This is a genomic window from Bacillus sp. JH7, from assembly GCF_001563515.1.
Taxonomy (GTDB): Bacteria; Bacillota; Bacilli; order Bacillales; family Bacillaceae_G; genus Bacillus_A; species Bacillus_A cereus.
Genome location: NZ_LPUS01000030.1, coordinates 1 through 57,671, shown reverse-complemented (window position 1 = coordinate 57,671; position 57,671 = coordinate 1). Strand labels below are relative to the sequence as shown.

The following is a 57,671-nucleotide window of genomic DNA, read 5'->3' as shown; positions in this document are numbered from 1 at the left end:
ACGACTTATGTTAAACCACCAACAATTGCAAATAAAGTATTTAAATTAGTATGTGGATTAGGAAATCGTCTAGATAGCCTAAAAGAGTTACATATCACAGTACTAAATAATAATATTAATCGAATTGAAATTGAATTTTACAATGAAAATGAAACATACATTGCAGTAGAGAAGGAAGAAATCGCGAATGCTATTATGGGAGCATATACGAAAGCAAATATCTATTATGCAGCAGATCTTTATTATGTTGCGGAAGGAAATCAAATCAAATTAAAAAGCATTAAACCAAAATTAGCGGGGGATGTATGATGAAACAAGAAAAAGGGATGATTGGAGTCCTATGTACGCTTGTTTTAATGATTTTACTACTTATGCCCTTACAAGCGGCTCAAGCTTCTGTAAAACCAAGTTTTAATGAAGTAAAGGGGAGCGAACTTTCGTCATCCTTTCAAAAGGGATTAAACAATCGAGCAAAAACAACAGAGAAAGATGATTCATTCGGCTCATCAATCGTACAAAAGATTGAAGGTATGTATGCACCGGCTTTTAAAGTAGGAGTAAATATCTTTTCTATTTCATTCGTATTAGGCGTTATTGTTATGGTTATGGCATTAATTACAAAGAATGGTCAATGGATGAAGTGGGCGACTGGGAGTATGATTTTCTCATTTATTAGCATGATGTCCATGAGACTAAGTGTGTACTTCTTGTTTAGTTCCGATGTATTTTCGTTTATGAACATCTTCACGGATTTTTTAGACCTGTTTAAAGCAACAGCACTTATTTTCACGCCATTTATGTTAATTGCAGGTATTCGTTTAAGAAAGATTCATGAAAGTACGAAACAGCCTGAGTATTATCGTTGGTCTAACCGTGTCATAACAGGATCTTGTTTGCTGTGTATGTTAGCCGTACTCGCTCCATGGCTATTTGCTAATATGTGAAGAACCGTATATAAAGATAAAAGGTACTTAATTTAGATTCAGTACCTTTTATCTAACCATTAGATTATTTCTTTCATATTCCGTAAATGTTTTCTTAGTTATAGGAGATAATATGCCACTTAGATACACCGCTCTATTTGAACTACCCTCACTTTCACTTCGTGAGGGATTCCTAAGTAAAGAGTTCTATCGAACTCTAATTGATTAGGCTAACCCCGCAGTCCTTGCGGTTAGAAGCCTTATCGCTTCATTCTTTATATTGATACTTGCGTTAATATCTCTATCATGGTGTCTATGACAGGAAGGACAGTCCCATTCACGTAGGTTTAGATTTTTAACGTCTTTATTTTGATATCCACAACAAGAACATAATTGGCTGGAAGCAAATGTTTTCGATACGACAATGACTTGTTTGCCATACCATTTTGCCTTATATTCCAACATGGTTCGAAACTGTGACCAGGATACTTCACTAATTGCTTTTGCTAACTTATGATTCTTTAACATATTCGATACTTGTAAATCTTCTATACCGATAACATCGTGGTTTTTGATGATTTCAGTTGAGATTTTGTCTAAGTAATCTTTTCTAGCATTTGATATGTATTCATGAATTCTAGCTACCTTTACTCGTTGTTTATTCCAGCGAGAAGATCCTTTTATTCTTCTAGAAAGAACACGCTGTGCTTTCGCCAACTTATTTTCTAATAATCGGAAAAACTTCGGATTCTCATAAGGTGTTCCATCTGACAAAATGGCGAAATCTTTTAGTCCTAAATCTATTCCAATGTCAGAATGTGTTTTTGGAAGTTCTTGTACTTTTGTTTCAACTAATAGTGACACAAAATATCTACCAGAAGGGTTCCGTCTAACTGTAGCATTTACAATACGTCCCTTTACTTCACGACTTTTGGCAAATCGAATAAGACCTAGTTTCGGCAACTTTATCCTGTTTCCTACAACAGCAATGTTTTCATTTGTTTGTTTCGTTGTATAAGATTGTACGTTGTTTTTCTTAGATTTAAAGCGGGGGGCGCTGTTTTGTTTTTTGAAAAAGCGTGTATAAGCATCCGCAAGGTTGCGAACAGACGACTGAATCGCAATACTATCCACTTCTTTTAACCAAACAAGCTCTTTCTTCATGGCAGGTAGTTTGGCAGAGCATGTACCCATAGGTCAAGCCTTTTCCTGTCTCTTTGTATGCGTGATCCCATAAGGATAGGAAATGATTGAATACAAAGCGAGAACAACCTATCGTTTTGTTAATTAGAATTGCTTGTGCTTGATTTGGATAGATACGAAACTTATAGGCTTTATTAATCATCATTTGATTCACCTCCATTCCGGTATATGACTATTATAAAGCGAATGTAAGTTCGGTTGATAGTGAAGTAACACTTTATGTATGTCCAACAATTAAGATGACTTCCTGCCATCACTTGTTCGAAGCCAATTCATCTCCCACCTACTCACTGGGCTGTGACTCTTCACGCTTCTTGGGGAAGAAGTTTTCTTGGCTAAAATGATAAAAAATATTGTTCATCTTTGGTTTGAATAGTAAGGGTTCCGTGTACCTCGTTAAAGGGGATAATTCGTTTGATTTTTAGTTGTTTTTTGTCACAAATAATAGCTTGTATTGTATAGAGATTATGTATTGTCAATCTTTCGATATACAGAAAACTACGCTCTAACAGATAGAAAGTGAGTGCCATTTGTAGAATGAACACAACTTGTAGTAGAGCTGGTATGGCTGCAAAACTAACAAGGAAAATGGAAACTAAAATAATATTTAACTCGGAAAAACATTTCTCGTATTGTTTCATAGAAAGAATAGGAACCTCGTTATAAGGAACAGAATTGTAAATATCCCTTCATAACTAAGCAAAATATGCCACTCTGAATTAGAAAGTTCCATGGCTAAATATATGATGCTGGTTGAAATAAGAATTGGTACGAGATGTACCAGGGTAAATACTATTGTATGTTCTAACATTCTTTTCTTATAGATGTAATTAGTCATTGAATCCAAGTTTCCTAACTCCTTCTGCAATTTTCATGATGACACCGCCAATAAGAAGATGGTATTCGCCTATGCCCTTTTCGTTCACATACCAGCACATATAGTGTCTGATGCCTTCTTTTGCTCCGTGATCATGTAAAGGGAAAGGAGAAGCATATTTTTCTGGGCAGTTATTATTAAAAGGAACTTGTTCTGCAAGAGTAAAGCGTTTTTTTGAGTCATTTACAATCCAACAACCATAATCTATTGTTCCATACCACATTGCATCTTTATGAATCGGATCAATAGAAGGTTGTGCTGGATAATTTTCAGCTAACATTTGCGCTTTATCTTCACGAAGTCGTTGATGTATATGTGAATTCAATGGATCTTCCGTTCCAATTTCATAGGTTTCTTCAAAGTTCCCACATTCATAAGGGATATGGGGATTATTTGAATCAGCTGCTAATTGTAGACTGCAAGAATCTGATTTTGAAAGATAATATACGCAGTCTTTGCAGGTGAAAAAGTTTGAAAAAGCTGAATCTGTTTTTTGTTCTGGTTCTGTTACGGTATTATCTACTACAAGTTTTAACATATCTATCACAATCCTTTATAGGCTATTTCAAAATTTAATATAGACGTATCATATCATGCTTATTTTTAAATGTAAATATTTTCCATTTAAAAATACCCTAATTTATTTTGAAAGGAATGTTTGTTTTGAAAAGAAATCGGGAATATATTGCTTTGCGGAATTCTATTTTAATAGGTTGGTTGCTTACAATCATCGTTATAAGTCTATCTATCTATTTTTCATCTATCGTTTATTTATTAATTGGATGTTTCATTTTATCGCTTAAATACGGATTAACGGGCACTGTAAAGAATGTGGAAAAGCGTTTGCCTACCTGGGCAAATTTTGGAGTTATTGAAAAGCCAGTAAATCGAAGAGTGACAAGACCGTTTCCGTTTAGGGGCGGGCTCCTTCTTTCATTAGCCTTAGGATTTGTAGAGATGGTGATAAAAGGCTTATGTGTCTCATATTTTATTTTAGGATTAGAAACGTATATCTATCGTCTAATGCGCAGAAACGTAAGAGTGTGAAAAGGAGGATTTTATAATGAAAGTATTGATATTCGAGTTAATTCTCATTGCAATTCTAATTCCATTAAATTTTGTTGTGAAAAAACATGTACCAAAATGGAAAGGGAAAGTCGGAGAAAAATTAGTGAAGCGTACACTGAGCAAATTGGATTCAAAAAAGTATTGCGTGTTACAAGATGTTACGGTTCATACTGAGTATGGTGATACAACGCAAATTGACCATATTGTTATTGCGGAAACCGGTGTATTTGTTATAGAGACGAAAAACTACGAAGGATGGATCTATGGAAACGAAAAATCTGCAAGGTGGACACAGGGGATTTTTAGAAAGAAATCTTCTTTTCAAAATCCATTTCGACAAAATTATAAACATATAAAAGCTATTGAATGGGTAATAGAACAACAGCTGCCGTCCATCTCTATTGCAGCGTTCCATCCAAAATGCAGTCTAAAAAGAGTAAATGTTCAATCTAAAGATAAACATGTCCTGTATTATAACGAACTACAAAAATGTATTGAATCATATACTGAAGCGCAACTAACAAATGATGAGGTCCAGCACATCTACCAAACAATATTGCGAGCGAACATTATGGATAAGGATATTGAAAAGAAACATGTGAAGTATTTACATAATAAGTTCGCTAAACAATAAGAAATGGGGAAAGAGAGACATGTTATATGTAATAGGGTTCATAGTAATCTCCATAGTATCTATTCGTCTTAACATGAAGTATTATAAGCTAAAAGGAAACCAAAAAGATTTTGTGAAACGGGTAAATAAATAGTTATGAACATTTAACTGAATAAAAAAAGGCCCCTGTGTATGGAGCCTTTTTTTATTCAACTATAGTTGTTGGACTTAATGCCTGTTCTATGTGATTTAATAAAGCATCTAATAATAATTCACTATTAATTTGCTCATTCCCATATTTCAAATTCTCAACACAAATAGGTTCTTTGGCAATCGTAATTATCTTAGCATTTCTAATTAGGTTATAAATGGTATCACAATTGTCGGGCTGAATTGACTTTAATGTATGGAAATAGTCTAAATCAATATCAAGAATATAATCTTGAGTAAATTGATTGTTTTCTATTAATCCTGGTATCATCTCATTTATAGTATTTAATTTATCTTCAAGGTAAATCGACTCTATTGCTTGGTCGTAGTGTGGTTTTGTGCAATCATCATTATGGGGGGCAGGATGTTCAGCTTGGTCACCAATCCAACATTTACTATCAAGAATGTATATGCTATTTTCAGACTCTGGGTAACCTTCAGGAGCTTGAACTTCGAAAATCTCTCCACGCATACGAGCTAAAATTGCTGGAATAGAATTATATTCTTCAATTCTTTTGGACTCTTTAAATGACATTGGATCATCCCTGTGTGCATCATAGCTTATTACTAAAGCCTTTTCTATTATGCTAGATTTAATAGCTGCATCAATATGTTCGTCATGTTTTAAGTTCCCGATTGCAGAATGTACAGTATTCAAATCATTGTAATTGATTTCATCTATACAATCTTTTCTAAATGTCACCCTATGTGCATCCACTACATCACTATCTCCTTCGATTTGGAGACCAGAATGATTAATAAAAGCTGAATTACAATCTGTATGATGATCAAGAGTTACTAGGATAGGTGCTGCATTTCTTTCTCGATAAATAGCCCATGGTTCAAGTACATGATGGTGATCCTCAACTATGTAAATATCCTTACGGTTAATCGTTTGATGCTCGAACATTTAAACGCCTCCGTTGCTTGTTTTTTTGTTTGAAAATGAACAAACAATAATATTGCTTATGTCCAAGGAAGTAACTTGTAGTATGTGTTAAAGCAAGATGTATTTAATTATATAGATTTTTTGTAATTATTGCTAATTTTGTAGATTCGACAGATACATCTTTTGAGTGGATTTACTATAATTTAAATTCTGTTATGTTATAATAAGGACAATCCAATACTAAAAAATCATATTGCAAAAGGACACACCTACGCATAACCATAGCGTAGGTGTGTCCTTTTTTTGTTTAAGGAGGAAAAAGTTATGGGGAAAACATTATTTATTGCAGAAAAACCAAAAGTGGCCAATGAAATTATGAAATCACCGCGATTCCGTCACTCACAAAAGTATACTGGTAGCAAACCTTATTATGGTTATTATGAAAATGATCATTATATTGTTAGTTGGTGCCGTGGGCATCTTCTGGAATTGAAAAATCCTGAAGAGATGGATCCAGAGTATAAAATGTTTAAGTTAGAACATTTACCTTTAATTTATCAGCCAGCTTATAAAGTGAAACAAGAGAATGCTGAACAATTACAAATCCTTGTTAAATTGTTACAACGTCCTGATGTTGAACATGCGGTGAACGTATGTGACGCGGACCGCGAGGGCGAGTTAATCTATAGGGAAGTATATGAATTTGCAGGTGTGAATAAAAAGCAATCTCGTGTATATAAATCTTCTTTTGAAGCGGCAGAATTAGAGGCAGCTCTCAATCGATTAGAAAGCGCGTCTAAATACGATGGACTGGCGTATTCTGCTAAAGCAAGGCAGTATCTGGATTATCTACTAGGAATGAATATAACCAGGGGATGTACCACAAAATTAGCACAAAATAAATTCTTATTGTCATCTGGACGTGTACAAATGTGTTTGTTAAATGAGATACGCCAACGGGAGTTAGCGATTGAAAACTATAGGGAGCAATCTTATTATCATCTGCAGCTAATAACAGATTTAGGACTTACACCGGTTATGAAAACAGAAGACCAAGTGTTAAATCCATCGCCATTAAGAAGTTTGGGAGAAAATTTGAAAGGGCAACATCTTGTAGTAGAAGAATTTAAAGAGGGAACCAGGAAGAAGAATCCTAAACTGCTATATAACTTAACAGATCTGTATAAAGATGCCCATGCGCAATTACAAATTAATGCTGAAACTGCAAAAAAACATATTCAGAACTTGTATGAAGAAGGGTTTATTACGTATCCTCGTTCATCTTCTAGGCATTTGCCAACAGAGCAAGTGGATCGTGTAAAAGGTGTTATGCAGGCACTAGCTAAGAGCCAGTATTCTTTACTGGTACAATCTGTAGATATTGAAGCAATTGATGTGAAACATAAAACATTCAACGATGAGCTTGTATCAAGTCATTTTGCTATTATACCGACGACTAAACAATATCAAGAGGAAGGTCGTCCAGAAATTGAAAAACAACTATATAGCCTCGTGGTAAAACGTTTTGTGGGTAATTTCATGCGTCCTGCAGTATACCTGGTAAGAGAAGTATCGCTTATTGACGCGATGGGAAATATCTATCAAACAAAAGAAAGTGTACTTCGAGAAAAAGGGTTTCTAGAAGTGTTTCAAGAGGAAGTAGAGGAAGAAAGTGTGGAAGTATTTAAAATTCCTATCATGCAGAAAGGACAGGAACTTCAAATCTGCGATTTTGAGTTACAGGAATCCAAAACAAAGAAACCAGCCCTACACACAGAAAGCTCAATTCTGACTTTCATGGAAACAGCAGGACGTAAAATAGACGATGAACATTTAAAAGAATTAATGAAGGGGAAAAGAATTGGAACTGTTGCAACCGAAGCAACCTTTATTCCAGCTTTACATGAGAAGAACTATATAGCCATTGAAAAAGGGAAAATTACTACGACTCCAATTGGCCGTGCCTTTATTGAACAATTTCCTGTTCAGCAAATTAAAGATCCACTATACACAGCTGAAATGGAAGGAATGATACACCGTATTGAAAAAAATGAAATGAGTTATGTGGACTTCATTGCCCAAACAAATACATTTGTACAAAAAATAACACAAGAGATTATAAGAATACCTGACACGGTTTCGCACAACCTAATAGAGACCTGGAAGCAACAAATAGAAGTCTGCCAATGTCCTTGTGGAAATGGAATAATTTTAGATAGAGGGAAATTTTTCGGGTGTAGCAATCATCCAAACTGTAACATTGGATTACCCAAAAGAATAAAAGAAAAAACAATTCCTGCAGCACAAATTAAAAAACTGTTTGAAGAAAATAAAACGGACATTATAAAAGGTTTTAAATCTAATGGCAAAGAGTTTTCTGCTTATCTAGCATTTGTTAACGGTGAAGTCAGCTTTAATTTACCTTCAGTTGAAGAATTATCGTTAGGTCAGTGTCCAAAGTGTCAAAAAGGACAAATCCTAAACCGTAAAACGTTTTTTGGGTGCTCAGAATATCAAAACGGATGCGATTTTATGTTGCCGGCTAAAATTAAAGGCAAGAAATTATCCGATAGCCAGATTAAAAAGCTAGTTAATAACAATGTAACAGACTTCATTAGTGGTTTTAGTGGGGGAAAAGGAGAATTCACAGCTGCGATTCGATTAAACCCGGATCTTAGTATTTGTTTTGAATTTCCAACTACAGATGATCGTACAGTAGGTAAATGCCTATTATGCCAGAGTAGAGTCATAATAGGGAAAACAAACTATCTATGCGAACAATACAAGAAGGGCTGTGATTTCATTGTTTCAGGAATGATACTTGAAAAAAGAATTACAGCTAGTCAAATGAAAAAATTATTAGAAAAGAATATGACGGATACAATAAAAGGATTTATATCGAAAAAAACAGGGAAATCATTCGATGCGAAATTAACATATGACTCTTCACAGGAGAGAGTCTCGTTTATATATGAGAAGAAGAAATAATATCGCAAAATCTTAAATTTCATATATAAAATTAATTAGAACTATGATATGATAAAAGTAACAAAATACTTCTAAAACTATCTTGCAAAAGGACACACCTACGCATACATATGCCATAGGTGTGTCCTTTTTTATTTGTTTTTGAAATTTCAAGACTCAAAAGGGGGATATATATTGTGTACCACTAGTATAGCATCTACTAATGTTTCTTTTGAAAAATTGAAAAGTCAGGAAGAGAATGAAGAAAATATAGTTTCAATATGTCCAAATTGTAAGAAACGCTCATTTAGAGCGCTTTATAATGATTATCCAAAATGGATACAGTTTTGCCTATGTTGTAATAATCGAGAAGTAAATACAATAGAGAGTCCGTTTGTTTATTAGATGCAGCTATTTACCTATTTTGATTAGGAGGAAGAAATTTCGATATGAAAAAATGGATTAAGGCTATTTGTATAACATCATTCGTATTTCAAATTGCAGCATGTAGCGATTCGACGCAAACAAAAAATGATTCAAGACCTGCCCAAGCAGTACAAAACGGGATACAACAGCAAGCGGAAGGGAAAGGTATTGTTGATATTCCAGAAGCTTATAAGGGGAAAATAAAAGGCTTAGAGACTGTTAAAGGAAAGGTATTACATATTAAGGACGGAGATACGATAGACGTGAACGTAAAGGGACAGAAACAGACCGTAAGGTTACTCTTATTGGATACCCCTGAGTCTGTATCTCAAAAAATCCCACCACAAAAGATGGGAAAAGAAGCCTCTTCCTTTTTAAAGAAACAGCTAGAAGGGAAAAGTGTCACTTTGGTTTATGATCGGGGACAAAAAGAAGACAAATACGGTAGGAAATTGGCTTATGTATTTTGTAACGGAATACATATTAATGAATTAATGGTCAAGTCTGGTTATGGGATTATAGCCTATATTTCTAGACCTAATACTACATTTCTACCTGAAATGCTAGAAGCAGAAAAAGAAGCAAAAGAATTAAAGGCTGGTGTGTGGAGCATTAAAGGATTTGTAGATGAAAAGAATCGGCATTATAAACGTAATGATGCAGCTTAATATCAATACTTATTCCAAAAGGAGGTTTCTTGAATGAATGGAAACAAAAGAAACATGCTCTTATCTTTTTTTATTTCTACTTTCTTTATTTTTTTGAGTCTATTTCCATTTAGCAGTAATGAATATGTATATGTTATATCAAAAATTGGAGCTGCAGCTGGTGTAATAAATATTGTCATGATGAGTGTGTTCTTGTATTTTCAAAGCAAAAAAATGAGACATCTTTTAAACTAATACGGCAAAAGTGCTTGTTTTCCTTACTCGTATACAAAAGAAAAGGGTAAGGAAAACGGAAAGGGGCATGTTTTTAGATGAGTCAAATACCAGGGTTTTTGAAGTTCGTTTTAGCAAAGGAAAGACGATATGTATATTTGGCTGTAGCAGAAAAGAAAAACAAACGAGTGAAAACACATATTGTATATAGATTCGGTCCGCTAGAAAAAGCATTAGAAACCATGTATGGAATGCGTGACGATTTTGAGAATTGCTTTCCAACAGAGTTAAAAGATAAGGGATATGACTGGGAAGATCTAAATGATTGGATACTGTCCATTGAAACCGGTTATTCAAAATACGGAAATAAGTTAGTGACATTTTAAATAGATAATTGAGATAATATCACATCCTTATTATAAAACCTTCAATGCAACTAAAAACGTGTGAGGAGAATATAAAATGGAATGGATTCGTAAGTACCACATTGCAATTGCTTGGACGATAGCTACTAGTGCAATGTTAATTAGTTTGTTTTTTAGTGAATGGATGAAACTGCCGCCATGTGATTTGTGCTGGTACCAAAGAATGGCCATGTATCCATTAGTATTAATATTGGGGATAGGAATGTATAGAAAAGATCCGCACGTCAGCACGTATGCATTTCCATTTGCGTGTATCGGTTTAATGTTATCCGTCTATCAAATTACAATTCAAGCGTTTCCTATTAGTGAGATGAAGACTTGTTCAGTAGGAGTTTCTTGTACAGAGGATTACTTAAATTTATTCGGATTCATCTCAATACCTATGCTATCTTTTATTGGATTTTTAGCCATCATAATACTTCTATATATTAAATCTGATACAGAGAAAAGAACAAACAATATAGTGGTTATGAACAATGTACTCAAGTAAAAAAACATACTTAAAAATAGATAATTAAAACAAAAAGAAATTATAAAAGGAGAAATTAAAATGACAACTATTCAAGCAAGTAATGAAATGTACAAAATCCCAGAGGCGGATGTAGAATTATTAAAGATTATGGCTCATCCAGTTAGATTACAAATTGTGAAGGAGCTAGAACACCGCAAAATTTGTAATGTAACACAATTAACAGAGCTATTAGATGTCCCTCAATCAACTGTATCTCAGCATTTATCTAAGATGCGTGGCAAGATTCTCCGCTCCGAAAGAAGAGGATTAGAGATGTACTATCATATTGCAAATTCCAAAGCATGTCAGATTGTTAGTGTACTAGGTTTATAAATACCTCAAATTAAATAGCGGATTATGAAATTAAAAATAAAATAAGGGCAGCCTAGCATAGCTGCCCTTATTTTATTTGTGATTTTGCATATATTTGTGCGCATTTAGTATAGCAAACATTAATCTTTGCTATCAACCTTCAATATTTTTTGTTTCTCAATATGTTTAGTATGCTTTTATTTTATAATAAACTTAATTCTTTTTATTTATCTATATTTCCTGGGGTGAATCCTTTTATTAAGGATTCCTTTTTTGGTTTTTACCACTTTTTAAATTAACAAAATTCAATTTTAAGCAGATTTATATTTATAAAGAAACCGTTGAAATAGCTTGTTTATAAAGGAATTGTTGCTTTCCGTTACTGGAGACTAGCACTGAAAATTTATCAACAGCAATAATGATTCCAGGTACTCTTACTCCGTTTATTAAAAATATTGTTACTACTCTTTGTTCCTCTATTAATTTTTTATAAAAACCTTCTTGTGTATGCATTAATAGTTACTTCCTCTCTTGAAATTTTAAGATCCCTTTTATGGATGCAAAAGGAACAGGTTATTTATAATTTATTTTTCTTATATTAAGATTTTAAAATTATTATACTTTGTAATTTTTATAATAGGGATCCCCATATAAAAATAAAAGTCCTCACAATGAAGTGAAGACCCTTGTTTTTTTATCATCCGCCAGTATGGCCGTGAGCATATTGTACAATTTTTTCCTCGCTAAGCGCTTTCTGTGTATCAGTTTGATGGCTAGAATTTAACATAAATGTGAATGCAGCTGTAATCCCAATTAAGCTGAAAATTATTTTTCTCATTTTAAAGCCTCCTTCTCAAAGTTTTTTTCTTCGGCTTGATGGCTAAGGTAAAAATAGTCACTTGCTTTTGAACGGTTATTTTCTTGATGGAATAAAACTGCTAATTTTTTAGCGTATTCTTGTACATACTCATGTAGCTCTTCTCTCTCAAAATAAGAGATTCCTGTTTTAATTGTCTTTTCTAATTCGTCAGCAGTTACTTTTTGATTTAATTTTTCTAAAATTAAAAAGTGATGTTCGTACTCTTCATTTTTAAGGTCTCTACAAATTTCTAATCCTTTATCTATAAGGTTAGAAGTTTCCTCTGAATCTCCTATTTTCATATGCTCTCTAGCCTTAATAAAGATTGCTTTATAATCTTTAGGGAGTTCTTGTATTACTTCAGATAAGTAGCGTATTGCTAGTTCAGATAAATTTTGACCAGCATACATTAATCCTAAGTTGTGACGAACAAACGTAATAAATTTTTCTTCACCTGATTTTTTAAATGTATTAATAGCTGTAATAAAGTGTTCTTCAGCTTCTTCAAATTGTTTTAAGTGCGTACAAGCCAAACCAATTAAATTATCACATAACGCAATAGTAGTCTCATATCCTGCATGCTTTTTAAAAATCTCTTTTGCCTTAGTAGCTTCTTTGATAGCCGCCAATGGCTTGTAGATATGATAATGGAAAGTGGATAGTTTGAAGTAAAATTCTGCATGTTCAACTTCATCCGGAATATGGTTTAATAGTTCCTCAGCTTTGTTGTAATGTTCTTTTGCACTTGTAAAGTTACCTGTAATATTTGAATGAATAGCTTTAAAGAAATGGTAGTAGTACGATAAAAACTGATCTGCAGGCACCTCTAATGATTCAACCTTATCAAAACTGTCTTTTCCAATGCTTAAACTATCAACCATATATTGATGACGAAAATCTAAAAGAGAATAGTATAAAAGCAGGTTTTGGTCCTCTTCAATATTGTGTATTTTTTGATCAATTTCAAGTTTTAATTTATGCGCCTTCCCAATATGTCTGGCACGAATCTCTATATACCAGTCATTTAACATTTTTGTTATTTGCTCATTACCCTTTATCGAAACAATCATTATATATTCCCCCATCCTATAGAAGTATGCTAATGTTATATATTACCATTGTAGCAAAATCCCCTTTGCATTTAACTATTTTATATTTATTTTTCAATAAAATTCAGAAAAGTCAATTAATTTGCTTGTGAGGTTCTATCACATTATTATCAGTTTAAGAGAAAAGAGGAAATAAATGCTGCTCTTTTTTACTTTATAAATAAATGTATAATAGTAGAAAAAGTAATTTAAATGAAGAATAGGGAGAAAGAATCCATATGAACAATGATTTTCCGGATTACACAAAAATTTTTGAAGCAACTCAAAGAAGATTAAAAAGCATAAAAAAAATATGTTCACGGAATAAAGAAATAAGTGAAGTAGATACATTAATGTTTTATCTTGTTGGAAATATCAATATAAGAATAAACACTATTTTCCATCTATTAAAAAATAATATTACTGATGGAGTTTTACCTTTGCAGAGGACATTGTTTGAATTGCAAATAGCATTTGATGCTCTTACTAGTGCTAAAGATGAAGATAAAAAGATATATGTTAAGTTATTTAATAAGAAGAACAACTTTGAAACTACTAATAAGTTGAATAGATTCTTCCAAAATAGCAATTCAGAAATAAAAAATATTGCTACTTCTGAAGAAATTGAGTTACTGTCCCAATTTAAAAATACTGCGATAGAAGAAATTAAATCAGAACAATCAAAAGAAAAGATTTCAGTATTTAAACAGTGGTATGAGATAGCGAGCGGAAAAAGTTTGACAGATTTATGTGTTGAATTACAAGAGATAGCTTATTACCAATGTTATGATGAACCTTCAAATTGGGTTCATCCGCAAAGAATAATTGAAAATATGGATATTGAAACATTTAGCCAAGAGATGCCTTATCCCTTTTATCGTTTAATGATAAGTAATATGTATTGGAGTATCGATAAACTTTCAAACAACATAGCTTATTTAGCAGAGTATTATAATATTGTAGAAAGCAATCCGTTATATGAATATGGAGAGAAACTTGTTGAACTAGGTAAGCAATTAAAGCTTTTAGTAGAAGAAGACTAAAAAAACTTCTTGCGGTTTAAAATTACGGTCTTAGATTTCCGTTATTGTGATAGTTGTGGATACGGTGGCTGTGGGCGAATTCGGACACATTATGTATCTAGGAATAGTTCCATTCAGATAACTGGAAATGAATGTGTAGATGTATACATAATAGGAGAGGTACATCAGGGGGATAATCATAAACTGTTTGCTGTAAAAGAAGATGAAAGAGACGTTTTTGCAATTTCGAGATTGTAGTAATGAAAAGGGGATTATTCATGTCAAACAAAAAAGAACAACATATTTATGAACCATTCCAAAATATGAAATTTGATAATAAGCATTGTTTTTTATGTGGGGTAGAATTAAACGATATTAACAGTAGTCTGGAACATGTTTTTCCTAAATGGCTACAAAAAAAATATGACCTATGGAATCAACCACTTACTTTGCAAAATAACACTACAATGCAATATAGACAGTTAACAATTCCATGTTGTAAAACGTGTAATGGCGTTCATCTTTCAGTAGTAGAGGATAAAATTAAGAATGCTGTGAACTTAGGATATGATGAATTTGTTAAGTTAGATGAAAAAACTATTTTTCAATGGATTGGTAAAATTTATTATGGAATTTTGTTTAAAGAACTAAATGTAATGGATTTTACAATTAAACCAATTGAAAATAAAATAATGACGAAAAGTCGTTTAGAAAATTATAAAATGCTTCATGAGTGTCTACAGTCCATACATTTACCAATTCAGTTTCATGGATTCCAACCATGGTCTATCTTTGTTGTAAAATTACATCCAAGTATTACAGGTCATGACTTTAATTTCATTGATTCTATATTTTTATCAGTTTCTATTCAATTGGGAAATATAGGTGTAATTGCAAACTTAGGAGATAACGGTTCAATTAAAAATCGAATGAAAGAAAAAATTAATCAATATGTCGGAATCCCCCTATCTGAGGCGCAATTTATAGAGTTAGTTTCTGAAATGACTTATCATTCCTTTTTGTTAGAAAAAACACCTACACGTTTCCTTATAGGCTCAAAGGAACCAGATGAAGGATATGATATAGTTGGAGTATCTAATTCAGGACGGTTCAAACAATTTGAAGAAAAGGAATTTTCGTATGTATTTAAAACATATTTAGAGCGTACGTTTGGAAGATCTCCAAATAACATATATGATCCAGAAACTAATCGTCGTTTTACCTTGTTACAAAATATAGATGGTAATATAAATGTGCTAAATGCAGATGGCAATGTAAATAATGAATATTATCTAAAAAAATATGGATCTCTTCCAAATTATATGAAATTCAATTAAGCAAAAACTCAATTTTTTTATAGAAAGGACTAATGGTGTAAAAGTGCCACTAGCCTTTTTACATATATCTCGGAGGTCTCCTTGTAGACTACAGAAAAAAGTATTGAACTGTAAAAACTGGTTATTGGAGTTTGATGAATTTTATCTCGAATTCTTAGTAGATTCTATGGGTGTTGGGTTTGTCTTATTCAAAATCAATTATGTTTCATAAACAATCGTGCGCTTTAAGGTAAGAATAGGTATAAAATAATCAATCTTTTTTATAAATACTAAATCCACTCATTTTGACCAATCTTTTTTCTAAACGAGTGGATTTCTTCAACAATCAAAATAACATTTATTAATTTTTATATACAAATAATTACGGATTAATTTGAAGTATAGTAATAACATTTTTTTGAAAGGGTGTATATTAAATGCAGTATTCTTACATTGAGTATTTTGACGCCTGGGAGAAAATATTTCCTAGTGGTAACTTAATAGAATTTCAACAGAAAACTTATATAGAGCTAGATTCCATGACTATAGATAATGATAAGGAAGCTAAGTATATAAAAGGAAGAAAAGCTTTATACCCTGCAAAATGCCCAATATGCCATGACAATTTGTCGTTTAATAAAGGATCTAAAATAGTTAATAAAAATCCGTATTTTTTTCATCTAGATAAAGAACAATGTTTTTCATTTGAATCATTGGCGCATGCTAGAACTAAGAAATATTTATATGAATTATTTAGTAAGGCTGGTTACATCGTAAAAGAAGAAAAAAGACATAAAGACATTTCACGTGCCGACGTAGCGGTACTGCAAACAATTGATGGAAAAGAAGAGCTAAAGTTGGCAATCGAAGTACAAGCGTCTAATATTCGAACTAGTAATATTGCGAAGAGAACAAATATATATTTTGACGAAAATGTACCAACCGCATGGGTGTTAATACTAGATAGTTTCTTTCCACCTAAGGAAAAAGAAGTAAATGGTGAAAAAATATACACGGATAGTTATAGTGGCACAAGAATTAGTAGTTTTAATCCAGAAACAAATTCATATGAGTATACATATATTGCTCCATTAAAAGAGGAGTACTTCTTTGTAACAGGGGAAAATAATAAAGCATTTAACTATTTGATGGATGTATACCATGTTATTGTAACTGTTGATCATAATGGACATGTATTTTTAATTCGAAGAACTCCTGAAAGTTCTAAGTTAAGGGTAGATGCATTATTAGAGAACCGAGAACATTCAACACAAGATGATATATTTCTGGTTAACCGAATAGCAGAGTCTGACATTGTACCAGTATTATTAGAAACAGAATTATTGCGTGCACCAAATAGTGAAAATGATACGAGGCTGAAAAAGAGTACTCAATTAAATGAAGAATTTAAAGGCCAAATCCATAGAAGTGATTCTGATCCCACGAAGTTAGTAGATACTGCTATTGAGTTTGATAAAGCCCGGCAGATAGAGGAAGCATTAAATAGTATAGAATTAGCGAGAAAAACAAGAGAAGAAATAAAAATAGCCTATACTAACAAACTACTAGAGATAGAACAAAAAAAAGCTGAGGAGCGCAGATGGCAAGAAGAAACATTGGCTGAACAAATGGCAAAGGATTATATGTGTGATTTATATGATCAATATAAAAAGGAATTTAGTATGTTAGTAGAACGATTGGAGACAGAAAAGGTTCTATTTGAATTATCTTCAATTGGTAATTGGTATTCTTGGTTGAATTATTTAAAAGAAGAGCGCTATAAGTGGTATATAGTTATAAAAACTTTATTTAAAGGATTTCCAACAACTTTCTTAAGAGACAAGAATGATTTTGAAATATATTTTATTGAGGAACAAAATAGGTATAAAAAATGGATTGAGAGTAGAAGTTTAAATGAGTTTGTAGAGGAATTGCAGCAACATTATGAACAGGAAACAAATAATACTAAGGAAAAAATATTTTATCAAAAGCTTTTGGCTAAGTATGGACAAAAGTTAGATAAAGTGCAAAAAAAAGAAAAAATACAAAGGGAGCAAGAAGAGCTACGTATCCATCAAGAAAAAATAAAGAAAGAGGAAGAAGAACAAAAACGCATTCAATTACAGAAAGAGCAATTATATAGAAAACAAGAGCTTTTAAACAAAGATTATGATGAGATACCACTTTTAACAAAAAATGAAATCGATAATTTTAGAAATAGGTTTTGGGAGGAATACAAATGTATTCCTAAAAAAGAACGCACTGCTTATGAAAGAAAGTATTTTCCTTCAGGACTACCACGGTGGTTTATGAAAGATAAGATTCCCCATGTAGAAAAAGAAATAGAAGCTGAATTAAAAAAGCAAAATAGCAAGAACAAGGAGCATAAAGAAAACTTAAAAGGTAACGACGATGGCTATATTCAGCTGAAGTTATTATAAAAGAAATTTTTATAATGGGAAGATAACTTATATCTCTCTAAACACTATTTCTTTATATTTTAATTTAGTAATTATATTTTTTAGGAGGATACTTATGAGATTAAATAAAAGTGAAAGATCATTGCCTGTATTATTAGCCTATGAAAGAGATGAAAGTGGAAATCTTGCAGTTTGGTGCCCATATTGTGCGACATGGCATCTTCATGGACAAGGAGACGGGCATCGTAGTGCTCATTGTCAAAATAGGAGGAGTCCATTTATAGAAACCGGGTACATCATTAAAAAGGGATCTAAAAAAGATTATGCTTTCGGTAGAACATATTATGACAGTTATGACAACTTAGATTTGAAATATCGTTACTAGAGGGTTTTGCCTTAATTTATGAATCAATTTATAAGTAATGCCAATAAGTTAGTCTTATATAATTAGATAAGATATTAGAAGGAAGTGGAAGTTTAATGGGATATAGTACTCTATCTCTTGATTTTAAAAATAAAGTAGTTGTTGATAAAACGAAGTGGGAACAAATATGGGACGATTGTATGGAACCAGATAGTTTTGCTGAGTATGTGTATATAGTCATTGAAAATGCGGCTCGTCGTTACAAATTTAAACATGACTTTGAACCAGAGATATACATGTTTAATTTAAATAGCCCTTATAAGATAAATCTGAGATTGGGTAATAAAAAATACATATTGATAATGAATCCCTTTGATGAAAGTCAACTTGTTAATGCAGAATAAGGTTATTATAAGTAACATCTATTAATCAAACTCTATTTCAAATCAATATTAATAGCTTTATTGTTTGGAGGAATTATAGTGCAATCTAAATAAGAGCTTGTCTATCATTTTACGAACGTTTTAGCTTTTGAATACATCTGTCTTGAGAAGAAGGTGCTTGGTTTTCCAGAACAAAAAGAAGTGATGTTTAATTACGTTCTCTCTATGCCACAAGGAACCCTAGAGTTTAAAGAATGTTGGATATCCCGTGAATATGTAGAGGGAGAGGAACTGAGAACAGTCCAAGTTACTTTTGAGGATAGTAAAATAAATAAAGCGGTTCGTTTATGGGGATCTAAAAGGAACATAGATGGTAAAGTGCTTGCAATGACTATGGATTTTTTAAATTTAGAGACAAAAGAGCTTGAGTATGAAATGGATATATTAAAAGTGGCGCAGAAAAATTAGTAAATATATTTTGTTTACTGAGAAATCTAGTATTTAGTAGAATGACATAACGTTATGTTACTCTACTTTTTAAACATTTTTTGTAAATCTGAAATAAAGTTATGAAGTTTCTAATATATGCAAAAAATTAATTTGTGATAAAACAAAATTAAAAATACAAGAAAACCATCGTATTTTTCCTTACGATGGTTTTCTAAACGGATGAAAGCCCTATTTCATTAGTGATGAAGAAATTATTATAACATTCGTTATGTATTACGTAAAATATGTAAGTTTTATTAATAAAGATAGGTGATTTTTTACTATTGTAATGGCTTTTTTTCTAGACGTTTAATGACCGTGTACTTTTCCTCATTATTGATATGCAAGGTGGGTACGAGTCTACCTCAATTATTAGATGTAAATGCTAAATTGAAAAATAGTAAAAAAGATACAGTTATTGTTTTTAATCTACTTTTATCTAATGGTATGATTATTAAAGAAGAAATTGATTAGGTCTACATTTATTCAGTGTGAGGTAGGATATATGGGTTAATTATTTAATTATAAGGGAAGAGGAATGAAGTTTCATATTAGGCCTTAATGGACACCTGTTTTAAATAAATTTAATCGTGCTATTATATAAAAAATACAAACGGTTATGGGAAGTAAAGATTCCTGCTGTAAACTTGAATTAAAATAATTAATAAATGAAATGAGGCAAACTATGTACATATCTAGGTTGACACTAAAGAATTTTCGAACTTTTAAAAATGAGACTACTGTCCAATTTCATGAAGGAACTAATGTGATTGTTGGGCATAATAATGCCGGAAAAACAACTATTATAAAGGCACTAGAATTGCTTTTTGATGCTAATAAAAGCAAACGACTTTCTATTGATGACTTTAATAAAAATACAACTTGTGACCAATTAAAAGAATCTGCTCCTAAAATAACCATTTCTGCGACTTTAGTAGAATCAGAAAAAGAAGAAATCTATTCAGATGATTTAGTTACAGTATCAACGTGGTTAACCAAATTAGAAAAACCATATGAAGCTAAATTAACTTATGAATTCTTCTTACCAGAAAAAGAATTAGAAGATTATTATAAAGATATAAGGAAGATAGAAGGAACAAATATTAATGATTATTGGAATGAAATAAAAAATAATTATTTACGGAAATATGTTCATAAAATCTATGTGGGCAATATTGAAAATAAGACTTTAATAGATACAGATAGTATAAATAAGTTTGCATTTCAATTCTTAACAGCTATTAGAGATGTTGAGCGTGATTTATTTACTGGAAGTAATACGCTCTTGAAAGAAGTAATCGACTTTTTTATAGATTATGAAATAAAAACAGATATTTCCATTACGGATGAAGAGAAAAAAATTAAAATTAGGGAAAAGAAAGAATTATTTTCTAAAGGTGCCCAATCTCTCATTCAGTCTCTTCAAGATAGAATGAGAGAAGGAAAAAAACATATGCTTCAATATGTAGAAAACACCGGAGCAGCCTTTGATAAGATGCAACCTTCTTTTGAAGGAGGAATTCTAGATACAGAACTGTATTCTGCACTGAAACTTATTGTTGAAAATGAAACAGGAATTAAACTACCAGCAGTTAATAATGGGCTAGGATATAATAATTTGATTTATATTTCATTGTTATTAGCCAAAATGCAAAAAGATGCTTCAGGAGAATATTTAGGAACGAATGCAAAAGTATATTCAATTTTAGCTATAGAAGAACCCGAGGCACATTTACATCCAAATATGCAATATAAATTTTTGAAATTTTTAAAACAAAATCGAGAAACAGAAGTAAGGCAAATCTTTATAACTTCGCATTCTCCCAGTATTACAGCGGCTGTTGATTTAGATGATATTATCGTTTTGTATAAAAATGAAGAAGAGACAAAGGTTGCATATCCAGGGAAGGTATTTAATGAGAGTCTAGATGATATAAAATCGAAAAAATATGTTAAGAGATTTATTGATGTCACAAAGGCAGATATCTTTTTTGCAAGAAATTTAATATTTGTTGAAGGATTAGCAGAGCAGCTAGTTATTCCAGAATTTGCAACAGCTTTAGGATATGATTTAACGGATACTCATACATCTGTAATAAACATTGGAGGGCGTTATTTTGAACATTTTTTAAAATTGTTCGATACTTCTAAAAATCCTAACGCAATTGAAAAGAGAATAGCATGTATAACTGATTTAGATCCTGTTAGAAAAGAGAAAGGTCGTAAGGGTGCCAAATGGGTTACTTGCTCAGTATTGGCATTAAATAACGATATAGAAAAATATGATTATAATTCATGTTCAAATCTTTTTGTTAACAAATCTAAAAGTAACTCTAGTAACCACATAAAAACTTTTACCCAAAAGGAAAATGAAAGCTGTACATTTGAATACGATCTTATACTTCATAATATAACTTGCGAGAAATTGATTACAGATTCAACTTCTAATCAAGAAGAAATAAGAGATTTAATGCTTGCATATAAAGAAGATAAATCAATTAACGATATGTTAGAGTATATAAAAAACAAAGAATATAAAGCAAAAAAGGAGATTGAGCTGCAAAATACTCCAATTTTAGATGATGATAAGAAAAAACATATTATTGCTGATAGATATTTAATGTCAATATCCAAAGGTGAATTAGCACAAGAGCTTGCACATGAAATTTCAATAATGGAACCATCAGATAACATGATTGTTTGTCCAAATTATATAAAAGAGGCGATAAAATGGATTTGTCAACCGCAATAAAACTTAAAAGTAGTAATGATAAAATTCAGATAGACAATCATTTTAAACTATGTGCAGGTCCAGGTGCCGGAAAGACGTCGTTTTTAATAAATCATATAAATAATATACTTTCTCATTCTACAAGGTTATCAAAATCAAGAAGAGTAGCATGTATTACTTATACAAATACAGGGGTAGAAACTATTCTTAGTCGCTTAAATAATATGACTAATGAGATTGAAGTTAGCACTATTCATAGCTTTCTGTATAACCATATTGTAAAACCTTATTTATGGTTACTAGATGATATTATATTTCCTTTAGATAAGTTAGATGGTCATGATGATATTAAACCCGGATACACTTTATTAAAGACATATAAAGAAAAGAGTAATCAAAATTGGATTACAGATAATCAAAAACTTTCAAAAGCATTAAATAAATTAACTTGGTATATTAATGAACAAGATGTAATAGAATTAAAGTTTTTAAAATCTTATCATGGAAAATTATCGGAAAAAACAAGTGTAAAAAGAGATTCTTATATGTTATATAAAAAGCTTTGTTGGGAACAAGGATTATTGAGTCATGATGATGTTTTATATTTTAGTTATCTTCTTATAAAACGAAATAAAAAGATTAGAGAAATTATAAGAGCAAAATTTCCTTACTTTTTAATTGACGAATTCCAAGATACAAGTCCTTTACAAGTAGCTATAATCAAATTGTTAGCTAAAAAAGAAATGGTAGTTGGGGTTATTGGAGATCCTTGTCAATCCATTTTCTCTTTCCAGGGGGCTAATGTAAGTACTTTCAGTCAATTTTATTTAGAGAACATGAGTTTATATGTATTAGAGAATAATCATAGAAGTACTGAGCAAATCATATCTGTATTGAATTATGTGAGAAAAGATGAACATTTTGTTCAGCATAGTCCGGATAACAAATTAGGAAACAATCCAACTATATTAGTTGGGGATGCTCTTACATGTTATTATCAATTTAAACAGAACTGTAATGATGAAGAATGGTGTGTTTTAGCTTATCGGAATGAAACAACTAATGGTATTGAATTCGGTATAGAAGATTTACTATTAGATGATATTAATGATTTATTATATAAAGATGGAAAACGAGGGAAAATGATTTATTTTCTAATACATGGAATTGAATATGGGAGACAGTTAAAATTAAAAGAGGCACTCAAATTTATAAAAAAAGCGTATAAAGATGAGAAGGGGTTTATGGAAAAAGATGCGATTAAGGTTTTAAAGAATCTGCTCAATGAATATGAAGTTTTTAATTCTATGAGCATTAAGGAATTTTATAACACATATATTTTTAATCAATATGGAGTGAAAAAACAAATTAAGTCTGGTAATATTAGTGATTTTTATCAAAATCTGAAGTATATAAACATGGCTGCTCTAGTAAATGTTGCTGATGATGCAAGTCTTTTCAAAACCATTCATAAATCAAAAGGGGATGAATTTGATAATATATTATTAATCATTCCTGAATCTAAATATCCGACGTTTCTTACTTTTTTATTATCACCAGATATGAATAAAGAGGAGCATAGAGTATACTATGTAGCTTTAAGTAGGGCCAAAAAGAATTTATATGTGAATCTTCCCAAGCTTACTGAAGAGGAAATGAAATTAATAAAGAATTTTGATAAAAAAGTACTTAGTAAGGAATTAGTATTTAATTAACAATACACATTTATAAATATTTATTTTCACTTTATTCAAATTGTCTTCTTTCTAATCGATCAACGGCTTCACGTTTCTTCTCATTATTAATATTCGTATATATACTAGTAACTTCTACGGATGTATGACCAAGTTGATCCCGGAGTAATACAAGATCTTTGTTTTCCTTATAATGATTGGTAGCATATGTGTGTCGTAGTTTATGAGGGCTACGCTTCTCATCAAATGCACTTGAATATTTGTCACATAACTTCTGAATAGCTCTAACAGTTAGCTGCGTATATTTTCCTTTATAGTTTGTTACGAAAAGTAAGTTTTCATCCTGAGGACAGTTATATTTACTAGGACGAACTTTAATATATTCCTGAACATCATCTAAGCAGGACCGGGTGGCTAATATGGAAGATCTTTTATTACCTTTACGAGTCACTTTTACCGTTCCCTGACGGAAGTTTATACTAGAGATAGTAAGACTAGCTACTTCAGATACTCGAAGGCCAGTACCCAAAATGAGGCTTATGATGGCTATATCTCTTTCTTTATCCCGTTGAAAAAAACTATACTTTCGTGGTGATATATCTTTCAACATTTCTCCGTAATCATTTGCTAAAAATTGAAGAAAGGCAACATCATCTTTTTCATTAAATATCATGTTTGCAACATCATCTGCTCTTGCAGCTGCATCTACTTTCTCCTTATGCAGTTCAATTTTCTCCATTACATTACGTGAGATGTAATTTTCCCCATGTTCATTCTCTGTATTTTGAGCTAAGTACTTAAATAGGGATTTTAAAGCAGAGAAAGTTCTGTTAATAGCTCTTGTCTCAATACCTTCTCCCTGGAGATATCTTTGAAAAGTTCTAGCTTCATTTAATGGTAGATTTTCTAGTGTTGTAATTGGTACATCACATATATTAGTGACCACCTTACCGTTTTCAACGGCTAATCGATTACTTATAAGCCATTTTAGAAACTTTTCAAATTCAGTAATGTAAGCATACAATGTAGCGGGGGAGAGGGCTGTTTTCATTTCTGCATACTCTATGATATACCAGGGCATTTTACTTTTATGTTTATCTATTAGTATTTTAAACTTTTCTTTTTCTTGGTTACTCATGTTGTACACCTCAAATCAAATAATGTAAATTAATTTTTAAACTAATACTTAAACCGATATTTAAACTAACTATTCGAATTTTTGAGCTAGAATACTATTTTAATAAATAGCTGGATTACATTTATGGATACCATACTAGTTTTTGAAAAAGATGAGAGGTATCAATATATGATTGATACCTCTACTATACTCAATTCTATGAAATCCATCAAACTGTTCGTTAAATACACTTTTAACGAACAGTTTGATGATAATAAATTACTTTACATTATAAACGTCTTTGTTCTGCAATAGATAATTCTACATGTATTTACTTAATATTCTAATTTTTTATCAACTAATTTTTACAGGATTTTACTGATGTTTTGAATAATCACCTTGAACTTTTTATTTAAATGACTGAATTCGGGATGTTGTAAAATAAGATTGAAGAAAACGTTAGTTACTTTATCAAAAAAGACTCTTCTACAAACATAAAAAATTTTCTTCAACAGAGAAAATCCAAGCAGTGAAACGATATTTAGATGGTACAGAAAGCGGAAAAACAATTGCTAAATCTATAGAAGTTACTCCTAGCTTACTTCGTGAGTGGATTAGACGATATGAATCTTCAGGTGAAAATGCTTTTGAAAAACACTATACATCCTACTCTACCCAGTATAAACTAGACGTACTTAATTATATGAATGAACAGGGGACATCTATCAGAGAAACAGCGGCACTTTTCAATATTCCGTCTTATGAAACACTTCGGAAATGGAAAATAGTTTATGAAACAGGAGGATTGGATTCCCTACATTCAAAGAAAAAGGGGCGTCCAACCATGAAAGATAAAAAAATAAAACCAGTAGTAGAGGGCTCAATAGAAGCACTACAAGCGGAAAATGAACGTTTACGTATGAAAAATGCATATTTAAAAAAGTTAAATGCCTTAGTCTAAAACAAGAAACAATAACCAAACAAGACAAAGCCCAAGTAATCTATGAGTTAAGGCATGAATTTCCTGTCAAAGAGTTACTTCAACTCGCAAATATTCCACGTAGTACGTACTATTACTGAATCAAACGGTTCAATCGTCCTGATTCAAATTCGGAGTTAAAAGAACGGATTCAAGCTATTTATGATGAACATGGTGGGTGTTATGGGTATCGTCGTATGAAAGAATTAGGGTTAAAATGTCTGGTTCGTATAAAAAATATCGCTCTTACAAAGGAACAGTTGGGAAAATTGCGCCGAATATTTTAAATCGCAACTTCCAATCTGAAAAACCAAATGAGAAGTGGGTTACAGATATTACGGAGTTTAAATTATTTGGGGAGAAGTTATACCTATCACCAATGTTAGATTTATTTAATGGTGAAATTATTACGTATACAATTGGTTCAAGACCAACCTATTCCCTTGTTTCAACGATGTTGGACCAAGCCCTTGAACGTGTAACAGATCAAGATAAACTCTTTATTCATTCTAATCAAGGGTGGCACTATCAAATGAAACAATACTGTCATTCTCTTAAGTAATGTGGCATAACACAAAGTATGTCTCACTTCGGAAACTGTTATGACAATGCCGTTATTGAAAATTTTTTTGGTATCATGAAATCAGAATTTCTGTATTGAAAAGAATTTGAAGATATAACACATTTCAAACAAGAATTAAGGAAAAATTAAAGGGTATGAGCCCGGTACAATACCGGGCTCATACCCTTTAATTTTTCCTAATGGAACGACCTGTCTAACTTTCGGGGGTCACTTCATTTGTATTAGATTTAGATACAATAATTTATAATTCTAACGATTCAACAAGAATTAAAGTGAATAGAAAACAAAGTTTATAGACTATACAGTAAAATAGAAATAAAAACATAGACAAAATAAAATAGTCTATAAAAGAGGGGGAATTTCTTCCCTTCTCATAATGTACAAGCTATTCAAAATGAATTAAATTAAGGGTTTAGCCACCATGATTTCCGTGTACGTACTGAATAATATCAATAGATTTCTGTGTTTCTGTAGGGGATTGGGCACCAAACATTAAAGTAAAAATAGTAATTACACCAACTAAACTGAGAATTGTTTTTTACTTTAAAGTCTCCTTCTCAAAAGCTTTTTTTCCTGCTTGAGAACATGAATAGAAATAATGACTTGCAGTAACATGGTTATTTTCCTTATAAAATGCAGTAGCAAGATACTCTTCGTATTCCTTAATGTATTCAAAGAGTTTTTGTTCTTTAAAATATGATACACTTTCTAACACTGTCCTTTCCAGTGCTTCGGTAGGAACATCTCTATTCATTGCGTCTAAGATTTTAAAATGGTGTAGATACTCTATATTATCAACCTCTTCACAAACGGAATATCCTTTTTCTATGAGATCTTTTGCAACAGAGTGATTTCCTTCCTTTATATGTTCTCTTGCCTCAACAAATAGTGCTTTATAATTGTTAGGGATTTTTTGATTTACCTCCGAAAGATATCTAATAGCTAATGGTGAAAGGTTTTGAATAGCATACATTAATCCTAAATTTTGACGCACCATTAAATTGGATTGCTCTTCGTCTATTTTTTGGAACATATCCATTGCCTGTATGAAATATTCTTCAGCTAGCTCCCATTCTCTCAAATTAGTACAAGCTAAGCCCATAAGATTATCGCAAAATGCTACGTTAATCTCATACCCAGCATGTTGACCAAAGATTTCTCTTGCCTCTGATATTTTTTTATAAGATAAGAGCCATTGATATATGTCATAATGGAAAGCTCCAACTTTATAATAAAAATGCGCTTTTTCCAATTCATCAGGAATGCAGTTCAAAAGAGTTTCAGCTTTTTTATAACTCTTTTTTGCGGTTTGATATTTGCCAATAGTAGAGGCATGAATCCCTTTGAAAAAGTGGTAATAATAAGCTAAGAAATTATCTGTAGGCATATCAAAACTCTCATATACATCAAAACTGCTTTGTGAAACATTTAAATTATTAATTAAAAATTGATATTTAAAATCTAGTAGTGAGTAGTAGAGTAATAAATTCTGATCTTCTTCAATGTTATGAATCTTATAATTAATTATTTCTTTTAATTGATGAGCATTTCCTATACGTCTTGAGCGAATTTCAATATACCACTTATTTAAAAGCTTTGTAATTTCATTATTCCCCCGCATTGAAACAGTCATTATCTAATTCCTCCATTCTGTCGAATAAAATATCCTATCTCTTTATTAAGAGCTAGGTAAAAGTCCTAAGGATTGTATATTGTAACCCGTAAGCAAATGCGCTTATATTTTACAAAAAGAAATGGATAGAGTCGGTATGATAAAATTGAAATTAAAAATTTTAACATATCTTTAATTTAGAGTGGCAAGGGGAGTTTCTATCTTACTTATAAAATAGTAACTCAAAAGAATTGAAACATTAGAATGTATTTTTCTAATAGAGTTCATGGGATAGTAGAGCGGAATAGAGATTGCCTGAAATTATTGAATGTATTTAAATATTATTTTAAATTGCTTTACTATGAAATGTCTTGTTTGTTTGTCCTAAAGACAAATTAGATATAAAAGGAATTTTTGTATAATTCTATATGAAACATGCTGATTTACAATGGATTTTAATAATAATTAGAAATAACAAGAAATGAATATTTTTGAAAGATAGCAAGATGTTTCATAATGAGAGGGGGTTGTATTTTGTACGTATGATATTCATTAAATATAGTAGAGAATAATAGAAAGAATGAAACATTTGAAGAGATTCAAAAAATGTGGGAGGATACTATGATTCTAAAAAGTTGTGTGATTGGTATGGAAATGAAAAATTTCTTCAAATGGAAGCACTATCAGCCTGATATTACCTTATTACTGATCTTCAAGAAAAAAATATATCAAGCAATAATAAGTTGATTAGGAAGATTACTTTTTTATCTGTAACAATGTATGGAGTCGGCTTTATTAATATACCAATAAGAAGTGTGAAATATTAATAGAGAAAGATTTTATATCATTGTGAATGAAATCTATGTATTTGGGAAGTATAGAAAATATATTATTAATAGCAAAGTAGGAATCGATTCGTTTTTTATTCCTTCATTACAACATTCTAACCGAATTTATACCATTTATTCACACCCTTACCGTTATCTAATTCTATATTCTCGTCATGTAGCATAATCCCTTTATCCCGATCAGTTTTTTCTCCTTTATTCATATAGTATCAATTGCCAGAATCCCTCAACCACCCTGTCCACATTTCTCCTGTATCAGGTTTAAAATATGTATTAGTTTTTTATCTACATAAATATTACATTGATTCTAAAATCAAAACTTTATCAATTCATATTTTGAAATGATAATTTATTTTCTAAACCATCAGAACAAACAATAATATAATGATTTTAAATCCTAATTATTAGTAATAAGATTTTACATGCCCTACAAATATAATTCAAACTCGAATTAAAGTTTTTATGTTAGATAAAAGTATTTTTTCGTATATATACTGTAGTTTGGAAACTAGCTGAGAAATTCAAGTATTAATTTGTTTGTCGATTAAACAAATTGATAATTTTTTTTAGAAATATATACAATAAAATTGATTTAGAAAGGATGATTGCATTATGGTGCAAATACCACAAACAAATTCTTTATCAGCAAATATTGGGCCTGTTTTTAAACAAGAAGAAGATGGAACTTTTAAAATTTTAAAATACAAAATTTTCAGCATAGAGACTCTAAAAGCAGTTGGTTCATTAGGGGGGGATACATTAAAGCAAGCGTATAAAGATTCTCAGACAGATGGTGGGAATTTTAACAACACTTTTAGAACTTTAGCAATGGGTGCAGCGGCGCTGATCCCGTATGGAGGGATGGCTATTTCTCCATTAATTGGGCTACTATGGCCAGAGGACAATACCCATGCAAACAATCAGTTAAAAGCATTGATGGATAAAATTGCTGCGCAGACACATGAACAAATCACTGAATATAATTACCAGAAACTTAGCGCAGAAGTGAATGATTTAAAGGAGAAAATGAGAGAATTTGAAAAATTAGTGAATCATAATGAGGTTTACTATATTAATGATCGTCTTACTCCAAGAATGAACATACAAAACAAGGCTGTACGGCTTAATGATCAATTTAGAACGATCATAGCAAAATGTCAGACACCAGGCCACAGAGATAGAGAGCTGCCGATATATATGACTTTAGCGATTTCCCATATACATTTCATGAATTTTATTTCAAAAAATGGAAAAAGTTTACTGAATTTTGATGATACAGTTTTAGAAAAGGAATTTTTGGACAAAGGGAAGCAAGAAAAGTATACCAAGGAGTACATCGATTATATATACAGCTTTGCTAAACCGGCTTTAGAGCATGCAAATCAAGTCGTAAATGAGGCGTTACCAAACATGGCGTTCCAACGCGACTCTGCGCCTGCTAATGTTCCTATTATATCTGCTCTCCATGATCAACTTACAGAATCTATTAACAATGTTATCAAGGGAACTAGCAGCAACCTTGAAGACGTTTTAAATAGAACAATAAATAATATTGCATTTAAACAAGCTATAAATCTCAAATCTGAATGGACTCTGGATCAAAATGGACGAACTTTTTACTATAATCTAGATGGTTCGATTCAAACTGGGTGGAAAGAAATTTCAACTTCATTTGCAACGAGACATGAAATAAGCTTGAATAGGTTTATGGAGAATGTATCGCTAAAAACATTGCTTCCATATACATGGTATTACTTCAGCACTGAAAAAAACAATAAATTTGATAAAGGAGAAATGTATAGAGACACTAAAGAAACTATTAATGGTAAAGAATATCAATTTGATATATATGGTAGGTGTCTAAATCCAGATGGAGGGCCAATAACTGGTTGGTCACAGCAAGGTGATGGATGGTATTACTTCAGTTCAGCAGACGGCACTAAAAATTGGAATGGTACCACATTTAAAAGAGGAGAAATGATGACTGGGTGGGTACGTGATAACATATCTAAAGAATATTATTTCTTCACTCCCGAAAAAGCTATAAGTTATGACAAAGTAAAGCTTGAAAAGGGACAAATGGTTACTGGATGGATAGAATTCCCTCATGGTAGTAAGAAATGGTACTTTTTGGATATGGATGGAAGTATCACTGGTAAAAAAGGTCAGCTAGTTCACAATAAAGACTTCACTGTAGATGGGAAAAAATATCAATCAGATGGAGATGGTTTTGTAACCAATAAATAATAAAGATTCTGTTGCAAAATTTGAAAAAATATAAAGTTATTCACACAATATGGTTAACGTTTAAGGGATTCTGAATAATCGATATAATTCCTTATACGTCGAAAAAGAGAAGTCTGGAATGTGACTTCTCTTTTGTTTGTATATAGCATGAATCGTTGCGATTCCTTTAATAGTACGAGAAGCATGACGAAGAGTTTGAAATCCAGCTGATTTCACAAATCGGCGTTTGACATGTCGATGATCCTGTTCAACAAGATTATTACGATGTTTAATCGTACAGTGTTTGGTATGTGTATAATAATCGTCTTTTTGTAATTTTTTAAATGCACAAAACAAAGCAGGAGCCTTGTTTGTCATAAGAACCGATGGTTCTCCAAACGGTTTGATCAGCCTTTTCAGGAAGGAATAAGCTGCTTGATGATTACGTGTTTTTCGAAGTTGAAAGTCCAGTGTATGTCCATCACTATCAATGGCGCGATATAAATAACACAATTCTCCTTTGACTTTAATATACGTCGCATCCAAATGCCAAGCCTGGTGTGCTGATTTGTTTTTCTTCTTTGACATTTGATAGATGAGATTGCCATATTCCTGTACCCAACGCATGATGGTTGTAGGATGAACCGATACACCACGTTCTTTCAAGATTTTAGATACGTCACGATAGCTTAAAGAAAAACGACAGTAGTAGCCAACGGCTACTAAAATAATGTCTTTCTTAAACTGCTTTCCTTTAAAGTATCGCATGTATCATTCTCCTCAATACATTTTCCCTACAGTTTAGCTTCATTTAAAAAACTTTGCAACAGAACCCTTTTATCTGTGATGAAACACCATTATTTTCTGTCCACAGTAATCCAACTAGCTGTGAAATAACTATCCCTGCATATGGAATGATCTCCGTGCCTGCCATAAATAGAGTTCTAAAAGTATCATTAAAATTCGGAACATCCTTTTGTGCATCTTTAATAAATTGGAAGGCGGTATTAACTCCTGCCTTCATTGTGTCCTTGGTAGCAAATGCTTTAAGAAACTTGTCCCGTAATGTTTTTTCTGGAATGATTTTTTCCACCTGTATCCCAATATCGTTGAGTGTGTGTGATGAAATTACTGAAATATTGTCCTCTTCAGCTGCAAATGCTGAGGTGGTACGCCCTAATGTCATGGTTGCTGCTGTTGCAAGAAGCACCTGTTTGTATTTACGCTATTTTTATACTTCATACGTGTACTTCCTGCCTAGCTTATTTTACGAATAATTGTATCTCATCAAGTAAAGAAGTGACCTGCTTGATTAAAGGCTTGCGGATTTATGTTGTACATGATAAAAAGTGTTATTGGCTAATGTAATAAATAAAATTTTGTTTAGTTCGTAATATGTTTTTGAAGGATTATAATAGTGGGAATTTAGGAATTAAGACTCGGTGAAACAAGATTTTTTGCTTGTATTACGCACATTGGACATGTTAGGAGGTTAAAATTGCATAGTATGATCTAATTTGATATCAAATAAAGTCAATTAGGTAGGGTGCGAATACGTTAACAGAAATACCACGATGCATGGATTCCGTTGAGGATGCTCTTGCATCTACTAATGTTTTTCCATCTGGATAAAATTAGGTACATATCGTTAATAAAAGGTATTATTTGACTTCAATAAAGACATTAAAGTCATTGTAAAATACAAACAAATAAAGGAACATTAAATTAATAAAAATAGTAATGTTATAAAGTTAAGTTGGTGAAATTATTGAGGATTTAAATTCTATAATAAATTGTTAATACATTAAAGGTAAAAGAGTAGCTTAGATGTTTATGCAAAAAACATACGCCTTAAAGAAATAATTGAAATTCCTGTTTTAAAGATTATAAACACAATATGAAAAATTGAAATATCGAACTAAAGTATAAGGGAAATAGTAAGGAGAGTATTAAATGAATGTTTTTTATACATATAGACAACAAGCCGAAATATTAAAAAAAATTGGACACCCTGTTCGTTTGTGTATATTGGAGAAATTAATCAAACGAGGTAACTGTAGTGTGACTGAATTATGTGATCTACTAGAGCTTCCACAATCTACAATATCTCAACATTTATGGGTTTTAAAAAGTTTGCATATTGTAGATTGTAAGAATAAAGGTAGGATGAAGATATATAAAATTTGTCATGAGGGCGTAAGAAAAATCGTTACTTTATTGGTGAAAGTTTGAAATGTAAATTATAAACATAATGTTTTATCAGGTGATTTATGTAATGTGGAGAATACCATAATGTGATAATGCCTCAGCACTAATCACAAATATAATAATAACGGAAGGAAGGAATATGAAAGCAGTTGAGCGAAAAATTAGAATTCTGTATTTAAAAGAAAATCATTGCGGAGAATGTAATTATAGAGATAAAGAATTTCAATATTGTATTCAAAACTGTGAGGTAGGCCAAGAATTAAACAAATTATATGAAAAAGGATTTAAGAAACGATCTAAACAAAGGAAAGATAAAGAAAAAATTTGGGATGAAAAGTGTGAATATGCAACTTGGTTATATGAAAAAGAAATAGAATATCCTGTTATTGCGAAGATATTAGGGTGTCATATAAGTAGTTTATATAGGGAGCTCAAAAAAAGAGGGGATTTAAAGAATCCTAGTAATAAAAGATTAAAGGATTCTAAGTTTTATATATAGATTTTTTAGAAGTAGTATGAGTAGTGAATCTAACACCTTATAGAAAATAAAATATCTATTGAATTGGTATTCTGCAAAACGGAAGCTATTCTTATTTTTTACAAAAAGATAGAGTAAGGAAACTATTCAAGAGGGGGCAATAGATGAATGGAGTGTTGGGATTCTTGAAATTAATTTAGTAAAAATAATCGATATGCACATTTTATTCTTAGTAGAAAGCAAAAGAATGAATATATATTATTTTCTATAGATCTGGATTCCCTAGAGCAGGTGTCAGAAAGAATGATTTGGGAAATATTTTTCACCTTCTGCCAGAAGTGAAAAGGACCAGCTATGAATTAGAAGATATAAATGATAAATTTTTCATTGGAATAATTGTTCTTTTCATATTAACGGCACGAGTGAAACAGCATCATTTTTCTCTCACATGATTCTAAGTTGTATACACATTCTTAAGATAGCTATCTATTTTTGTTCTTTATTATATATTATCAAAAATTATTTATGTTAAAGTGATTTTTAGTAGAATTTGTAGATTGATATTATGAGATAGTTTAGAGAATCAAAAATATTTATAAGGAGAAATTATATGGAATTAACAATCAAAGATTCAAGTTAGATAAAAACTATTGAAACTTTAACCGGTTTACTCAGTTTTTTTGAAGAATACGCTTACTAATGAATTTAGGCATGAGTTACTTAATCAATCCTTTTATAAGAGAAATTCTGAAAAAAGTCAGATGACTCTAAATAGATTTTGTGAATTGATTAAATTTGAATTAATTCATAAAAAATTAAAAGTAGTGAATTAAGAGAAATAAGATTGGAATAGTAAAATTAAATTCAGAGAGATGATAGGATAATATTTTATTATATTATATTCATTTTAAAAACCGCATGTAAAAATTTAATATAAGGAGATTTTAAAATGAAATGTAAAGCTGGAATACAAGTGAAAAATTGTTTCAAAAAATCGTTATTTGTTACTGCTACAGCTATAACTTTAGGTATAAGCACATTGGGAGGTTCTGTTTCTGTATTTGCTGCTGAGTACGTGATTCCAATAGTAGATCCCAAGACGCTGGAACAAAGTCCTGAAGATTCTCAGGAACGTATAAAAAAACAAAATGTCACAAGAGAATATTTCAAGAGTATATCACAAAAGACACTTCCTGTTTTAATCGCGGTGGATAAACAGTATCGAGATGCACACTCTGATTGGAAGACGCGAACAAAAGAATTGGTAGAAAATGGAACGAAAGATTTTAAAGAATACTATAATATTAAATATGTTCCTATTCAATTTTACGAATGGGATTCGAAGGGGCAGGATCGGTCTGATATAATGTATAATTTTGCTGATGATTACACTAAATATATAACGGATAATTCTAATCTTTCAGGTAGCTTTGGTCTTGTAATTGGGTTTACTGCTAACAAGGATTATGGTAGTGCTTATGGAGGAATGTTACCACAAACGGTAGGTCTAGAAGAAGGTGAATCCATTCCATTAGTTACTATTAAAGATGTTCCTATCGATAATATGATTTGTAGTATAGAAAGTACAATTAAACATGAGGTATCCCATACTTATAGCGTCCCAGATGATAATAGATGGCTAAGAAATAGTGTAATGTCTTCTAAGGTGGGTGTTATAGAATGGTCATCAACTGAAATGGAAATTATCAGAAAGAATAGGGATCGCTATCAAGACCATAAAATTTAGAAGGTTATGTGTTACTGTTCGCCACATATGAGTTCATAAGTATGATGATGTGATTTTTTAAATTTAGAGAAAGAACATAAGTAGGTAAGCTAATCGCAAAGGTTAGATGAGATTTAAGAATAAAAGAAGTGTTCTCTATAGTATGATTGGCAATAAGCCCTTTAGATTTTCGATTCCGTAAAAAATAAAATAATTAGGTGATGTATGTTTTTATGCACATGTTATTTACTATATAAGCAGTATTTGAAGCAGCATATTGAATAAGGAAAATAAAGATTTAAAAAGATACTTTATTAGATCTTTAAGGTTCTAAAATGTGTTATACTTCTCTTAAATTTAAAGCTATCGAAAAATAAATTTTTTCATATAGAAACAAGACCGAAGTTCGTAATGAAACTTCGGTTTTGTTATGTACAATGAATTTTTAATATTAAGCAATATTTACATTTTCTTTGAATATTAACTGCTATGTGTAAAAATATTTATTCGTAAAAATGGTGATATTTTCCTTATAGTTCAACTGTTAATATATTTCAATTATAAGAATTTTTTTATTACTTCTAAATTACGCTTGGTAGGTATAGTAGAAATAAAGATAACTGGAACGTGATTAATTTTAATAGGAGTATCAGTTATAATACAAGATACATCTGAGTATTCTGCGCTTAATCTTGTTAAATCTTCATAGTGTACATTTATAAAATTTATATTTTGTTTGAATATTGAATTAAAGAATTCCATTAAATATCTTTTCCAATGTTCGCCTTCCTTTGTGTATAAAATTAATTGAGTAGTTCTTTTTTGTAGTTTCATTTGTCGTGTGACTATATGCATAGTTAATAAAGCGACATGAGATGTTGATATATTAGGATGTAGACTAGAATTAATATTTTTATATTCTTTTTGTAAATTTCTCAATTTTTTGTTAATTAAATAGAAGATAGCAGAGTGTTTTTTCTTTATATGAGAAGTAGTTACATAGTTACTCCAATCATTAGATTGTAAGAAATTCTGTTTTTTAGGTAACAGTATTTGGTTTAATAAATTTATAAATTCAAAATCACATAATAAGTTCATTTTATATTTTTCTTCAAGTTTGTATATAAAAGTTTTTAAAATTGGGCATGGAGGATCTTCTGAGGAACAAATGGGTTCCGGATTTTTTGCTTTTTCATATGTATACGCTGAAGAATTAATTGCCATGATAAAAATAACAATATCTAAATTAGTTAATTGAATATTCTGTTTTTTGAAAATGCATTTAGTGATTTCTCTTAATTTTTTATATTCAAATGATTTTTGTATTTGTTTAACTTGCCAATGCTTTAATGAAATTGAATACCCGTTGTTTTTTCTTTTTAAATATAAACAAATAAAATAAGATAGTTTTTTTATAGAGTCTTTATAGAATATTATGTTTTTAGCTTTTTCAACTGTTGTCAAGTATTCTATGAGTAATTCACGCTTGAATTGTTTGAAAGGCCACTCCTGATCACTATATGCATTAATATATAAGTCATAATACATAAGGAGTATATCCACATTTTTTCCCGATAGTCTTAATGGGGATCTTTTTAATCTTATATTGTGTTGATGTAAGTGATATGTGACCTCGTTTAAAATGTTCTGTACTTTTTTGTTTTGAATATATAATTTTTCGGCTAATACTGAATTAGATGATACTTTTGTATCTAATAAAATAATTAGTGTTTTAAAAAATAGAGTGTGTTTCCAATATAAGAATTCTATTTCTTTATTGCATGCATTGAAAGGTTTGTATAATTTTACACCTTTATTTTTACAAGTTTTGATAGACCAGTTATTAGGAAGGTTTTTTTGTAAATATAATGAGTCTCTTTGTATTGTTTTTGTAGAACAATTAAGTTTAATAGCTAGTTCATTTATGGAAAACCATCTAAACTCTTGTACTAAATGCTTTAAAATATGATATTGGCGTTTAATCAGCATATCGGATTCTGTTTATTGATTTTTAAAGAAATATTAAAAATCAATAAACTCCTTCCACCTCCAGATTGATAGTTTTTTGTAGCGATTTTAATTAATTATGTTGAACACAAAAACATTTTAAGGTATAAAGTGCACTTTAGGGCAAGGAGAGAATTGTAATTAAATCGAAAGGGTCTAATTAGTTTAGTTAAAAGGGTCTATTTGAACAACAAACATTAAAGGTTCTGTTGCAAAGTTTTTGAAAGTAAGCTAAACTTTTGCAAAATAGAGTGAGGAGCATCCAAAATGAGATATTTTAAAGGGAAATAATTTAAGAAAGACATTATTTTGGTAGCCGTGGGATACTATTGCCGTTTTTCTTTAAGTTATCGGAATGTATCTGAGGCTGAGGCCCTGAAAGAACGAGGAGTTTCTGTTCACCCTACAACCATTATGCGCTGGGTCCATGAGTATGGAATTTTGATATCTATCAAATTTGGAAGAAGAAAAACAAAGCCGCAGGCCGTTCTTGGCATTTTGATGAAACGTATATCAAAGTTAAAGGGAAATGGTGCTATTTATATCGTGCCATTGATAACGATGGATATACACTAGACTTTCAACTTTGAAAAACACGTAATCCTCAAGCCGCTTATGCCTTTATGAAGAGGCTAGTCAAACATTTTGGAGAACCATCTGTTCTTACTACCGACAGGGCCCCAGCGTTACTTTGTGCATTCCAAAAATTACGGAAAGATGATTATTATCCACATACCAGACACTGTACCATTAAACATCGTAATAATCTCATTGAACAAGAGTATCGGCATGTCAAACGCCGATTTGCGAAATCGTCTCGGTTTCAAATTATCTGACACGCTTCTCGTACTATAAAAGGGATCGAAACCCTTCATGCCATACACAAACAAAAGAGAAATCGCATTCCAGATTTCTCTTTTTCGGTGTACAAGGAATTACAGCAATTATTCAGAATTTCTTAAATGATAACTGTCTTTTGTAAACGGGTGTATGTTTTTTCAAACTTTGCAACAGAACCTCTCCATCATAGAGTTTTTTCTTCATAAGACACCTCGCACTTTTTTATTTGTTTTTAGTATAAACTCTCTGTTCGTTGTGTCTATCATTTAGACTAGCATTATCCTAATTTTTAAAATTAGCTTGCTTTTAAAAAATATATCCCAATCTAAACTCGAATTAATTTTTTTGCGTTAACTAAAGGCGCTTTTCGTTATATATAACCTACACCATCAGGCTTATAATAAGGTGTACCATTTTTTTACCTTACAAAATAATCAAACCAGAGAGGAAATACAAGTATGAAGTCTAAAGAGCAAAACCATCAAAAGCGTAAATGCAAACAAGCGCTTCTTGCAACAGTAGCGACAATGACATTAGGAGTAAGCACATTAGGAAGCACTACTTCTGCATTTGCTGCTGAACATACGACAGGGGCATCAGGACAAGCGACACCGAAATCCGAAGCAATCGGAAAGGGTGCCACAGTTTATTCAAATTATTCTGTTTTAGAAAATTCTTTAAAAGACATAAAAACATCTCTTAAAGTATCCATTATTAAGGATCCTAACTCTGATAAACAACGTGCAATCATTAGTACCGATGGTAGCCGTATAGCTGCTAATAAAACACTACTAAGCGGCTGGAATGATTATTATGCTGCTATAAAGTGGGCATCATCGTATGATGTACAAATGGAATTACCTAATTCAAAACAAGAAGCAGAATTTCATGAAGTCTCTCCAATAGATGAAATACGGGAGAAAAAAGTTTCAAATTCTGTAGGATATAAAATAGGTGGAGAGATACAAGCTGACCTTGCTGGAAAGGTAGGAGGAGAGGTTAATTGGTCAACAAGTGTAGAATATAACCAAGCTGATTATATAACCCGCTTAAAGAAGAGTAACGCACATACGGTTCAATGGAACGTTCCATTTATGAACGCGATGAATGGAACTTATGGTCCATATGATAGAGATTCTAATGATTCTGTTTATGGAAATCAACTTTTTATGAAGTCTCGACTCAATAACAATGCAGTAGATAATTTTATACCCACTGAACAAATGCCTGCTTTGAGCGCAGAAGGGTTTTCTCCTGGCGTGATTGCAGTTGTTGAGGTACCTAAAAATTCAGAAGAATTAACGGATCTGACAGTAACATATGCTAGACATTCAGATAAATATTCGTTAAGATGGTTGAATGTGAATAGCTTTTTCTCGAACTGGGTGGGTTCAAATACCAAAAATGTAAGTAGTACGGATTCGTCCCATAGGTATATAATCGATTGGAAAAATCATAAGTTAATTGAAAAAGGAAGTTCAGAGCATACAGAATAGCATACTCTGATGCCTAAGGCATGGTTGTCGATGCTAATAATTAAGACTCCAGAAATTTACAATTAAAGACATTTACAGGATCTGCTCATCAACAATGGGTATTCAACTATGATTTTGAAAAAAAAGCTTATCGAATCGTCAACAAAGATCTTCCTGATCAAGTTTTGAACTGGACCACTGGTATGAGACAAGACAGGAATAAAACACCTAGACTACCTGTTCCCTATACTCAATCGGGGACAGGTAGTTTAATTTTTTTACGGTCGTATATGAGTATAATAATGCATGAAATGATTTACTTTTTCTAGTACAATAGAATTTGCAAGACGTACCCTTTTTGGGGTGTAGAATTCTTCCGACTTTATGGTGGAGTGGGAGGATTCGATAACGGCATTATCGATGCAGTTCCCTTTCCAGGACATGCTTATGATAATGCTTTTTTCTTCATCTAAATCTTGAAAAGCATAAGAAGTATAAACGGATCCCTAATCGCTATGGAGGATAACTTCTTTTGCTTCTCGGTTCTCACAGGCAGCTCGTAAGGGATACACCTTGGTTCTCCTTTATCCGATAGGCGATGATTTCATTATTATATAAGTCCATAATCGTTGATAAATACATCATAGACTCTAAAAATAGGAAGTATGTAATATCCGTTACCTACTTCTGATAGGGTCAATCTGATTGGAAATCTTGTTTTAAACGATTTGGCATCATTTTTTGGCTTTCTCCAAGGATTTTCACTTTCCGTTGTGGTTTCACTCTACACTGAGGACTATGTTTCTACATAATCCTTTGTACGGTCTTTCGATTGACATGTACAGCTATTTGGTACAAAGCTGAATAATCTTTTCTTCTAAAGGTAGCAACCTCCATGCCTTTTCTCTCCAGAGATAATAGGTAGCTCGAGATATGCCCATGCATTTACAAATGAGACCAATGGGATAATGACTTTTCATTTCTTCTACAAACATAACGAGGATTTCTGGGACCATCTTCTTTCGATTTCCTGATACTTTTTTTATATCTCCACTTTCATCTCAAGATAGATATTCGCGCGTTTTAGCTCCTCTACGTCTGTTAAATCAGTAGGCACCTTTCCATGTTTGTATTGCTTACCAATTGGTTGTGCCAATTGAGGTGGTACAGTAAAACTGGAACACAGTATAGATATAAATAATTCTATATAAGAGGTGTTTCAGATGAAAAAACAGTATGATGAAATGTTTAAAAAACAATATGTGGAATTGGTGGTTAAAGAAGGGCGTACAATTTCCAGTATTCAAAGCGAATTTGATTTAGGGCATGGGACCCTTAATTTGTGGATAAAAAAGTATTTTTCCCCACTTCTAGATAGTGAGGAAACTGATATAGCAGAACTACGTTCTTTACGATGAGAAATTCAGGCATTAAAAAAGGAAAATGAATTTCTAAAAAAGGCGACAACCTTTTTTGCCAAAACCCAAAACTAACACGTTTTCAGTTTATCAGAAAACACCATCACATATTTGGAGTGCGCTGGCTTTTCCATCAATTACAAGTTACTATTAGTGGTTTTTATGATTATTTTTATCGTACTCCCACTGAAAATCAGAAAAAACGTAAAGAGACAGCGGCTTATATTGTCATGCAATTTAAACGTTTAAAAGGTAGAATGGGATATCGAAAATTGTACCGTTATCTTATAAATAGAGATGTTATGGTGAGCTTGTCTCAAGTAAGACAGGCTTTATGTTGAGCTGGATTAAAGTCAAAAGTTATCACGTATTATAAAAAACGAAAGCAAGAACATCATATATTTCTAAATATACTAGAGCGTTCCTTTCAACCTGGTAAGAAAGACATTCCAACTGTTATTGTTATATGTGATATCACAGAATTTCGTTTAGTGACTGGATTGAAAGTATATTTTTGTGCTGCGTTAGATATTAGCACCCGGCGGGTGTTGGGTTATTCCTTGGATACTCACCAAGATGCGCAACTAGTAAAAGATACAATTCAACAAGTCAAACATGTTTATGGAAATCACAAAAAGATTTTATTTCATAGTGATCAAGGATCACAGTTTACCCAGCCATATAGTTACTGATTTTTGTAAGCAACAAAAGATTTAACAAAGTATGTCCCGTAAGGGACACTGTAGGGATAACGCCGTGATGGAATCGTTTTTTAGTATCTTTAAACGTGAATGTTTACATGGAGAAAAACTGATTTCTCTCGCTCAAGTAACTCAGTTAGTGACTGAATTTATTTATATGTATTATCATTCACTTCGTCCGCACTCATCACTAAATGGAATGACTCCGTATCAATATTCAAAATCCATTGCGTAATCTATTCAATGCTCCAGTTTTTCTTGACAAGGTCATAAAACGCTCTAGTTGTCTCGAATAGACACCAGTTTCTTCGAACACAATGTGAGGTGATTTCTTATTTTCATTCATAAGTGGATCTATTCATTTTCGTAGTTCTTCAAAATCAGGCTTAGAATGATTGATTTCACTTTCAAAAATACATCGTTTTTGAGCATTATAAATAACCATATAACTCTTTCCTATACTAACATCAAACGCAATTACATGTTGCATACTTTGCCTCATTATGTAGAATTTAAGTCCACATCTTACTCTTATCGATTCCCATTTCCTATACACGATCTCAAGGATCCACATACTAAACTGATTCAAATAAGGTAAGTGAAGAAGGTCTGTTTTGGGTATGGATATAAAATTCCAATATCAAAGCGACCTACTCTTCACTTCTACTATAAAAAAATAGTAGTGTACACCAATGCATTGGTCCACACTACTAATCTTAGTATGTTTTGGATGTTGTCTATGAGTATAATGGATTAAAAATACAAAAGAAAGTGGCATAATTTAAAAAACGATACCTATCTAGGTTTATTTGGCATGCTTATTTTTAAAGGCACAAAAGATTTTAAGAAAATTTTTGTTTATATGGACGGAAATTCATTGTATTTCCGCTTTTAAGTTGATGGGCATGTATGGTGCTTCCTATATCCATTGCCTTTAGACATACATTAGAAGTGCAATATAATCAGTATCAAGCTGAATTAAAGACCTGGGAACATAAACAAAAGGAACATCTGATATTTATCAACCAATGGGTACATCAAATGAAAAACCCTTTGTCTGTAGTAGAATTGATTACCCAAGAAGAGCACGGAGAAACATTTAAGAGTATAGCGGAAGAAATGGATTGTATAAAATATGGGTTAGATATGGTGATACACATAGCAAGATTAGAGGAACTTGACCAGGATTTTTGTGTGGAAAAAATTTCATTACAAACGCTTGTCCAAGAGGTCATTCATGAAAATAAACGGCTCATTATTAGGAATTATGTGTATCCAAAAATAAGAATCATACAAGAATACAATATAGAAACAGATAGAAAGTGGCTTAGATTTATTGTCAATCAAATTCTGTCTAATGCGATTAAATATTCTGCTGGAATCCGGACAGACATTACAATGGTTGTTTTGGAAAAAGAAAAATCAATTGTTCTGGAAATACAAGATTATGGGGTGGGGATTCCGAAAGAAGATCTTCCAAGAGTCTTTCGCCCGTTTTATACAGGAGAAAATGGAATGATATTCAAAGAATCTACGGGTATGGGATAATACTTAGTAAAAAATATTATAGAAAGATTGAATTACAAAATTGAAATAGAATCCGAAATCGGAAAATGAACTAACGTTCGGGATGTTTTCCTGTATACAACTTATGAATCTGATTAAATTGGAATTTTCAGTACTATTACGTTATTGTTAGGGATTTGTAAGGAAAATCGATAGGAGAAATAAATTTTCCTCGTTACACTTAGTAGTATAAAAAAATAAAAAGGAGACCAACGAGATGAAAATATTAAAAATGAAGGATATTCATTCTGAAAGTAATTAATGTGTAAGGGGATAAAATGAATGAAACAACTACAAGGTTACAATAGGATAGATATACTAGATTATTTGCGCGGTTTTGCCCTATTAGGAATTGTTCTCCTGAACATTCTTCCTTTATTGTCTGTAGAAGAACCGAAATTGAATACCTTAGATTTTTCCTATCAAAAATTTTTATTTTTATTTATAGAAGGGAAATTCTTCACAATTTTTTCATTTTTTTTTGGAGTTGGATTCTATTTTTTCATGACAAGAGCTTTCACCAGAGGAATGAATGGATATATTTTATGGATAAGGCGTATGCTTATATTATTTTGTATGGGATATGTACACAGTCATTTTCAAAGTGGAGAAGTACTGGCAGAATATGCAATATACGGGTGCGTTTTGCTGTTATTTTATAAGGTGAAAAAACAAGTCGTTTTGCTAATAGGTATTATAACATTAATGCCTGTGTGTTTTTTTGCGATGAAGCCATTCATCACATTACCTCTTATGTTAGTTGGTTTGGCAGTAGGACAATATCATGTTTTTGAAGAAATCTCAGAAAAAAAGAAACAAATAACTATTTTTACAAGTATTATGTTTTTTATAAGTTTAATAGGGGGTGCTTACCAATATACAAAAATGCCGTCTTTACCATTTCCCCCTATAGTTCTGATGGGGACAGGGGATCCTAATATTGAACAAGCAAATCAGTTTATTAGCATAGGAATCATGTTAGGACCTATCATTTCTAGTGTCTATGTAGGTGGGATAATTCTACTGTTACGATTTAAATATATGAAAATAATATTACTTCCTCTAAAATTTTACGGACGTATGGCATTAACAAATTATTTGGGACAGACGTTGCTTATTTTACTTTCTGGTTATATATTTCATTTGTTTAAGCAACTCACATACGTTCAATCTTTCTTTTTATGTATTTTGATTTATATTCTCCAAATCATATTCAGTATAATTTGGATGCGATTTTTTGTAATTGGACCATTGGAATGGATATGGCGGCTTATTACCTATTTGAAGGTGCCACAAATTCGGAAAAACTGAGAATGTATAAAATATAAAGATATGCTTTCTAAATAAATAGGCACAGATAAAATTCACAACAGAACTTTCAGGGATAACACTAGGATGCGGATTTACTTTTAGTTCTGCACTTGCTTTTTCAGATTCAAACAACAATTCTACGAAAACTACTTCCATTAAGGAGGAACAAGTGCGAGTACAGGTTCCTTTCGTTGGATATGTGATTGCAACAGATGACAATTCATAAGACTGTAAAGCGTTTCTTCAAGAAAGCTTTGCAGTCTCTTCATGTTTCTAAACCTCGTGTAATTACAGTTGACAAAAATCCAGCCTATCCAATCGCTATTGAAAAACTGAAGAAAGAAAAAAAGATACCTGCAGGCATCCAAACGGGACAACTCAAATATTTAAATACCATTGTGGAACAAGATCATTGTTTTATTAAAAGACGGATACACTCTATGTCGGGGTTCAAATTATTCCAAACAGCTGTGTCTATCTTAAGTGGTGTAGAAGCGATGCATATGATCAAAAAAGAACAAATTAATTTGCGGGATTAGTCTGTCCAAAATCAGAATATCTTTATCAATCAACTGTTTGGATTAACGGCATAAGTAAAGATTCCAGTAGGAATCCTCGCTTTTTGTTTAATTTATCATTTATTTGCACCAGAACCTGAATGAAATCGCAAATGGCCTCAGGTCCCTTTTGATAGACAGCTAGAATTTCTTGTTTTTTCAACATAAATATCACCTCCTTGTGTGATAGATCTAGTATTCACACAAAAAGTACATATCAGATTAGTAAATGAACAAAACTTCCGTGAGGAAGCTGAGTAGTTACTATTTATCTTTAAGCTCTTCCTAAACAAAAGAAAAATCGATTAAATCATTAATTTTGCGTAAAAGATTGTCCTGTGGGATTACTAATTCATAAATATCCGTATAGGAACTAAAAACCATCGATTGTTGATTTTGTATCATTCGATTCATCCGTCTTAAATTGATACGCTAAGCATACAGTAAAAAAGGTATACGTTCCTCAGATTATGAAGAAATATACCTTTTCTACTAAATTTCCACTTTTTCAGTGGCCTCACATCTCAGACTTCTCTTTTTCGACGTACAATGAATTACAGCAATTACTCATGACCATATAAAATTCATCTTTAATCATATCAACTTTTTATCTGTTAAGAACCTTTGCACCAAAACCTTAATTTCTATCATTTTTAATTATTTTTATTCAATAAAATTCAAAAATATGTCAGAGTGTTGGGAATCCTAAAGGGTTTCCAACACTTCTTTTAAATATGATCATTGAAATATTCCAAAGAAACTTGTAGTTGTTGCTTTAAAATTTTTCTCCATAAATGATGTTTAATCTCCCCAGTTCCTTTACTAACTTTTGTACGTTTAATTGTCCCGTCTGGCATAATCTTACTATAGAAATAGTGATCAGTGTCTTTATAACATTCCCATCCATCTTTTTCACAAAACCGTTTTAGTTCTTTAAATGTCGGCATGAATTAAGCGTATTACTCCGTCTAAATCATCTTGTAGTAAAACATTCATAATAAATGGAAAGTGTTCACGACGGTTTGGGGCATTGTAGTATAGCTGGATGTTGTCAGAGTAATCTTGTGCATATTCAATTAATTCTATAGCTAAATCACGAATGGCCGCTTCTTTTGATTCTGAGTTAACGAATAAATCGAAATCTTTTAATTCTGCTGTGATTGAATCATCATCTTCTAGTACATATTGCAAAGTGAAAGTGTAAGTAGAAAAGACCATTTTGGCCTGATGAATATTGAGACTTAAAAATGGTTCTTTATTGTTTCTAGAAACAAATTGAGGCTTGTTTTGTTGAACTACACCATCAATAAATTCGCTCCAGTTTTTACGAACATCGGTAGCGTTAAGAACAGCTTGCATAATCATCTCCCCTTTCACCTCCAGTATAAACTTAAAATTTGAAATTGTACATAGTGTACATTATGTACACTATGTACAATTTATATTCTTGTTTATTTTATTCAATTCCTGTACTTTTTACCCCTATAAATTGAAATGTTTTTTAAAGGAGCTTGAGATTTTAAGCTTTACATGTTCTTTAAATGATTTTTTACTTTTATAGGACGATAGTTTAAAGCAGATTACCAATAGCCAGTTCGAATATCTTAGGAGTGAGAAAATTCAAAAAATGGATTTGTCAAGCTATTATATTGATAATTGAAATTCTTTATTTATTGTACATTTATTAATATAAATTTTCCTTTTAATAGTATTCTTTAAAGTATTTTACCGAGGGGAATTTATGGGTAAAGTAGAGGTCCATTATTATTTTTTCTTACTTAGTAACAATTTAGTTATTAGAGAATTGGAAGGGGAGGTATGAATGAAAAAATTACCTATAGTTACAGGTTGTATTATTACAGCTATTGTGGCTAGCCAAGTATTACTATTACCAGCAAGTGCAACTGAAAAAAACAAGTGGATAACCAAGGCATAAATACAAGTAATGTCGTGGTTTCATCAACACTACAAAACTTAGGAACACAGAGTGTTTTATTAAAGACATATGCATTAACTTTATTAAAACAACCTACAGTAGCAAGTGAGTCTATGCCAAACTTGGGGGTATATCAAGAGAATGCAAAGCAACATGCTCGTTATTGGTTGGATACAGTTCAACCTAGTTTTATTGCTGCAAATCAGCAATTTGTTTCATTCCAGCAAAAATTTCAAAATTATTATAATAAGTTAATTGAGTTATCTTTCAAAATAGAATCAGATAATCAAGCTAAGCAAGATTTTATTATTGATATTACAAGATTACAAGAATTCCTGAATAATCACCGAAATGAAATTCAAAAAATGTCATCTGGTTTACAGAAGTTCCAACAAAACTTTAATGTTGATACAGAAAATTTTATGAAGTTAGCCGCAGCAGTAACAACATTTCCGACAAATAAAAATGGGGAAGTGGAACAATTAGTTAAGCAAATTGAAACATTAAATAGTGATATCACATCCCAAATTGGAGTAATTGTAGGTGGAACTATTGGTATGGTAGCGGGAATTGGAGCTATTGTTTTCGGAACTATTGTTTTATTCACAACAACTGTAGCAACAGGTGATGTTGGAGCTGCAGTTGTTGTACCTACGCTAGCTAGTATAGCGCCTGCATTAGGTGGAATAGTCGGTGGACTTATAGGTGGTGGTGTTACAGTCGGATTTGCAGCAAAAAAATTAGAGGAAAAACAAAAGGAATTACAAGAAATCACGCGAAAATTAGCGAACGCTAAAGCGGATGCGGCGGCTTTAACACTTTTAGTAGGACAAGTGGACACATTTAAAGGTACTGTAGCAAAGGGGAAAGAAAGTCTAGAGGGTTTTGATGACAATTGGTATGAATTGAAAAATAATTTTACCGAACTGCAACAGAATGTAAATAAAATTAATCCAGATAGTTCTATTTTACAAAATAATTTAGTGCAGATTAAAAAGAAGGTAGATGGTTTGGCTGTTCAGGCTAAGCAACAAGAGAAAGTAATTACGGATATTTCTTATCAATAGAGAATGCTTTGAATCATTATTAACATTATTTAACTATTAAAAAGGAGAATATTAATGAAGAAAATACCTGTTAAATTAATGACATGTGCTGCATTGGTAGCAACTTTATCTACAGTAAGTATTATGCCATCCTACGCGTTTGCGGCTGAAACAAAAGAAGTTACGATGAAAACGGAAAAACAATCGAATCTACTTGACAAATATTTGGGACCAGAGGGGTTAAAAAAAGCATTGGAGGATACAGGTTCACATGTAATAGTGTTAGATGCTTATGCCCTAACTTTATTAAAGTCCCCCAAAATTAAACTAGATAAAACTTTATTTAAAGAACAAAAAGATAAAGATTTAGTAGACGCCGTTATAAATACTCAAAAAATAGCGCAGGGTAATGCGACACATTGGGTAGATGTTTTAAAGCCGCAATTAATTAATGTAAACCAAGGTATTGTTAATTATGGAGCAAAATTTGATAATTACTATCAAACTATTGTGGACGCTGTTGATGCAAAAGATAAAGAAACTACAAAACAAGGGATTGAACGTTTATATAATAGTGTACAAGAGAATAAAAAGAAAGTAGATCAATTAGTAGAAAATTTGAAGGATTTTCGTAATAAATTAATTACAGATACGAATGAATTCCAAAGTAAGACAAATCAAATAGTTACAAACTTAGAAGGAAAAAATGCTATATTGCCATCCCTAAAACAACAAATTGATGCCTATAATTCCCAAGTTAGTGCATCAATTGCAATGATTGCCTCTGGTGGTGTTTTAACACTTATGGGAACTGGATTTGGAGTACTTACAGTAGTATTAACCTTAAGTGGGGTTGGATTACCATTTGCAGCTATTACAGGTACAGTAGCGGCAGGAGCTATTGGTGGGGGAGTGACTCTCATCGTAACAGGAAATAATAAATTAAAAGAAGCAAATGCTCAAATCGCAAAATTGACAATGCAATTAAAAGATACTGACTTACAAGTGGCAGCTTTGAAAGTTGCGAGTGGTCAAACTAAAACATTTGCAGATACAATTAATGTGGCGATAGATTCAGCAGAAGCATTAAAAGATCAGTGGACAACAATGGGATCAAAATATAAGTCATTAATAGATAATATTGATGAAATTTCACCAAGTTCTCTTGCGTTTATTAAGGAAGATTTGAAAACAGCAAAAGATAGTTGGGTAAATATTAAATCTTATGCAGATACATTATATTCTAAAATTACAATTCGAAAATAATATTTATCAATTAAAAGTTGTCTATCCCCTTGTGAGTAAGAGTGTACAGGGGGATAATTATTTAGGTAAGAAAGCCGTGGTGTGCATGTGCTTGTTATCTTTTAAAAACCTTATTGTACGTTTTGGTTTATGTGCTGGTATAATCCTTTTATTTTTTTCACCAATGTCTGTATTAGCACAAACAAAAAGTCTAGGTGCTATATTAAATTTAGAGGTTGGTAGATTGCTAGATTTAAGTTCCGGATTTTATAATACGTTAGTACAATATGAACGCCTAGAACATAGATACATTTCTGCAAATACCTTAACATCAGTTACTAGACACGTAGATGAAATGGGGGGACTAGGGAAAGAGTGGTATACTGAAATAGCGCCTCAGATGAAAAATAAGAGAAAGCAAATTCTTTCTTATAATTCTATTGTTCAACAAAAGTTTAATGACATGCAACAACAAGTTCAGAATAAAAATAAAGAAAAAATTCTTAAATTGTTAGAAAGTATTCAATCTGATATTGATATACAAAAACAAGGAGTAACATCATTTCTAACAATTGCTAAATTATTTAGAAATGATGTTAATGTTATTTCTGGGCAACTTCAAAATGATCGCAAGTCAATACAAGTTGTAATAGATATGGCAGAGAAAAAACAAGGCTATCCAGTTATAGGGGAGAATCTTTTATTAAATCGTATTGTGGATAGTATTAATTATATTAACGGAGTTTATGGGGGAGCAGAGGGATTATTGAGCCACTTAGAAACAATGAGTACAAATTGGACAATTTTAGAAGCTAAGCTGACAACCCTCATTCAAAATTTAAAAGATACTTCTGATATTAATATGAACTTTATTAGCGTAGATATGAAAGTGCTGAAAGAAAATTGGGATAATATTTATTGCAAGACTCAACAATTATACTGGGAAGAGGACTAGATGAGAGCTATTTAGTTATCATTATTACTTTAAATCAAGTAAAATCATAGAGGCTACTAATTCGTAGGTAGTTCAATTATAGTATTATAGATTGTTAAATAGCGATGAGATAGGGTGTGAAATTTGTCAGTTTTCAAGAAAAATTTACTGTTTTATACTTGGTTGATAAGAAATAAAATTAATAGTAGTGCATTTAACAATTTTCTAACATATCTAGTGGGTATAGTGATTAATAAATAGATTACTATTATTATTTTAGAAACTAAAGGTACCCAGAGTGATAAAAGATAATTTTAATCAAATTGATTTATGAATGTATTAGTAATTTTATTTTTTTGATTTAAGCTTATTCCCTTATAAGAGCATAATAAAAACCATAATTTTAACTATCTAGATTATATAACCATTGTTAAGATTGCACTGCTTTTAAGACAAACTCTTTTTAAAAAGAGTTTGTCTTTTTATATTAATATGATTAATTATAGAATTTATTAAGAGTGTTTTTTTAAGAAAGTATCTATTTTGAATTTTTATGATGAATTACAGGAGTTAAGTAAATATTAAAAGAGGTAGTTTAATAAGAAGATAAAGGAGTAGTATCCGAATGATAAATTATCTTGATAACTAATAAATAAAATATTCAAAAAGGTTGTATTTTTACTATTAAGAAATACAACCTTTTTAGCGTAGTTTTATGTACTACTTAATGTGTTATTTTCAATAAAGTTTGTTATACATCTATAATCGCGCTGGGTAGGTAAATTAAAGATTTTTATAACCGGTATTGATTTTTGAATAGGGAGGTTTGTATTTGTAATAATTAATGCAATATGGTTGGTATTTAAAAATTCTTTTAGAGATGAGAGTGATTTTGTAAATATTATGATTTCAAATTGAAAAGGAAAGTATTTTTTTAACCAAGATTTTAAGTAAAATAGTATTCCTGAATCAGTAGAAACATATAATAATAGTTTGAGTGGTTGTTGTTCTGTATACCCTCTCACGGATTCTATTAATAAACTAATGATTGCTACTTCATCTTCTGGAATATTAAAATTATATTGAGAAAACAACAACTTATATTGATCTTGTACTTTTGAAAATGTATTAGGAAAATTATTTTTGATATAGTACGTATTTGTTTCGTATAAATTATTTTGTAAAGAAGATGAAAATTTGTTAAATGAGTATATGTTACTTAAGTAGAATACCCTTTGAATGCACTTTTTAACATGATTAGTTAGTTCTGCATTTTTCAATAACGGGATTCGTAAGGTTTTTTCTAGATTAGATAAAAACTGGGTTATTTTCACTTCTAAACAAATTGCTTCTTTTTGGGTTTGACTTTGTGAAATATTTTTAGAAATACTGTGATTCTCCCCCCAATATTTCGCGCCTATTAAATGTATAGTAAGATATAATATTTCATCATTAGAAAATGAAATATTTGTTTCCTTTTCCAGAGGCGATATAATTTTTTTGCAAGTTTTATAGTATGAAGTATTCCTTAACATATTGTAATCTCTAGAATCAATATGAACGGGATTGTTAGTTTTGATTCTAGATATGGTTATTGCTAAAATACAAGCTAACAGATGTTTATCATTTTGAAAAAAAGTAATATTCCATGTTTTTTCAAACATTCCAATAAAGTAATGAATTCGATTTTTTTCATAATAATAGAATGGCCAATTTTGTCCATATATATTTATATATAAATCGACAAGACATCTTCGAATTAACCATTCTTCACCCTGGATTTGTAGCGGACGTTTGGTTAAGTGTAAATTGTATCGTTTTACAAATGTTTCAATTTTATTTAATGTATATTTAATTGTATAGTAAGAATAATTGAATTCACTCGATATTGATGTAAGCGTAACGTTCTTATGATATAGTATGTGACAAAATATTTTATAGAAGCTTGATTGATTTCTAATGTTATATATTATATCTTCAATTGAAGAATTTGTTGGTTTTTCTAATCGAATACCATAGCCTCGTTTGGTTTGGATTTTCCAACTATTAGGTAAATAATCTTGTAAAATGTGTATATCTTTTCTTAAGGTATTACTGGACCAATTTAGAGTGTTTTTTAATTCCGTTAAATGATACCATCTATCTTCTTGAGATATGATTTCTAAGATTTCTTCTTTTCTTCTAATATGCAAATCAATGCATTCATTATAAATTTGTTGTGGCATCATTCTCACCTCCTGGATTATGTTATAAGAACAAATAAAGTATTATCTAATTTGTAGAAGTATTATATAAAAATTTGAGGATGAATAAAAATCACAAAAAATGATTAGTTCAATCAGTTATAATGATTTTTATCTTATTGTTTATTTAGTACAAATTTTTATTATGAGAGGGATAGCTTTATATTCCAACTGTGTGAGTAACAGGAAAATTCTAAATCAAAGCTTTTGTACAAATGAATTTTTCAGCTTCAAGCAAGTCTGTTTCGATGCTAAGAGGTAATTATATTTATAATTATTAAGATTGTTTTTCTGAGGAAATGGGATTTAAAATAGAAGAAGCGTTCGAGCAAAATATTTAATTATTTTATATGAAAGAAGTTAATGATTCTTATAGTGTATTTTTAAGTAATATTGTTAAGTTTATGGATCTTAATACATACTAAAGTTATTATTTACTTTCAATCCGTAGGGCTTATAGTTATTAAATTGTTATTTGTTTATGATAATAAGAAGTGAAAAATATTTGAAGATTGGAATCAATATATAAGATCATTAATATGTACAATACTTTCTAATAAATATGGATAACGATTTCATGACTAATATGCTAGTTATGTGAAACTTTTGTTAATAATTTTGCAAACTTAGATTGTAGCAAGTAAAAAAATATAACCCCCGTTGTTGGGAGCTATATTTTGATTGCGAAGAAACATCTGTAGAGAAATAAAATTGATTTAGGAGTATTAATATATCTTTTTAATTTAAGGAATCTAATTTAGTTATTTTTTCATCTACTTAATGAATTTCCTGAACTATACTTTCTTTATCTGGTAATAATTTTTTTGATTAAGGAAAATCGCTTATTTATATGGAAGTGTTTCAAGTCCTTGCATGTGAAGTTCCACAATGTGCTGTAATGTTTCAATAGGAATCATCCCTACAGAACTCATACATGTAATTAAATCGCCCTCGGTAAAACAACGGTATCGATTATTATCATGTTATATAAATGGAAATAATCCCATTTTGTCATAATAAAGAATAGTGTGTATAGAAATATCTAATTTTTCTGCAATTGGTTTGATAGACATTGTTATTGAAAATACATCGCTAATATTTATATAATATTATTTATAGAAATTCATTTGGTAGTATAGTTGTTTATTTAAAATGGAAGTTTTTTGACAAGTAGATAGCTTTATATCCATTAATATCTACTAAGAGTTTACGCTCTTTTAAAGGAGATTAAGGATTCTATATGTACAAGCTGATTATACACAATTATTAGATAACTGCAAATTCAAATAATTTAAGAAACTCTTGTAAAGTAAAAAAAATAATTAAAAAATCCAAATAAAAATACTACCTAGTTCAATAATGTTTAGAAACAGGAAGTTTTTTTATTTGGAAAATCTATTTATGTATAAAAAGTGTTTTAAGTAGTTATGTAGTGAGAAAAAGATTTTATAAGAACTGTTTTATTTCTTCTAAATTACGCTGAGTTGGGATCGAAGAAATTAAGATAACCGGAATATGTTTACAGTCAATAGATGTATCTGTTATTACACAAGAAATATTAGAGTATTCCGCATGTAATTTCGTTAAATTCTCAAGTTTTATATCTAAGAAGTCAATCGCCTGTTTAAATGTAAGTGAAAAAAAAGCTTGTAAATAGAGTTTCCAATAATAGCCTTTTTTTGTATATAAAATCACCTGTGGATTTTTCCTTTTAAGTTCCATTTTTTTTGTTGCAATATACATAGTTAATGAAATAGTATCATGTATTGAAATGTTAATAGGAATATTAAGTTTATCATATGTAATTTTTAAATCTGTTAATTGCTTGCTAATAGTGTGAAAAATCGAAGAATGAGTTATTTTTATGTGAGTTACAAAAGTATGATTTTTAGTATAATCGCTAAATAGATTATTATTTGCTTTAACAGAATAAGTAAGTGTTTTATTTAAGGCCTGTATAAATTTTATATCATTTAACAATTCGACTTTTAGGTTTTTTTCTAAATTCCGAATGAATTTTTTGATAAATGGACACAAAGGTTTTGTAACAGAATGAATTGGCTTGATATAATTTTGTCGTTTATAAGTATATTCTGAGCGATTAATTATTGTAAGTATAATAGCAATGTCCACTGTTGATAGTTGAAAATTATATTTTCTGAAAATTTCCTCTATTAAATTTTTTAGTTGCGTATACTCATTTGATTTTTCTATTTTTTTTATTTGCCAATGCTTTATTACTACTGAATATCTTCTATATTTTCTCTTTAAATATAGGGCAATAAAAAATGAAATTTCTTTTTTTGTTTCTTTATAAAATTTAATTCCCACCAAATTTTCTATTTCGGATAAAAACTCTATGCAAAGTTCACGATTAATATCTTCAAAGGGCCATTCTTCATCACTATATGCGTTGAGATATAACTCGTGATACATGAGGAGAATTTTTATATTATTTCCTGCTATTCGTAGAGGACGTCTTTTTAAAGATAATTGATATTTGTTTAGATGCAATTCTACATCTTTTAAAATTTTTCTAATCTTCTTGTTTTGAATATATAATTTTTCTGCTAGCAATGAATTAGATCCTACGTCAGTACTCACTAATATTTCTAATGTTTTAAAGAGCAAGGTGTGCCGAAGATACAAATAATTTATGTTGTCAATAGATGAATTAAAAGGTTTGAACAATCGTACACCATTATTTTTACTGTTTTTGATAAACCATTTCCCTGGTAAATTTTTTTGTAAGTATATTATATCTCTTTGAACTGTTTTAATGGAACAGTTGAGCTTTCGGGCAAGTTCATTCAGAGAAAACCATCTATCTTCATGTACTAAGTGTTGTAGAATGTGGTATTGACGTTGAATTAGCATAATGGGTTATATCTATTGGATTATTAACTAAATTTGTTAAAACCAATAAATTTCTCGACCTCCTGTTCAGTTTAGTTTTAGATTAGTATAAAAGTGTGAAGGTATTCTAACCCCATTAAGTGAACTTTATGGAATGGCCCAGTAAGCGTGAACAGTTTTTTGCATTCTACATAGGTGAGGGTAATTAAATTATGAAACTATCATAATTTAATTACATCCATTTCAACAATGTTAAAATTGTTCATGAAATTGACAATTTTAAGGTTTCACTTTTAATTAAGAACTGCTTACATATTATATAAGTAACAGGATTTTTTAATTTTGAATTAGGTGTTTAAAGAAAATTAAAAATTTTAAAATTTAAATATTTAATTAAAAGGTTTTAATGGAGTTGCGCATCCAATCTCTAAATGGGGAATTCTCTTATGCGAAGTTGAAAAATATAATTCCTGTTATTTGTAAAATTGTTATGTATGAAGTCTTACCATTGTGCGTTTCTAATATTAGAATGGATTATTTCAATCGAATTTATTGTATGTATTTGTTTAGAATTAAATAAAGTGCTATATAAAGTTAGTCATTTTACTTTGAATTGAAGTATGTATGGTATAGCCATCATAAAAAGTGATGAGTGTAATCAATTGTGTTCATTTTAAAGTTTATGGCCATTGAAATATAATTTTCTTGTAATCAATTTAGCAAATATGGAATGCATATTCTTACATTTAAGGAAGTGATAGTTGGAGAGATTTAAGTATATATCTGTGGTTTAAAAATGAAAATAATAACAATTACGATTTTCGTATAGTGTAGGATATATCAGTCCTTATGTGGAGTTGGATGGAGGTATTTAGAATGATTAAAAAAAGTATATTGGTTCTATCATTGCTTTTTATTGGTGTATTTGTATTTTCACATCTTTTAAATTCTGGAGTAAGAGCAAAAAATGAATCTAGTAATAAACATGATGTAGTTCAAGTAAGAAAAGAAAAAGAATCCCAAATAGAAATTAAACAGGAGAAAGATAAGAAGAGAGTTGAAGAGGAGGCACAAGGTAAAAAAGTTATATATTTAACTTTTGATGATGGGCCAAGTAAGTATACACAAGAAGTATTAAACATTTTAAAGCAAGAGAATATAAAAGCGACATTTTTTGTAATTGGTTCACATGCGGAGCAATTTCAAAGTTTGATAAAAAGTGAAAAACAATATGGGCACTATGTAGGTCTGCATAGTATGACACATGATTATAGAAAATTATACACTCAAGGAAATTTTTTATCTGAAATGAAAGAAGTTCAACAAATTCTTCAACGTGTTATACATGAGAACCCAATGCTTTGTAGACCACCATATGGATCTAAACCAGGATTAACTCAGGATTTACGCAATCAAGTTGCTGAAGCAGGACTGAAAATTTGGGATTGGACAATTGATTCTTTAGATTGGAAGTATAACAAAGTTCCATTAGAGGAATCTGTTCCTAAGATAGTTGAAAACGTTATATCACAAGCAAATAATGATAAAGAAATTGTTTTAATGCATGACATACATCCCCAATCGATAAAGGCTTTGCCGGAAATTATTAAGCAGTTAAAGATTAAGGGATATATATTTAGGGCGTATAGCGAAAAAGAACATATGCCTTTAAACTTTTGGCATGACAATCGCTTGTAAAATATTATATCTATGCATTTGATAAATGATTATAGCTTAAAAATATATTTTTACTAAGAGGAAACATTATGAAAAAATTAAAAGAGTTATGGTATCGTCCATTTACACAATGGATAGTAAGAATAGTGTATTATCTTGCAATTTTATTTGCATTACTTTGGTTGTATGGATTCCATGACACAAACACAAATCCGTTTATTTACAACGAATTCTAGGGTGGGAACGTTATGAAGTTATTAGAACAAATTGAAAAGTGGGCTATTGAAACGCCTGATCAAACCGCTTTTGTTTGGCGAGATGCGAAAATTACGTACAAACAATTAAAGGAAGATTCTGATGCGTTAGCACATTGGATTTCTTCTGAGTATCCAGACGATCGTTCACCAATTA

48 protein-coding genes and 7 pseudogenes (1 of these 55 running past the window's edge) are annotated in these 57,671 nt (G+C 30.9%); 37 read left to right on the top strand and 18 right to left on the bottom strand.

The genetic code is table 11. The features are described 5' to 3' along the window. On the top strand, nt 1-309 hold the 3' end of the coding sequence (locus AU379_RS23855; RefSeq protein WP_001024823.1) for a hypothetical protein. It extends 321 nt beyond the left edge of the window; only the last 309 of its 630 coding nucleotides appear in the window; the start codon falls outside the window, past its left edge; its stop codon occupies nt 307-309. After that, the gene (locus tag AU379_RS30390; protein WP_000806911.1) at nt 309-944 is read left to right on the top strand and encodes a hypothetical protein; all 636 of its coding nucleotides are present in this window, start codon (nt 309-311) and stop codon (nt 942-944) included. The genes AU379_RS23855 and AU379_RS30390 overlap by 1 nt, the downstream gene beginning before the upstream one ends. Nucleotides 945-1,148: 204 nt before the next feature. Here AU379_RS30390 and tnpB read toward each other — a convergent pair. The 3 genes and pseudogenes from tnpB to AU379_RS23835 all read right to left on the bottom strand — a co-directional run bounded on the left by tnpB (nt 1,149) and on the right by AU379_RS23835 (nt 3,541). After that, nucleotides 1,149-2,268, bottom strand: a pseudogene (gene tnpB / locus AU379_RS23845) (IS200/IS605 family element RNA-guided endonuclease TnpB). Between the two features lie 205 nt (nt 2,269-2,473). Beyond that, nucleotides 2,474-2,973: pseudogene (locus tag AU379_RS31050) on the bottom strand (hypothetical protein); the annotation flags it as partial. Beyond that, on the bottom strand, nt 2,957-3,541 hold the full coding sequence (locus AU379_RS23835) for a hypothetical protein (RefSeq protein ID WP_061139816.1): 585 nt from the start codon (nt 3,539-3,541) through the stop codon (nt 2,957-2,959). The gene AU379_RS23835 and the pseudogene AU379_RS31050, both read right to left, overlap by 17 nt. Before the next feature lie 125 nt (nt 3,542-3,666). Between AU379_RS23835 and AU379_RS29875 the strand changes: the two genes are divergently transcribed. After that, on the top strand, nt 3,667-4,050 hold the full coding sequence (locus AU379_RS29875; protein WP_082769997.1) for a hypothetical protein: 384 nt from the start codon (nt 3,667-3,669) through the stop codon (nt 4,048-4,050). 16 nt (nt 4,051-4,066) lie between these two features. Further along, nucleotides 4,067-4,705 carry a nuclease-related domain-containing protein gene (locus tag AU379_RS23830; protein ID WP_061139815.1) on the top strand — a complete coding sequence of 213 codons (639 nt, stop codon included), beginning with the start codon at nt 4,067-4,069 and terminating at the stop codon, nt 4,703-4,705. Between the two features lie 184 nt (nt 4,706-4,889). Here AU379_RS23830 and AU379_RS23825 read toward each other — a convergent pair whose 3' ends face one another. Then, nucleotides 4,890-5,804 (bottom strand): UPF0489 family protein, encoded by a 915-nt coding sequence (locus AU379_RS23825; protein WP_061139814.1) that lies wholly within the window; start codon nt 5,802-5,804, stop codon nt 4,890-4,892. 303 nt (nt 5,805-6,107) lie between these two features. Here AU379_RS23825 and AU379_RS23820 point away from each other — a divergent pair, with 303 nt between their 5' ends. The 6 genes from AU379_RS23820 to AU379_RS23790 all read left to right on the top strand — a co-directional run bounded on the left by AU379_RS23820 (nt 6,108) and on the right by AU379_RS23790 (nt 11,326). Continuing rightward, on the top strand, nt 6,108-8,771 hold the full coding sequence (locus AU379_RS23820; RefSeq protein WP_061139813.1) for a type IA DNA topoisomerase: 2,664 nt from the start codon (nt 6,108-6,110) through the stop codon (nt 8,769-8,771). A gap of 428 nt (nt 8,772-9,199) precedes the next feature. Continuing rightward, nucleotides 9,200-9,844 (top strand): thermonuclease family protein, encoded by a 645-nt coding sequence (locus AU379_RS23810; RefSeq protein WP_061139812.1) that lies wholly within the window; start codon nt 9,200-9,202, stop codon nt 9,842-9,844. A 33-nt stretch (nt 9,845-9,877) separates the two neighbouring features. Next, the gene (locus AU379_RS23805; protein ID WP_061139811.1) at nt 9,878-10,078 is read left to right on the top strand and encodes a hypothetical protein; all 201 of its coding nucleotides are present in this window, start codon (nt 9,878-9,880) and stop codon (nt 10,076-10,078) included. A gap of 77 nt (nt 10,079-10,155) precedes the next feature. Next, on the top strand, nt 10,156-10,443 hold the full coding sequence (locus AU379_RS23800) for a hypothetical protein (protein ID WP_061139810.1): 288 nt from the start codon (nt 10,156-10,158) through the stop codon (nt 10,441-10,443). 76 nt (nt 10,444-10,519) lie between these two features. After that, nucleotides 10,520-10,972, top strand: a complete 453-nt coding sequence (locus AU379_RS23795; RefSeq protein WP_061139809.1) for a disulfide oxidoreductase — start codon at nt 10,520-10,522, stop codon at nt 10,970-10,972. 60 nt (nt 10,973-11,032) lie between these two features. Beyond that, entirely contained in the window at nt 11,033-11,326 is a 294-nt protein-coding gene (locus AU379_RS23790) for a metalloregulator ArsR/SmtB family transcription factor (RefSeq protein WP_000207870.1), read from the top strand. A 306-nt stretch (nt 11,327-11,632) separates the two neighbouring features. Here AU379_RS23790 and hfq read toward each other — a convergent pair whose 3' ends face one another. The 3 genes from hfq to AU379_RS23780 form a co-directional block, all read right to left on the bottom strand. Then, entirely contained in the window at nt 11,633-11,818 is a 186-nt protein-coding gene (gene hfq / locus AU379_RS23785) for an RNA chaperone Hfq (RefSeq protein WP_061139808.1), read from the bottom strand. Between the two features lie 184 nt (nt 11,819-12,002). Then, nucleotides 12,003-12,143 carry a hypothetical protein gene (locus AU379_RS30725; protein ID WP_172794121.1) on the bottom strand — a complete coding sequence of 47 codons (141 nt, stop codon included), beginning with the start codon at nt 12,141-12,143 and terminating at the stop codon, nt 12,003-12,005. Then, nucleotides 12,140-13,234, bottom strand: coding sequence for a Rap family tetratricopeptide repeat protein (locus AU379_RS23780; RefSeq protein WP_061139807.1), 1,095 nt, complete (start codon nt 13,232-13,234; stop codon nt 12,140-12,142). The genes AU379_RS30725 and AU379_RS23780 overlap by 4 nt, the downstream gene beginning before the upstream one ends. A 257-nt stretch (nt 13,235-13,491) precedes the next feature. On the opposite strand from AU379_RS23780, the gene AU379_RS23775 reads away from it, so the two are divergent. The 8 genes from AU379_RS23775 to AU379_RS23740 all read left to right on the top strand — a co-directional run bounded on the left by AU379_RS23775 (nt 13,492) and on the right by AU379_RS23740 (nt 23,692). Next, nucleotides 13,492-14,295, top strand: coding sequence for a DUF5677 domain-containing protein (locus AU379_RS23775; protein ID WP_061139806.1), 804 nt, complete (start codon nt 13,492-13,494; stop codon nt 14,293-14,295). 257 nt (nt 14,296-14,552) lie between these two features. Beyond that, nucleotides 14,553-15,611, top strand: a complete 1,059-nt coding sequence (locus AU379_RS23770; RefSeq protein ID WP_061139805.1) for a hypothetical protein — start codon at nt 14,553-14,555, stop codon at nt 15,609-15,611. 416 nt (nt 15,612-16,027) lie between these two features. Next, entirely contained in the window at nt 16,028-18,031 is a 2,004-nt protein-coding gene (locus AU379_RS23765; protein WP_061139804.1) for a competence protein CoiA family protein, read from the top strand. A 94-nt stretch (nt 18,032-18,125) separates the two neighbouring features. Continuing rightward, the gene (locus AU379_RS23760) at nt 18,126-18,395 is read left to right on the top strand and encodes a hypothetical protein (RefSeq protein WP_001238822.1); all 270 of its coding nucleotides are present in this window, start codon (nt 18,126-18,128) and stop codon (nt 18,393-18,395) included. Nucleotides 18,396-18,490: 95 nt separating this feature from the next. After that, nucleotides 18,491-18,778 (top strand): hypothetical protein, encoded by a 288-nt coding sequence (locus AU379_RS23755; protein ID WP_061139803.1) that lies wholly within the window; start codon nt 18,491-18,493, stop codon nt 18,776-18,778. Between the two features lie 135 nt (nt 18,779-18,913). Then, nucleotides 18,914-19,225, top strand: coding sequence for a hypothetical protein (locus tag AU379_RS23750; RefSeq protein WP_333491732.1), 312 nt, complete (start codon nt 18,914-18,916; stop codon nt 19,223-19,225). Nucleotides 19,226-19,919: 694 nt separating this feature from the next. Next, on the top strand, nt 19,920-21,998 hold the full coding sequence (locus AU379_RS23745) for an AAA family ATPase (RefSeq protein WP_333491731.1): 2,079 nt from the start codon (nt 19,920-19,922) through the stop codon (nt 21,996-21,998). Further along, nucleotides 21,977-23,692 carry an ATP-dependent helicase gene (locus tag AU379_RS23740; RefSeq protein WP_061139801.1) on the top strand — a complete coding sequence of 572 codons (1,716 nt, stop codon included), beginning with the start codon at nt 21,977-21,979 and terminating at the stop codon, nt 23,690-23,692. The genes AU379_RS23745 and AU379_RS23740 overlap by 22 nt, the downstream gene beginning before the upstream one ends. Nucleotides 23,693-23,723: 31 nt before the next feature. On the opposite strand, the gene xerS is transcribed toward AU379_RS23740, so the two are convergent. Beyond that, nucleotides 23,724-24,809, bottom strand: coding sequence for a tyrosine recombinase XerS (gene xerS, locus AU379_RS23735; RefSeq protein WP_061139800.1), 1,086 nt, complete (start codon nt 24,807-24,809; stop codon nt 23,724-23,726). 478 nt (nt 24,810-25,287) lie between these two features. Here xerS and AU379_RS29870 point away from each other — a divergent pair. Next, nucleotides 25,288-26,520: pseudogene (locus AU379_RS29870) on the top strand (IS3 family transposase); the annotation flags it as partial. Between the two features lie 368 nt (nt 26,521-26,888). Here the strand turns inward: AU379_RS29870 and AU379_RS23720 are convergent. Further along, nucleotides 26,889-27,983 carry a Rap family tetratricopeptide repeat protein gene (locus AU379_RS23720; protein ID WP_061139798.1) on the bottom strand — a complete coding sequence of 365 codons (1,095 nt, stop codon included), beginning with the start codon at nt 27,981-27,983 and terminating at the stop codon, nt 26,889-26,891. A gap of 1,439 nt (nt 27,984-29,422) precedes the next feature. On the opposite strand from AU379_RS23720, the gene AU379_RS23715 reads away from it, so the two are divergent. Further along, nucleotides 29,423-31,057, top strand: a complete 1,635-nt coding sequence (locus AU379_RS23715; RefSeq protein WP_061139797.1) for an insecticidal delta-endotoxin Cry8Ea1 family protein — start codon at nt 29,423-29,425, stop codon at nt 31,055-31,057. A 60-nt stretch (nt 31,058-31,117) separates the two neighbouring features. On the opposite strand, the gene AU379_RS23710 is transcribed toward AU379_RS23715, so the two are convergent. Together AU379_RS23710 and AU379_RS23705 are read right to left on the bottom strand one after the other, a co-directional pair. Next, on the bottom strand, nt 31,118-31,804 hold the full coding sequence (locus AU379_RS23710; RefSeq protein ID WP_061139796.1) for an IS6 family transposase: 687 nt from the start codon (nt 31,802-31,804) through the stop codon (nt 31,118-31,120). Between the two features lie 43 nt (nt 31,805-31,847). Further along, nucleotides 31,848-32,222: a hypothetical protein gene (locus AU379_RS23705; RefSeq protein WP_061139795.1), complete on the bottom strand. Its 375-nt coding sequence runs from the start codon at nt 32,220-32,222 to the stop codon at nt 31,848-31,850. 767 nt (nt 32,223-32,989) lie between these two features. Here AU379_RS23705 and AU379_RS23700 point away from each other — a divergent pair. The 3 genes from AU379_RS23700 (at nt 32,990) to AU379_RS31045 (ending at nt 35,469) form a co-directional block, all read left to right on the top strand. Next, nucleotides 32,990-33,268 carry a metalloregulator ArsR/SmtB family transcription factor gene (locus AU379_RS23700; RefSeq protein WP_061139794.1) on the top strand — a complete coding sequence of 93 codons (279 nt, stop codon included), beginning with the start codon at nt 32,990-32,992 and terminating at the stop codon, nt 33,266-33,268. A gap of 115 nt (nt 33,269-33,383) precedes the next feature. Further along, nucleotides 33,384-33,743: a hypothetical protein gene (locus AU379_RS23695; protein ID WP_061139793.1), complete on the top strand. Its 360-nt coding sequence runs from the start codon at nt 33,384-33,386 to the stop codon at nt 33,741-33,743. Nucleotides 33,744-34,671: 928 nt separating this feature from the next. Further along, entirely contained in the window at nt 34,672-35,469 is a 798-nt protein-coding gene (locus AU379_RS31045) for a hypothetical protein (protein WP_061139792.1), read from the top strand. A 537-nt stretch (nt 35,470-36,006) separates the two neighbouring features. Here the strand turns inward: AU379_RS31045 and AU379_RS23685 are convergent. Next, nucleotides 36,007-37,437 carry a helix-turn-helix domain-containing protein gene (locus AU379_RS23685; protein WP_061139791.1) on the bottom strand — a complete coding sequence of 477 codons (1,431 nt, stop codon included), beginning with the start codon at nt 37,435-37,437 and terminating at the stop codon, nt 36,007-36,009. A 321-nt stretch (nt 37,438-37,758) separates the two neighbouring features. Here AU379_RS23685 and AU379_RS29860 point away from each other — a divergent pair. The 5 genes and pseudogenes from AU379_RS29860 (at nt 37,759) to AU379_RS29850 (ending at nt 42,124) form a co-directional block, all read left to right on the top strand. After that, nucleotides 37,759-38,417: pseudogene (locus tag AU379_RS29860) on the top strand (IS6 family transposase). A 336-nt stretch (nt 38,418-38,753) separates the two neighbouring features. Then, nucleotides 38,754-39,791, top strand: coding sequence for a beta-channel forming cytolysin (locus AU379_RS23680; protein WP_061139790.1), 1,038 nt, complete (start codon nt 38,754-38,756; stop codon nt 39,789-39,791). Between the two features lie 1,202 nt (nt 39,792-40,993). Next, complete coding sequence (locus tag AU379_RS23675) at nt 40,994-41,188, top strand: transposase (protein WP_232487804.1); 195 nt, start codon at nt 40,994-40,996, stop codon at nt 41,186-41,188. A 491-nt stretch (nt 41,189-41,679) separates the two neighbouring features. Continuing rightward, entirely contained in the window at nt 41,680-41,880 is a 201-nt protein-coding gene (locus AU379_RS31040; protein ID WP_232487805.1) for a DDE-type integrase/transposase/recombinase, read from the top strand. A 67-nt stretch (nt 41,881-41,947) separates the two neighbouring features. Then, nucleotides 41,948-42,124, top strand: coding sequence for an IS3 family transposase (locus AU379_RS29850; protein WP_216637439.1), 177 nt, complete (start codon nt 41,948-41,950; stop codon nt 42,122-42,124). 15 nt (nt 42,125-42,139) lie between these two features. Here the strand turns inward: AU379_RS29850 and AU379_RS29845 are convergent. Continuing rightward, a pseudogene (locus AU379_RS29845) lies at nt 42,140-42,379 on the bottom strand (IS110 family transposase); the annotation flags it as partial. Between the two features lie 419 nt (nt 42,380-42,798). Between AU379_RS29845 and AU379_RS23670 the strand changes: the two are divergent. The 3 genes and pseudogenes from AU379_RS23670 to AU379_RS23660 form a co-directional block, all read left to right on the top strand. Beyond that, complete coding sequence (locus tag AU379_RS23670) at nt 42,799-43,437, top strand: sensor histidine kinase (protein ID WP_061139789.1); 639 nt, start codon at nt 42,799-42,801, stop codon at nt 43,435-43,437. A gap of 300 nt (nt 43,438-43,737) precedes the next feature. After that, entirely contained in the window at nt 43,738-44,766 is a 1,029-nt protein-coding gene (locus AU379_RS23665) for a DUF418 domain-containing protein (protein WP_061139788.1), read from the top strand. Nucleotides 44,767-44,999: 233 nt separating this feature from the next. Further along, nucleotides 45,000-45,305, top strand: a pseudogene (locus AU379_RS23660) (DDE-type integrase/transposase/recombinase); the annotation flags it as partial. 25 nt (nt 45,306-45,330) lie between these two features. Here AU379_RS23660 and AU379_RS30720 read toward each other — a convergent pair. The 3 genes from AU379_RS30720 to AU379_RS23650 all read right to left on the bottom strand — a co-directional run bounded on the left by AU379_RS30720 (nt 45,331) and on the right by AU379_RS23650 (nt 46,682). Beyond that, entirely contained in the window at nt 45,331-45,489 is a 159-nt protein-coding gene (locus tag AU379_RS30720; protein ID WP_172794120.1) for a hypothetical protein, read from the bottom strand. A 562-nt stretch (nt 45,490-46,051) separates the two neighbouring features. After that, a complete protein-coding gene (locus tag AU379_RS23655; RefSeq protein ID WP_061139787.1) occupies nt 46,052-46,270 on the bottom strand; it encodes a hypothetical protein in 219 nt (72 codons plus the stop codon). After that, nucleotides 46,257-46,682, bottom strand: coding sequence for a hypothetical protein (locus AU379_RS23650; RefSeq protein ID WP_216637438.1), 426 nt, complete (start codon nt 46,680-46,682; stop codon nt 46,257-46,259). The genes AU379_RS23655 and AU379_RS23650 overlap by 14 nt, the downstream gene beginning before the upstream one ends. Before the next feature lie 591 nt (nt 46,683-47,273). Between AU379_RS23650 and AU379_RS23645 the strand changes: the two genes are divergently transcribed. The 3 genes from AU379_RS23645 to AU379_RS23635 all read left to right on the top strand — a co-directional run bounded on the left by AU379_RS23645 (nt 47,274) and on the right by AU379_RS23635 (nt 50,505). Next, entirely contained in the window at nt 47,274-48,326 is a 1,053-nt protein-coding gene (locus tag AU379_RS23645) for an HBL/NHE enterotoxin family protein (RefSeq protein ID WP_061139785.1), read from the top strand. Nucleotides 48,327-48,380: 54 nt separating this feature from the next. Next, nucleotides 48,381-49,571, top strand: a complete 1,191-nt coding sequence (locus AU379_RS23640) for an HBL/NHE enterotoxin family protein (RefSeq protein WP_061139784.1) — start codon at nt 48,381-48,383, stop codon at nt 49,569-49,571. Nucleotides 49,572-49,656: 85 nt separating this feature from the next. Next, entirely contained in the window at nt 49,657-50,505 is an 849-nt protein-coding gene (locus tag AU379_RS23635; protein WP_061139783.1) for an HBL/NHE enterotoxin family protein, read from the top strand. A 692-nt stretch (nt 50,506-51,197) separates the two neighbouring features. Here AU379_RS23635 and AU379_RS23630 read toward each other — a convergent pair. Further along, nucleotides 51,198-52,709: a PRD domain-containing protein gene (locus AU379_RS23630; protein ID WP_061139782.1), complete on the bottom strand. Its 1,512-nt coding sequence runs from the start codon at nt 52,707-52,709 to the stop codon at nt 51,198-51,200. 1,464 nt (nt 52,710-54,173) lie between these two features. Then, the gene (locus AU379_RS23625) at nt 54,174-55,604 is read right to left on the bottom strand and encodes a helix-turn-helix domain-containing protein (RefSeq protein ID WP_061139781.1); all 1,431 of its coding nucleotides are present in this window, start codon (nt 55,602-55,604) and stop codon (nt 54,174-54,176) included. Nucleotides 55,605-56,459: 855 nt separating this feature from the next. On the opposite strand from AU379_RS23625, the gene AU379_RS23620 reads away from it, so the two are divergent. From AU379_RS23620 to AU379_RS30375, 3 genes and pseudogenes are all read left to right on the top strand, one after another. Then, on the top strand, nt 56,460-57,281 hold the full coding sequence (locus tag AU379_RS23620; protein ID WP_082769994.1) for a polysaccharide deacetylase family protein: 822 nt from the start codon (nt 56,460-56,462) through the stop codon (nt 57,279-57,281). Between the two features lie 68 nt (nt 57,282-57,349). After that, a complete protein-coding gene (locus tag AU379_RS23615; protein WP_061139779.1) occupies nt 57,350-57,496 on the top strand; it encodes a teichoic acid D-Ala incorporation-associated protein DltX in 147 nt (48 codons plus the stop codon). Between the two features lie 12 nt (nt 57,497-57,508). Continuing rightward, nucleotides 57,509-57,671, top strand: a pseudogene (locus AU379_RS30375) (AMP-binding protein); the annotation flags it as partial.

What these genes read in the sequence shown, in the direction of transcription:
- AU379_RS23685 (WP_061139791.1), bottom strand. Translation starts at nt 37,437, where the DNA reads ATGCTGATTAAACGCCAATATCATATTTTAAAGCATTTAGTACAAGAG.
- AU379_RS23655 (WP_061139787.1), bottom strand. Translation starts at nt 46,270, where the DNA reads ATGCCGACATTTAAAGAACTAAAACGGTTTTGTGAAAAAGATGGATGG.
- AU379_RS23830 (WP_061139815.1), top strand. Translation starts at nt 4,067, where the DNA reads ATGAAAGTATTGATATTCGAGTTAATTCTCATTGCAATTCTAATTCCA.
- AU379_RS23805 (WP_061139811.1), top strand. Translation starts at nt 9,878, where the DNA reads ATGAATGGAAACAAAAGAAACATGCTCTTATCTTTTTTTATTTCTACT.
- xerS (WP_061139800.1), bottom strand. Translation starts at nt 24,809, where the DNA reads ATGAGTAACCAAGAAAAAGAAAAGTTTAAAATACTAATAGATAAACAT.
- AU379_RS23680 (WP_061139790.1), top strand. Translation starts at nt 38,754, where the DNA reads ATGAAGTCTAAAGAGCAAAACCATCAAAAGCGTAAATGCAAACAAGCG.
- AU379_RS23710 (WP_061139796.1), bottom strand. Translation starts at nt 31,804, where the DNA reads ATGCGATACTTTAAAGGAAAGCAGTTTAAGAAAGACATTATTTTAGTA.
- AU379_RS23695 (WP_061139793.1), top strand. Translation starts at nt 33,384, where the DNA reads ATGAAAGCAGTTGAGCGAAAAATTAGAATTCTGTATTTAAAAGAAAAT.
- AU379_RS29850 (WP_216637439.1), top strand. Translation starts at nt 41,948, where the DNA reads ATGGAATCGTTTTTTAGTATCTTTAAACGTGAATGTTTACATGGAGAA.
- AU379_RS23820 (WP_061139813.1), top strand. Translation starts at nt 6,108, where the DNA reads ATGGGGAAAACATTATTTATTGCAGAAAAACCAAAAGTGGCCAATGAA.
- AU379_RS23640 (WP_061139784.1), top strand. Translation starts at nt 48,381, where the DNA reads ATGAAGAAAATACCTGTTAAATTAATGACATGTGCTGCATTGGTAGCA.
- AU379_RS23630 (WP_061139782.1), bottom strand. Translation starts at nt 52,709, where the DNA reads ATGCCACAACAAATTTATAATGAATGCATTGATTTGCATATTAGAAGA.
- AU379_RS23800 (WP_061139810.1), top strand. Translation starts at nt 10,156, where the DNA reads ATGAGTCAAATACCAGGGTTTTTGAAGTTCGTTTTAGCAAAGGAAAGA.
- AU379_RS23780 (WP_061139807.1), bottom strand. Translation starts at nt 13,234, where the DNA reads ATGATTGTTTCGATAAAGGGTAATGAGCAAATAACAAAAATGTTAAAT.
- AU379_RS23825 (WP_061139814.1), bottom strand. Translation starts at nt 5,804, where the DNA reads ATGTTCGAGCATCAAACGATTAACCGTAAGGATATTTACATAGTTGAG.
- AU379_RS23770 (WP_061139805.1), top strand. Translation starts at nt 14,553, where the DNA reads ATGTCAAACAAAAAAGAACAACATATTTATGAACCATTCCAAAATATG.
- AU379_RS23675 (WP_232487804.1), top strand. Translation starts at nt 40,994, where the DNA reads ATGAAAAAACAGTATGATGAAATGTTTAAAAAACAATATGTGGAATTG.
- hfq (WP_061139808.1), bottom strand. Translation starts at nt 11,818, where the DNA reads ATGCATACACAAGAAGGTTTTTATAAAAAATTAATAGAGGAACAAAGA.
- AU379_RS30720 (WP_172794120.1), bottom strand. Translation starts at nt 45,489, where the DNA reads ATGTTGAAAAAACAAGAAATTCTAGCTGTCTATCAAAAGGGACCTGAG.
- AU379_RS23790 (WP_000207870.1), top strand. Translation starts at nt 11,033, where the DNA reads ATGACAACTATTCAAGCAAGTAATGAAATGTACAAAATCCCAGAGGCG.
- AU379_RS23700 (WP_061139794.1), top strand. Translation starts at nt 32,990, where the DNA reads ATGAATGTTTTTTATACATATAGACAACAAGCCGAAATATTAAAAAAA.
- AU379_RS23810 (WP_061139812.1), top strand. Translation starts at nt 9,200, where the DNA reads ATGAAAAAATGGATTAAGGCTATTTGTATAACATCATTCGTATTTCAA.
- AU379_RS30390 (WP_000806911.1), top strand. Translation starts at nt 309, where the DNA reads ATGAAACAAGAAAAAGGGATGATTGGAGTCCTATGTACGCTTGTTTTA.
- AU379_RS30725 (WP_172794121.1), bottom strand. Translation starts at nt 12,143, where the DNA reads ATGAGAAAAATAATTTTCAGCTTAATTGGGATTACAGCTGCATTCACA.
- AU379_RS23760 (WP_001238822.1), top strand. Translation starts at nt 18,126, where the DNA reads ATGAGATTAAATAAAAGTGAAAGATCATTGCCTGTATTATTAGCCTAT.
- AU379_RS23720 (WP_061139798.1), bottom strand. Translation starts at nt 27,983, where the DNA reads ATGACTGTTTCAATGCGGGGGAATAATGAAATTACAAAGCTTTTAAAT.
- AU379_RS23705 (WP_061139795.1), bottom strand. Translation starts at nt 32,222, where the DNA reads ATGACATTAGGGCGTACCACCTCAGCATTTGCAGCTGAAGAGGACAAT.
- AU379_RS23615 (WP_061139779.1), top strand. Translation starts at nt 57,350, where the DNA reads ATGAAAAAATTAAAAGAGTTATGGTATCGTCCATTTACACAATGGATA.
- AU379_RS23650 (WP_216637438.1), bottom strand. Translation starts at nt 46,682, where the DNA reads ATGCAAGCTGTTCTTAACGCTACCGATGTTCGTAAAAACTGGAGCGAA.
- AU379_RS23835 (WP_061139816.1), bottom strand. Translation starts at nt 3,541, where the DNA reads ATGTTAAAACTTGTAGTAGATAATACCGTAACAGAACCAGAACAAAAA.
- AU379_RS23740 (WP_061139801.1), top strand. Translation starts at nt 21,977, where the DNA reads ATGGATTTGTCAACCGCAATAAAACTTAAAAGTAGTAATGATAAAATT.
- AU379_RS23765 (WP_061139804.1), top strand. Translation starts at nt 16,028, where the DNA reads ATGCAGTATTCTTACATTGAGTATTTTGACGCCTGGGAGAAAATATTT.
- AU379_RS23625 (WP_061139781.1), bottom strand. Translation starts at nt 55,604, where the DNA reads ATGCTAATTCAACGTCAATACCACATTCTACAACACTTAGTACATGAA.
- AU379_RS23620 (WP_082769994.1), top strand. Translation starts at nt 56,460, where the DNA reads ATGATTAAAAAAAGTATATTGGTTCTATCATTGCTTTTTATTGGTGTA.
- AU379_RS23745 (WP_333491731.1), top strand. Translation starts at nt 19,920, where the DNA reads ATGAGGCAAACTATGTACATATCTAGGTTGACACTAAAGAATTTTCGA.
- AU379_RS23670 (WP_061139789.1), top strand. Translation starts at nt 42,799, where the DNA reads ATGGTGCTTCCTATATCCATTGCCTTTAGACATACATTAGAAGTGCAA.
- AU379_RS23755 (WP_061139803.1), top strand. Translation starts at nt 18,491, where the DNA reads ATGGGATATAGTACTCTATCTCTTGATTTTAAAAATAAAGTAGTTGTT.
- AU379_RS23795 (WP_061139809.1), top strand. Translation starts at nt 10,520, where the DNA reads ATGGAATGGATTCGTAAGTACCACATTGCAATTGCTTGGACGATAGCT.
- AU379_RS31045 (WP_061139792.1), top strand. Translation starts at nt 34,672, where the DNA reads ATGAAATGTAAAGCTGGAATACAAGTGAAAAATTGTTTCAAAAAATCG.
- AU379_RS23665 (WP_061139788.1), top strand. Translation starts at nt 43,738, where the DNA reads ATGAAACAACTACAAGGTTACAATAGGATAGATATACTAGATTATTTG.
- AU379_RS23715 (WP_061139797.1), top strand. Translation starts at nt 29,423, where the DNA reads ATGGTGCAAATACCACAAACAAATTCTTTATCAGCAAATATTGGGCCT.
- AU379_RS23635 (WP_061139783.1), top strand. Translation starts at nt 49,657, where the DNA reads ATGTGCTTGTTATCTTTTAAAAACCTTATTGTACGTTTTGGTTTATGT.
- AU379_RS23775 (WP_061139806.1), top strand. Translation starts at nt 13,492, where the DNA reads ATGAACAATGATTTTCCGGATTACACAAAAATTTTTGAAGCAACTCAA.